Below are 57,437 nucleotides of genomic sequence, written 5' to 3' on the forward strand. Positions count from 1 at the left end.
CAACAGACTTTGCCCTCTTTTACTCGACTTTTCTTTATCTTTCTTATGTTTTATACGGGACATTTTGCAATTACTTCCCCGTTCGTAAAGAGCCCGATGCTATCATCGTCCTCGGCTCCGGTCTAATTGGGGATAAAGTACCACCACTTTTGGCCCAGCGTCTAACTAAAGCAAAGACTATCTATGAGCAGTTTAAGGGACGACCAAAACTGATTGTTTCTGGTGGTCAAGGTGCTGATGAGTTAACCTCAGAGGCGGAAGCTATGGCAAACTACCTGATGGAACAGGGTGTACCACAGGAAGACATTTTGATTGAGAATCGTTCTCGAACGACTTTTGAGAATTTGACATTTAGTAAGGCTATTCTTGAAGATCAGGGACTAGGAAAGAGTGTCCTTGTGGTGACCAATTCCTTTCACGCTCTTCGGGCTGGTGTCTTTATGAGACGATTAAAAATCCCTGGACGCAGTGTCGGTTCAAAAACAGCTTTTTATTATCTCCCATCGGCTTGGATCCGAGAAACGGTTGGGCTAGTTTCTCTCTATTGGAAATGGCATGTTGCTTTCTTAGCTTTTCTGTTTCTGCCTTGGTTCTTTTCACAAATCATGAGTATCGTGAACTATTTCTTTAATTAGTAACCAAAAAGTTCTCTGCAAATTAGCTGAGAACTTTTTTTATATCATGTCTAATGATCACTAAAGCGTCTGTATTCAATACGGAAATCAAAGTAATTCTCTGCTTGCAGTTTATGGAAGATGTCCCGATAAGCCTCCTCATCAAATTGATCGCCTCGATAAAGAATCTCAAAACTCAGATCATCGTATTCTAAAAAAGCATTAGCAGTTTTAAATCCATTTCGCTTATAGAAATCCATCCGAGACTGACGCTGCTCTATATTGTCGCATTCTTCATCTAAACGTTCCACTTCAAGAATCATGGTCCTTTGGTAAAATTCCACCAATTTTTCAATGATTTCTTGACCATATCCGTGGCTTCTTAAATGTGGCATAATGGCAAAGAAACTGACATAAAAAGCTTTCTGATTATAGATTGAAAAAGCAAATCCGACAAATTCTTCCTCGTTATAAAAAGCAAAGAAATTGGCATCGTCATTGTCCGTATAGCGTAAAAATTCTGACAAAGGAACACGCTCTTCTTCTGGAAATGCTTCGATATTCAGCCTTTCGACTTTATCCAGATCTGGGAACGTTTCAGTGATTAATTGGCTCGTTAAGCTCATATGGCCTCCTTTTCTGACACGATTATATCAAAAAATGTAAGGGGATTCAACTACTGATGCTTGTCGCTAGTTACTGAAGTTGGTATAATGGCACTATGAAAAGAATTCAACGTGTGGACCTCATAGATGGTCCTATTTTACCTACTCTTTTAAGTTTTGCCTTTCCTATTCTTTTATCCAATATCTTCCAACAACTCTACAATACCTCGGATGTCATGATTGTAGGACGATTTTTAGGTCAAAAATCATTGGCCGCCGTTGGGGCGACCTCTGCTATTTTTGATTTGATTGTTGGATTTGCCGTCGGTGTTGGAAATGGGATGGGCATCATTATCGCGAGAAATTATGGAGCTAAAAACGATGACCAATTACGAAAATCTGTCGCGGCAACTGCTGTTATTGGCGGCATCCTCAGTCTCTTCGTGATATCTATTGGTGTTGTGGGTCTTTATCCCCTTCTCCAGTTTTTAGGGACCCCACCAGCTATTATAGCTCAGTCCTATCTCTATATCTCCACTATTGTCAATGGTGTAGCTGTGACCTTTGCCTATAATCTTTGTGCCGGACTTCTTCGAGCGGTTGGCGATAGCTTAGCGGCACTCTACTTCTTGATTATCGCTGCCGTTCTCAATATTCTTCTTGATCTTTATTTTATTACCCAACTCCATCTCGGAGTCCAATCCGCTGGGATTGCGACTATTATTGCGCAAAGTTTTTCTGCACTTCTTTGTTTCTTTTATATTCGCAAAAAAGTGCCTTTCCTCCTGCCAAATCGCAACGATTTTGTTTGGGATCAAAGGCTCTATCAAGACTTAATCAGTCAGGGATTGACCATGGGGCTCATGTCTTCTATTGTCTCTATCGGAACAGTTATCTTACAATCAGCTATCAATAAGCTTGGAATGACCATCATAAGTGCTCAAATCTCAGCTCGTCGGATCATGTCCTTTGCCCTCCTGCCAATGGCTGCTATTTCCACTAGTATGACGACCTTTACCTCGCAAAACTTTGGTGCTAAACGCTTTCGACGGATTCAAAAAGGGGTCAAACAAGCTTGTCTTCTCTCCTTCGTTTGGTCGATCATTGTTGCCATCCTCCTCTTCTTTACAAGCCCGTTCTTAACAAACCTCATATCTGGATCTAGCGATCCTAACTTGATCGCAAATGCCAGTCTCTATCTGCAAATCAGCTCCTGCTTCTATCCGGTCTTAGGATGCCTCTTGATTTTAGGGAATTCCCTCCAAGGTATTGGTAGAAAATTGACCCCTTTGATTTCTAGCTTTATCGAGTTAACAGGAAAAATTCTCTTTGTACTTTTCATTATCCCTCATACAGGCTATATAGGAGTCATTCTTTGCGAGCCTCTCATTTGGGTCCCAATGACCCTCCAACTTTGGTTTACCTACCACAAAGCCAGTCATCAGCTTCTTGCACCATAGCATTCGACGAGTACATAATAAAACAACTTCTGCTCATTTGAACAGAAGTTGTTTTTTGTCATCAGACGTCTATTAGAACAAGCCAATAGCTGTTCCATCAGCAGCCACATCCATATTTAAAGCAGCTGGACGTTTTGGTAGACCAGGCATGGTCATGACATCCCCAGTCAAAGCGACAATAAAGCCTGCTCCCAATTTTGGAACCACTTCACGAATAGTAATTTCAAAGTTTTCCGGAGCTCCCAAGGCATTTGGATTATCGGAGAAGCTATATTGTGTTTTGGCCATACAGATTGGCAACTTATCCCAACCATTTTTCACGATTTGGGCAATTTGTGTCTTGGCTTTCTTCTCAAAATTCACCTTCGTACCGCGATAAATTTCTGTAACAATCTTTTCAATTTTTTCTTCAACAGAAAGGTTATTATCATACAAGCGTGTGTAGTTAGCTGGACTTGTTTCGATGGTTTTAACCAAGGTTTCAGCAAGTTCAACTCCACCGTCAGCACCATTCGCCCATACACTCGCAAGCTCAACTGGCACCTCAATTTCAGCACACAATTCTTTCAAAGTAGCAATTTCCGCTGCTGTATCGGTGATAAATTCATTGATAGCAACCACTGCAGGAATGCCAAACTTACGGATATTTTCAACGTGGCGTTTCAAGTTGGCAAAACCAGCACGAACAGCCTCTACATTTTCTTCAGTCAAAGCATCCTTAGTCACTCCACCGTTCATCTTAAGAGCACGGAGAGTCGCTACAATCACAACTGCATCTGGTGATGTAGGCAAGTTTGGAGTTTTAATATCAAGGAATTTTTCAGCGCCAAGGTCAGCCCCAAAACCTGCTTCTGTAATCGTATAATCAGCTAAATGCAGAGCTGTCGTCGTTGCTAATACAGAGTTACATCCATGGGCAATATTGGCAAATGGACCACCGTGAACAAAGGCAGGCGTTCCATAGATGGTTTGAACCAGGTTTGGCTTAATCGCATCTTTGAGGATCAAGGCAAGAGCCCCTTCCACTTCCAAATCACGGACATAAACTGGACTACGATCATAACGGTAACCAATTACAATGTTGGCCAAACGACGTTTCAAATCTTCAATATCTGTCGCCAAGCAAAGGATGGCCATGATCTCAGAAGCAACGGTAATATCAAAACCGTCTTCACGCGGAATCCCATTTAAAGGACCGCCAAGACCGACAGAGACATGACGAAGAGCACGGTCATTCAAGTCCACTACCCGTTTCCAGATAATCCGACGTTGGTCAATACCTAGCTCATTTCCTTGATGCAAATGATTATCAATCAATGCTGAGAGAGCGTTATTAGCCGTTGTGATCGCATGCATATCCCCTGTGAAATGAAGGTTGATGTCTTCCATCGGTAGAACTTGGGCATAGCCACCACCAGCAGCACCACCTTTAATCCCCATAACTGGACCTAAAGAAGGTTCGCGAATGGCAATCATGGTTTTTTTACCGATTTTATTCAAAGCATCTGCTAGACCAATGGTAATGGTTGATTTCCCTTCTCCAGCTGGAGTTGGGTTGATCGCAGTGACTAAGATAAGTTTTCCTACTGGATTTTTCTCAACTTCACGAATCTTATCAAAGCTCAATTTCGCCTTGTATTTTCCATACAATTCAAGATCATCGTCTACCAAACCGATCTTCTTAACAACGTCCACAATCGGTTGGAGTTCAATGCTTTGAGCAATTTCGATATCTGTTTTCATAAGGGACTCCTTTATATTTGATAGGTCTATTATACCTAAAATTCGCGAAAATGACATGGTTTTTCCACCTTTTGAATCGAACGTTCGTTTTTTATGTAAATTTTATGGCTACACATAGCTAATCCTAATAGCTTCAGAACTTTACTTATGTATCTTTTTTGTGTAAAATAAGCATATGCATATTTTAATTACATCAGGCGGGACGAGCGAAGCCATTGATAGTGTTCGTTCGATCACCAATCATTCCACCGGGAGCCTAGGGAAAATCCTTGCAGAAATGGCTCTTACAAAGGGACATCAGGTGACCTTGATCACAACGCCTACTGCGCTTAAACCCGATCCTCATCCACAGCTTCGACTTCTATTGATGCAGAATGTCGAAGAACTTCTCACACAAATGAAAACGGAAGTCGCTCATCATCAGTTTTTGATTCACGCTATGGCTGTTTCAGATTACACACCTGTTTACATGACAGGCCTTGAGGAAGTTGAGAAAGCTCAAGATCTTCATTCCTTTATCCATCGTGAAAATCAGGAACCGAAAATTTCTTCCAAAGAAGAATACCAAGTACTCTTTCTAAAGAAAAATCCGAAGATTATCTCGCTCGTCAAAGAATGGAACCCTGCCATTCAACTGATCGGCTTTAAGCTATTAGTCGACGTTTCTTCTGCAGAGTTGATCCAAGTAGCGCGTGAAAGCCTCGTTAAAAATCATGCCAGCATGATCGTTGCCAACGATCTGACCAAGATTCAGAACGGTCAGCATCAAGCCTATCTAGTGACAGATGATCAGGTCCTAGAAGCTTCTACGAAAGCAGAAATCGCAGAGGCTATCCTACGTTATATCAAATAAAAAGAAACTTATGACACACATTACTTTAGCGGTTACCGGTAGTATTTCCGCCTATAAAGCGGCTGATATTACCAGCCAACTAACCAAATTGGGCTTTGAAGTGAAAGTCCTCATGACTCCTTCAGCCCAAAAATTTATCACCCCTTTAACCTTGCAAGTTCTTTCAAAAAATCAAGTGGGGCTAGATGTTATGATGGAAGACGATCCACAGCGGATCGAGCACATCGACCTTGGGAAAGAAACTGACCTCTTTCTTGTAGCGCCAGCCAGTGCCAATACCATTGCTAAATTGGCTATTGGACTGGCAGATAATATGGTCACAAGCACAGCTCTAGCCTTGCCTCAAAGGACTAAAAAATTACTGGCCCCTGCTATGAATACAAAAATGTTAGAACATCCCGCTACCCAACGAAATCTAAAACTCTTACAAGACTATGGTTACCAGATGATCCAACCTCGTGATGCTATTCTTGCTTGCGGGGACAAAGGTGCTGGAGCTCTAGCGACTGTAGAATCTATTGTTGAAGCTGTTAAGGAGAATTGTTTATGAGAAAGTCATCTTCTATTTCACGAATTGCCATCTTTTTTGCAGTGATGATTACCATTCACTTTGTGACATCTTTCATTCTGCAATTTGTTCCATCAGGAATTCAACCAACCTTGGTTCATATTCCTGTCGTGATCGCCTCTATCATATACGGTCCACGGATTGGAGCTATCTTAGGACTCCTCATGGGACTCTTTAGCCTCACCATGAATACCCTGATTATAACACCAGCCAGCTATCTCTTTAGTCCCTTTGTTCCTCACGGGAATCTCTACTCCCTTATCATTGCCATAGTCCCTCGGATTCTCATCGGGGTAACCCCTTACTTCGTCTATCGTTGGATTCGCAATCGTACAGGACTTGTGATCGCTGGAATTGTCGGCTCTATGACCAATACTATTTTCGTTCTAAGTGGGATTTATTTCTTCTTTGGAAATAGCTTCGGTGGTGGGATTCAACATTTCCTAGCCTTGATTGTATCTACCAACTCTCTCATCGAAGTCATTGCGACAGTACTCATTACCAGTGCAGTCGTTCCATCTCTTGAAAAATTAAAATAACCTTTCAAGCCAAGACCAATTTATCTTGGCTTTTTTTGATGGTGAATTAGCTCTATTTTTTTGAAAAGATTTACAATTATCGCTAGAGTTTTCTGAAAAAATTTGCTATAATGTAAGCGATTAAATTATAAGCAAAAAGGAGACGCTTGCATGACCTATCAAGAAAACTACCAAAAATGGCTCGACTTTGCTGAATTACCAGCTTACCTTCGTGATGAGTTGGTCGCAATGGATGAAAAAACAAAAGAAGATGCCTTCTATACCAACCTTGAATTCGGTACAGCTGGTATGCGTGGATTGATTGGTGCTGGTACCAACCGCATTAACATTTACGTTGTTCGCCAAGCAACTGAAGGGTTGGCCCAATTGATCGACTCAAAAGGTGAGGAAGCGAAGAAACGCGGTGTTGCGATCGCTTACGATAGCCGTCACTTCTCTCCTGAGTTTGCTTTTGAATCTGCTCAAGTTTTAGCTGCACACGGAATCAAATCTTATGTATTTGAAAGCCTACGTCCAACACCGGAATTGTCATTTGCTGTTCGTCATCTTCACACATTTGCTGGGATCATGGTAACCGCTAGCCACAACCCTGCTCCATTTAACGGATATAAGGTATACGGTGAAGACGGTGGACAAATGCCTCCAGCAGATGCTGATGCATTGACAGATTACATCCGTGCTATCGAAAATCCTTTCACTGTACAATTAGCTGACCTTGAGGAAAGCAAGGCTAGCGGTCTCATCGAAGTTATCGGTGAAAATGTCGACGCTGAATACTTGAAAGAAGTGAAAGGCGTAAACATCAACCAAGACTTGATTAATGAATACGGACGCGACATGAAGATTGTCTACACTCCACTTCATGGTACTGGTGAAATGTTGGCTCGTCGTGCTCTTGCCCAAGCTGGATTTGAAGCTGTTCAAGTTGTTGAAGCTCAAGCTGTTCCAGATGCTGACTTCTCAACTGTTAAATCTCCAAACCCTGAAAACCAAGCTGCCTTTGCTCTTGCTGAAGAACTTGGCCGCAAAGTAGACGCTGATGTATTGGTTGCAACTGACCCAGATGCTGACCGCCTTGGTGTTGAAATCCGCCAACCAGATGGTTCTTACCTCAACCTTTCTGGTAACCAAATCGGAGCGATCATTGCTAAATACATTCTTGAAGCTCACAAAACAGCTGGTACACTTCCTGCCAATGCTGCGCTCTGTAAATCCATCGTATCAACTGAGTTGGTAACTAAGATTGCAGAAAGCTACGGCGCAACAATGTTTAACGTCTTGACTGGTTTCAAATTTATCGGTGAAAAGATTCATGAATTTGAAACACAACACAACCACACTTACATGCTTGGTTTCGAAGAAAGCTTCGGTTACCTCATCAAACCATTCGTACGTGACAAAGACGCTATCCAAGCTGTTCTTATCGTTGCTGAAATCGCAGCTTACTACCGCTCACGTGGTATGACTTTGGCAGATGGTATCGAAGAAATCTACAAACAATACGGTTACTTCGCAGAAAAAACCATCTCTGTTACCCTTTCAGGTGTTGACGGAGCTGCTGAAATCAAGAAAATCATGGATAAATTCCGTGGCAATGCTCCTAAACAATTCAACAACACAGACATTGCTAAGACAGAAGACTTCTTGGAACAAACAGCTACTACTGCTGACGGCGTTGAAAAATTGACAACCCCTCCAAGTAACGTTCTTAAATACATCTTGGCTGATGATTCATGGTTTGCCGTTCGTCCTTCAGGTACAGAACCAAAAATCAAATTCTACATCGCTACAGTTGGTGAATCTGAAGCAGATGCTAAAGAAAAAATTGCGAACATCGAAGCAGAAATCAATGCTTTTGTAGGCTAAAACACGAGGCTGGGACAAAAGTCCTAGCCTCTCAATTATTTTTGGATTGTCGAGCAAGACGCAGTGGTTGAGTGGACTCTACTACGCTGATTTCATCAGCTTTTACAGCCCTACTCAACTGTGCGGAGGTGTGACGAAATCGAATTCTAACAAATAACCGATTTCTGTCCCAATCTCTCTTTCTTTCGTAGCAAATACCAGCGATTTTATAGAAAATATGGCATACTAGACATAGAAGAAAGCGAGGTAATCTCATGGAACAATTTTTAGAAGATATTAAAGATCTTGAAGTCACAACTGTCGCGCGTGCGCAAGAAGCGATCGATCAAAAAGAAACATCGACCTTCTTTATCGGACGCAAGACTTGTCCTTACTGCCGGAAGTTTGCTGCTAAGTTAGCAACTGTCGTAGCTGAAACAAAAGCTCATATCTATTTTATCAATAGCGAAGAACCAAGTCAGCTAGATGCGTTACAAGCCTTCCGCTCAACCTACGGTATCCCAACTGTCCCAGGATTTTTACATGTCGAATCCGGTGAAGTCACTGTTCGTTGCGACTCATCCATGTCCGAAGAAGAAATCAAAGCATTCGCTCATTTATAAAAAAATAGCTAGAGATCAGTCTCTAGCTATTTTTCATTTTCCGAAAAAGTCGTCCAAATCTTCTGCTGAGCTTTAGCAAAAGGATAATTGGAAAATTCTTCTGGTGTTATCCAAACCGTCGATTCACTTGCTGGCTGCTCTCCTTCTTTTACTAGGCCGTATCGAATCTGAACCTGCCACTTGCGATGCGAAAAGATATGCTGAACGATAGGATACGATCTGTCTTGCCAATCAATGGCCAAGTCATAGTCCTGTTCAAAAGAAATAATTTCTGGGTTACTCTCTGCTTCCCCCTTCCCATCCAATAGAGATAATTGACCTAGGTTCTCAGATAGGCCATCCACTTCGATCAAGGGGAAATGCCAGAAACCTGATAAAAGCCCATCTCGCTCATTTTTCTCCAGCAAGTAGCGTCCTTGACTATCCTTGATAATAAAGGCTGTTAGATAGACAGGTACCGGTTTCTTTTTAGGAGCCTTAATGGGATAACGATCCATGGTCCCATGTTGGTAGGCCGCGCTAAATTCCTTAACAGGACTCTCTTCCGGACGTGGATTGACTGGGGACTCAATATCGGAGCCCAAATCCATCAAGGCCTGATTGAAATCACCCGGCCGGGCCGGATCGATCAAGATTTCCATCATGGCTTGAAAAATCTTGCGATTGGTTGGAACTCCGATATCGTAGTCCACCTCAAACAAGCGAGCTAGAACACGCATGACATTGCCATCCACTGCTGGCTCTGGTAATCCAAAGGCAATACTAGCAATGGCACCAGCTGTATAAGGCCCAATTCCCTTGAGTTTAGATATTTCCTCATAACTTGATGGAAACACTCCTCCGTGATTTTCCATTATCTGCTGGGCAGCTTTCTGCATATTGCGGACACGTGAGTAATACCCCAAGCCTTCCCAAGCTTTTAAGAGTTTTTCTTCAGGGGCTTGAGCCAAATCAGCGACCGTCGGAAACCAGTCTAAAAAACGTTCATAATAAGGAATCACCGTATCGACACGTGTCTGCTGGAGCATAATTTCTGAGATCCAAATTTTATAAGGATCCTGGGTCCTTCTCCAGGGAAGATCCCGTTTATGGGCATCATACCAGGCTAATAACTTTTCTCGGAAGGAAGCAATTTTTTCCTCCTCCCACATGGTAATCCCGTAATCTTTTACATCTAACATATTCCTAGTATACCACAGAATGAGTTAGAGTATAGAAATTCTGATTTTATAAAGAAAAAGAGGCTGGGACAAAAGTCCTAGCCTCTCAATTATTTTTGGATTGTCGAGCAAGACGCAGTGGCTGAGTGGGTTCTACTACGCTGATTTCATCAGCTTTTACAGCCCTACTCAACTGTGCGGAGGTGGGACGACGAAATCGAATTCTAACGAATTACCAATTTCTGTCCCACGCTCTAAATTTATTTCTTATTGCTCCACAGCTTGAGCAGCCGTAATCAAGGTTAATTTATAGACGTCATCTGCATTACATCCACGAGAGAGGTCATTGACTGGTTTGTTCAACCCTTGCAATACTGGACCTACCGCTGCAAAGCCACCAAGACGTTCTGCCATCTTGTATCCAATGTTACCTGCTTCAATACCAGGGAAGATAAAGACATTGGCTTGACCTGCTACCTTGCTTCCTGGAGCCTTCAAGGCTGCAGTCGCAGGGACAAAGGCTGCGTCAAATTGCAATTCCCCGTCAATTTCAAGGTCTGGACGAAGTTCATGAGCAAGCTTAGTCGCTTCGACAACCTTATCAACACTTTCACCGAAACCAGATCCTTTTGTTGAATAGCTCAACATAGCAATTTTTGGATCAATGCCAAACATCTTGGCGGTAATAGCTGAGTTGATGGCAATTTCGGCTAATCCTTCAGCATCTGGATTGATATTGATGGCACAGTCCCCAAACAAGTAGCGTTCAGATCCACGAACCATAAGGAAAGCCCCTGAAGTCCGTTTTACATTTGGACGAGTTTTGATAATTTGAAGAGCCGGACGAACAGTTGCGGCTGTTGAGTGAATCGCACCAGATACCATCCCATCAACAATTCCCATGTGCACCAACATGACACCAAAATAGTTAACGTCGTCTTTCAAAACTTGACGCGCTTCTTCTTCTGTCATTTTGCCCTTACGACGTTCTACTAAGGAAGCTACCATTTCTTCAAAACCTGGATAAGAATGAGGATCGATGACTTCATATCCATCCAAAACCCCTTCGATTTCAAGATAAATCCGAATTTTATCTGGATTACCAAGCAAGACAGGGGTTACTTCTGTCTCGTTCACAATGCGTTTTGTCGCTTGGAGGATACGAGGTTCTTCACCTTCTGGTAATACAATACGTGCATTCTTACCAACGAGGTTGGCTTTGAGATTTTCGAAAACTTCCATGAGTTTTACTCCTTTTAATAATTAATAACTAGTTTGAAGCTGTGTTAATACAGCTTGGAAATCTGGAGACAGTGGACTTTCTATGACCAATTCTTCCTCTAGAAATGGATGATAATAGGATAGACGATGACAATGAAGGGCTTGGCGCTCAATGCCGTCTTCTAAACTTCCGCCATAGAGATCATCTCCCAAGAGCGGAAAACCAATATGGGAAAAATGAACGCGGATCTGGTGGGTTCGACCTGTGTGTAACTGAATATCCACTAGGTGAATATCACCAAAAGATTGAACAACCTGGTAGCTTGTATGAGCATACTTGCCACCTTTAGCTACTTTGCGGGTTATGATCGACTCTTCATCACGCGCAATCGGAGCAATAATCTCTCCGACAGGATCAAGCTTCCCAGATCCCTTGACCAAGGCATAATAGCGTTTCTGAATCGTTTTAGACTGCAATTGCTTATCCAAGCGGGCATGGGCATAGCCATGTTTGGCAAAAAGCATGACGCCACTAGTATCCTTGTCCAGGCGAGTGACAATGTGAACCTGCTGGTTCTCGTAGCCCTGTTTCACATAATAGCCTTTTACAAAATTGGCTAAGGTATTAGAATGAATCGCACTTGGAATAGAAGCAATCCCAAAGGGTTTGTTTAAGACCAAAAAATGATCATCTTCAAACAAAATATCCAAAGGCCGATCCATGGGTTTTAGGGTTTCGAACCCTTCTTCTGCTGGAATATCAATGACCAAGCGATCCCCAATATCCAACAAATAAATCGCATTCTCCGGACGTCCATTGACAAGGATCTGGCCACCACGAAACTTAATCTTTGCTAAGAGACCCTTAGAAACCTCGTGCTTTTTCAGGAAGGTCTTGATCTTGACATGCTCATCGACAATGAATTCAAATCTCATTCTCTATCATCTCCGATAAAGGCATCCTTGACCCGATTCCAGAAGCTGGTGTGACTGGAACTTGCCACAAAATTAATCTTATGGTTGTCAATCTGATATTCTACCTTTGCAATATTACGGTAAGAATAGGTTGAATTGTCGACAGAGATAATGTGGAAGCCAGGTCTTGTCGGTGTAATCTCGATCTTATCCTTTTTAGGGACAATGACAGAAGAACCCAAGGTACGATAGACACGATTGTTTAGACTGGCGATCTCAGCAATCTGCAGCGCCTCAATAGTTGGGTGAAGGACTGCTCCTCCCAAGGATTTGTTGTAAGCCGTACTTCCTGTAGGAGTCGAAACGGTAATCCCGTCTCCTCTGAAGCGCTCAAAATCCACTCCATTAATCGTGAGATCAGCAACCATGGTCCGGTCGCTTCTCTTAATCGTTGCTTCGTTCAACGCTCTCATGGTACGGGTTTCCCCATTTTCGAAAGTAATCTTGACATTCAAAATAGGGTAGGAAACCTTAGCGCCTGTATCATATTTTAAGTTCTCAACCAGCTTATCGATTTCACTGTCTAAGTAATCCGTATAGAATCCTAAGTGTCCGGTATGGACGCCAACAAATCGCACCCGATCCAACTGGTGTTCATACTTGTGAAAGGCTGATAGCAACATCCCATCGCCACCAATTGAAATCACAATATCCGGGTGCTTCTCCGTCAAAATAAAATTATTTTTCCGAAGCTTGTAGCGCAACTGCTGAAAAACCTCTTCACTTTGACGCTTGCGATTGCGAATAATGGATACTTTTTTACCTGTAGTCTTCATCTGTGTCATCACTATTTCCAACGCCATCATTTAACTTACGATGAAGTGGATCAAACAGGGCTTGAGCCTCCTGAATCGCATCCCGAATTGCCCCCATCTCTTCATCCAAGAGATAGGCCAGGTTTGCTGTCGTCTCTAAGCGTTTTTTGATCTCGTCTGGAAAGTCTCCTTTATATTTATAATTGAGCGAGTGTTCAATGGTTGCCCAAAAATTCATGGACAAGGTCCGAATTTGAATCTCTGCTAAGATCGTTTCATTTCCATCAATAGTATCGACCGGATACTCGACCACGACGTGGTAACTCCGGTAGCCACTTGATTTCTTGTGGCGGATGTAGTCTCGCTCTTGGACCACGCGCATATCCTGCCGTTGTCTCAGAACCTCTAGGATTTCTTCGACGTCATCTACGAACTGGACCATGATACGAAGACCAGCAATATCTTGCATATCCTGAGCCAAATTTTCTTCAGAAATATTTCTTCGGATCATCTTTTCGCGGATACTCTCAATCGGCTTAACACGACCTGTGACAAACTCGATTGGAGAATGCTTTTGTTGCTTACGATATTGCTTACGAATCCCACGCAGTTTGATTTTTAATTCCCCAACTGCTTGGATATACGGATCTAAGAAGTTTTCCCAATCAATTGCCATCCTACCACCTTGTAATCTGAACCATTTTTGTATACAATAAACACATCTCTTATTATATCATGAATCGCTTTCGAAAAAAAGCAAAGGACTACAAAATGAACCATTTAGAAATTGAATACAAAACCTTGCTAGACAAGGAGGAATACCAATCCCTCCTTCCACTTTTTGATGATACAGAATTGGTTGTCCAAACCAATCACTATATCGATACCCCCGACCAGCTCATCCGTAAGGAAAAAATGGCCTTGCGGGTGCGTACTTTCACAGATCAAGCTGAGTTGACTCTCAAAGTCCCTGAGGCAGTTGGCCATTTCGAGTACAATCAAAACCTCAGCCCAGAAGAAACCGAGGCGATCCTTCAACACCAACAGTTTCCTGACGGAGAAATCAAAAACCTCTTAATCTCTAAAGAAATCTCTGTTGAGCAACTCGCTGTCTGGGGAAGCCTTACAACAGAACGATTCGAAAAAGAAACAGCTGCAGGATTGGTGGCACTAGACCACAGTCTCTATCTAGACACTGAAGATTATGAATTAGAAATCGAGGTCGAAACCGCTGAGCAGGAAGAAAATTTCCATCAGTTCATCAAAGAGCATGGAATCGTCTACAAAGCTGCAAAAAATAAAATCGCAAGATTGGCGGAAAGATTGTAAAATAGCTGAAATTATCGCAAATTTTTGCTAAAATAGTGCTAAGATCAAAAATCTAAATGAGGTTGGAATCACATGTCAGATAAAAAAAATATGAAGCTCTTCTCTCTCAATTCAAATCCAGAGATTGCGCAAAAAATCGCGGATCATGCTGGGGTTCCACTTGGGAAAATTTCATCCCGTCAATTCTCAGATGGTGAAATCCAAGTCAATATTGAGGAAAGTGTTCGTGGATATGATATTTATATCATTCAATCAACCAGTTTCCCTGTCAACAATCACTTGATGGAACTGTTAATTATGGTAGATGCTTGCCAACGGGCCAGCGCAAATACTGTCAATGTGGTCATGCCTTACTTCGGTTATGCTCGCCAAGACCGGACTGCTGCTCCTCGTGAACCAATCACTGCTAAACTCGTCGCAAACATGTTGGTCAAAGCTGGGGTGGATCGTGTCGTCACACTGGATCTCCATGCAGTGCAGGTTCAAGGTTTCTTCGATATTGCCGTGGATAACCTCTTTACCATTCCACTTTTTGCAGAGCACTACATCAACAAAGGTCTAACTGGTCCTGATGTCGTCGTCGTCAGTCCTAAAAATTCAGGTGTCAAACGGGCTCGTAGTTTAGCGGAATATCTTGATGCACCGATTGCGATCATTGATTACGAGCAAGATGATGCAAACCGTGATTATGGCTATATTATCGGGGATGTCAAAGATAAGAAAGCGATCTTGATTGACGATATCCTCAATACTGGTAAGACATTCTCAGAAGCTGCGAAAATCGTCGAACGCGAAGGTGCTACTGAAATTTATGCTGTATCAAGCCATGGTTTATTTGTAAAAGGAGCTGTTGAATTATTAGACCAAGCTCCGATCAAAGAAATCTTAGTAACCGATTCTGTTGCTCCAAATGGACCAACACCAAAAAATATTAACTATCTGACAGCTAGCGAACTGATCGCTGAAGCTATTGTTCGCATTCAAGAAAGAAAACCTGTTAGTCCTCTATTTGCCTACCATAAGAAATAAGGTCTTAATGTGATATATTTTGATAATGCCGCAACAACTCCCCTTCTACCTGAAGTCATTGATAAAATGTCTGAAACTATGAAGACCACTTTTGGAAATCCATCGAGCCTTCATGCTCATGGACGGATGGCTAGTAAACTTCTCCGAGAATCTCGCGAGCAAATTGCTCAGTCTCTCCATACTCTTCCAAATCGTATTTTCTTCACTTCAGGTGGATCAGAAAGTAATAATACCGTTATAAAAGGCTACTGCTTGAAACACCAAGCAGATGGCAAACACATCATTACGACCGCTTTGGAACACCATGCGGTTCTTGAACCCATCGAATATCTTGTAGAACGTTTCGGATTTGAAGTTACGATCGTCCAACCAAGAGATGGACGCATTAAGGCTAGTGATATCAAGGCGGCTCTTAGACCGGATACCATTCTTGTCTCTACCATGTTTGCCAATAACGAGACAGGCGATCTTCTTCCGATTAAAGAAATCGGAGAACTCTTAAAAGATCATCCAGCTGCCTTTCACGTTGATGCTGTCCAAGCAATCGGAAAGGTCCCTGTCTATCCTGAAGAGTTGGGAATTGATTTTCTCAGTGCTTCTGCCCACAAATTCCATGGACCAAAGGGCGTCGGTTTCCTTTATGCAACCTCCCCAGATTTTGATAATCTTTTACATGGTGGGGATCAGGAAAGTAAGATGAGAGCCAGTACGGAAAATCTCATTTCTATTGTCGGGATGGCAACCGCGCTTCAGCAAGCTACACTTCATCAAGAAGAAAATTTCAACCAGGTTCAAAAACTTGGCCAAGAACTAGTTAATGGTTTAACAGACTACGACTACTACGTAAATGCGAATGACGATCATCTTCCATTTGTTTGGAACCTTGGCTTTCCGGGTGTCCAAAATGATGTATTATTGATGCGACTCGATCTTGCTGGAATTTCTGTCTCTACAGGTTCTGCTTGTACCGCCGGTACAGTTCAACCCAGCCATGTCCTTGAGGCACTCTATGGAAAAGATAGCTCACGCCTAAAAGAATCCCTTCGAATTAGTTTTTCAGAACTCAATACCGTAGAGGAGGTTCAAGACTTCCTCTCAAAACTTAAAGAAATTTTATCATAGGAGAACAATATGGCTTTTGAAACAAGTGTTTCATTGAAAGACTGCAAATATACCTATAGTCTACACCCAAATGTTAAAAAATATACCTTACGTGACAATACATTCGCTGTTACAAAAGTTGGAAATTACGAGTTAAATCGTTTGCTCGAAGTCGTTCCAAATAGCGGCGAAGGCTTCCTACTTAAAATCATTTTCAATAAAGATTTGACAGGTTTTAAGATCAATATTACTGACAAGTCTGGACTTCGCCTGGTTAATATCTTTAAAAATCCAGAGAATGATATCATCCAACAAAAATTCTATTTCCTAATGGATAGTCTTGTCGAAAGAGAAATTTTCAACAAAACAGAGGTCTAATATGGTAACCTTAACTTATATCGATGCTTACCAAGTAGAACGAACGACTACTTATCCTGACCTTGCAGCCTGTATCCTAGCTTTTTCAGGCTGTGTAACCCTGCCTGACTCTTACTCAATCGTATCCATTGAATACAAGGGGGAAAAGCTCCCCTATACAGGACGGGTCGATGGGCTCTATGCTTATCTGAAAAAGGTAGAACAAGCTGAAAACTAAGCTGATGCTGATGGAACTCTCCCATCGCCATCAGCTTTTTCTTTAGACGAAAATATTTTTGAAAAACGATTCTAGATAGTTGATTTTTTCACAATCTTCCTATACAATAAGAGGGAAAGGTTGTGATATTGTGAAACATGATAAAAATACTCCAATTCCACGCGCAACAGCAAAACGCTTATCGCTCTACTACCGCATTTTTAAACGCTTTAACTCTGAAAAAATAGAGCGCGCCAATTCAAAGCAAATTGCTGATGCAATTGGGATTGACTCTGCTACCGTTCGCCGAGATTTTTCTTATTTTGGTGAATTAGGAAGACGGGGATTTGGTTATGACGTAAAAAAACTGATGAACTTCTTTGCCGATCTCTTAAATGATAATGCCATTACCAATGTCGCTATTGTGGGGATCGGAAATATGGGAAGTGCGCTTCTCAACTATCGCTTCCATGAACGCAATAAGATGAAAATTGTCATGGCATTTGATCTAGATGATCATGAACTGATTAATACCAAAAGTAAGGATGGGATCCCCATTTATGGGATTTCTACGATCAAAGAGAATCTCAAAAAAGAAGGCATTCAAACAGCAATTTTAACTGTCCCAAGTATTAAAGCGCAGGAAGTGGCTAGTCTTTTAGTAGATGCCGGTGTCAAAGGAATTCTAAGCTTTTCTCCGGTCCATCTGACAGTTCCTAAAGACGTCGTCGTCCAATATGTCGATCTCACCAGTGAATTGCAAACACTCCTTTATTTCATGCGAAAAAACGAAGAATAAAGATTTATACATTAACAAGAAAAGAGGCTGGGACAAAAGTCCTAGCCTCTCAATTATTTTTGGATTGTCGAGCAAGACGCAGTGGTTGAGTGGGCTCTACTACGCTGATTTCATCAGCTTTTACAGTCCTACTCAACTGTGCGGAGGTGGGACGACGAAATCGAATTCTAACGAATTACTGATTTCTGTCCCACTCTCTTTTTTATACCAAATAATCTGTCTCTTCACGGTAACTATAATAGTTTTCTTCAGATACAATCAAGTGATCTAATAGGGTTAAACCCATCACTTCACAGGCCTCTAAGACTCGATGTGTTACTTCATCATCATTTTTACTTGGAAATACGGCACCAGATGGATGATTGTGAGCCAAGATGATAGAGGTTGCCATGTGCTTCAGTGCATAATGCAGGATTTCACGTGGCTCCGCAATACTTCGATTCACGGTTCCAATAAAAATGGTCTGCTGATGAATAATTTCATTCTGCGTATTTAAATAGAGGGCAACCAGGTGCTCCTGTTTCTTATGGCCGATTTCCTGTTGAATTTTATGGGCCAATTTCTGGCTGCTCATGATTTGTTCAGAACTCATCAATTCGTCTTTATGAATCCTTCGTCCAAACTCAATCACAGCCTGAAGTTCGATGGCCTTCACCCGGCCAATCCCAGAGATTTCCTGCAGCTCCTCTAGGGTTAATTGACTTAACTCCTTTAAACTATTAACCGAACTCAAAAGACCTTGTGCAATCTCATAAACGCTTTTTTTCTTATTACCTGTCCGTAAGAGAATGGATAGCAATTCTTGATGACTCAGCTTATCTACCCCTTCAGAAACCAAACGTTCTCTAGGAAGCAAAGATGGTTCAATAAATGATATGTCGTACATAATTTCCTCCTCACTTATTAATTCGTAATAAATAGAGAAAACGACGACCTTGCATTATTTACAGGCGATTTCTTCCTTCAAATCATCTAACACTAAGACTTCATCTTTATTAAAGCGGATCTGGTAACCTGTTTGAACTTGTTCAAGCTCTTTTAAAAACTGTTGAATTTCACAGCGAATCAAGTACTCCTGGCTCTGAGGAATGGCCTCTAAAGCTTGGTAGACCTGCTCTACTTCATAGATTCCTTTCGTAATTAAACCATTTCGTGGAAAATCGTTTACTAAGAGATTATAGAAATGATGCAAGAGATGATAAATTCGCTCTTTTGTCACTATTCTACCTCCTTATCATACTCTTTCCCCTTTATTATATACTGATTTTCCCTTAATATTATGACAAGTTCCTTACATTATATTACCAATCTCTTACAATTTTACAAGAATTTCTCCTAGCTTCCTACATAGAAAAAGCCCAGACATTTCTGTCTCGGGCTTTATTTTCTTAAAGTTGCATTTGATTATAAGACTTGCTGAATGAATCCAGGATGTCTTTTGGAGCCTTGTCATAGTCAACAGAGGTTTCCAAATTTCCTTTTACAATCGTACGGTAAGTCGCTGCAGCATCCTCACAGGTCACCAAGGTGATCTCATTAACGCCTTCACGATCTTGAATAACATCTACACGGTCTGGAGTCACTGTCTCAACAGACGAGATGACATAAGTATAGATTTTTTCTTTATCCGTGATGTAGATCTTCATACCCGCCTTGGCTTTCTCTAATGGTGAGAATAACATGGCATTTGCTCCAGTTAGGCCAAATACGTGGTGACTAGCAAGAGAATAATTGCCTTGTCCCATGACTTGGTTTTCCTTCATGGTCCCTGCTCCGTAGTAGAGGGCTACATTTTCAAGCCCCTTAAAGATCGGAAGGTTCATGTTTAATTCAGGAATCGAAATTCCCCCAATTACTGGTAGTTTTTGAGCTTGCCATTGGGCATTGATGACAGCTTCCGTCGAAAGTGACTGGACATGTTGGAAATCAAAGCTCGTCTTCACTTCTTTATTCTTATCAATGGTTTTTTTATCGACCTTGCTAACCTGATATTGGTTGGTATGCCAAACCATAATCATGTTTCGGATCGGAGCATTGAAAATCAAGAGAAGCGAGAGAATAATCAAAAGTGTTGCAACGATGTTGATAAGAGTATTGCGTAAACTCTTTTTCTTTTTTCTTTTGCGTGACATGCTGTCCCCTTATCTATTCGTTTTCTTCCACTACTTCTTCATCTTTTTCATCAGGCTGGACAGTTGTAAAGGTCACAATTTTCGCATCCTGATCCAGTCTCATGACTTTCACACCCTGAGTCGAACGACCCGTTTGAGAAATGTCAGCCACACCTGTCCGGATCATAACTCCGGTATCGGTAATGATCATCAGATCTTCATCCCCTTTAACGGTTAAAAGACCAGCTAACGGACCATTTTTCTCTGTAATATTGGCTGTTTTGATTCCTTTACCACCACGGCCCTTGGTTGGGTATTCGCCAGCTATCGTCCGCTTACCATACCCTTTTTCAGTAATGACCAATACTTCGTCCTGGTCGGTAATAACACTTGCCCCAACAACCTTGTCTCCATCACGGAGATTCACACCACGTACACCTGTAGCAGAACGTCCCATATTCCGAACTACTGCCTCATTAAAGCGGACTGAATATCCATATTTGGTACCGATAATGACGTCAGTATTGCCATCTGTAAGGAAGACATTGATCAATTCATCCTCGTCCCGTAGGTTCAGAGCTTTCAGACCGTTCTGACGGATATTTGAAAATTCTGCTACGTTAGTGCGCTTGACTACACCTTGTCGCGTCGTAAAGAAGAGATAAGACTCATCACTGCGATCTTGCTCCACATTGATAATGGTTTGAATCGATTCACCTTCGTCCAATTTTAAGAGGTTGACGATTGGTAATCCTTTAGCTGTCCGGCCATATTCTGGAATCTCATAACCTTTCAGACGATAGACACGCCCCTTATTGGTAAAGAAGAGCAAATGATCATGGGTGCTCGTAGAAACCAATTCACGAACAAAGTCATCGTCCTTCACACCGGTTCCTTGGACCCCACGTCCACCACGTTTTTGTGCAGTAAATTCAGCTTGGTCCAAACGTTTGATGTATCCTTTATTAGAAAGGGTAATTAAGACATCTGTTTCTTCAATCAAGTCCTCATCTTCAAGAGAAAGAACTTCCCCTACCATCAACTCAGTTCGACGAGCATCGCCAAACTTGCGTTTGACTTCTTCTAATTCTTCCTTGATGATAGTCGCCACACGCTCTGGTTTAGCCAAAATATCAGCCAAATCAGCAATCAGGGCAACCAAGTCGTCATATTCACTCTGGATCTTGTCTCGTTCCAAACCGGTCAAACGACGAAGACGCATGTCCAAAATGGCTTGACTTTGACGTTCAGAAAGCTTGAATTTAGACATCAATTCAGCTTGTGCTTCAGCGTCTGTCTGGCTATTGCGGATAATCCGGATCACTTCATCGATGTGATCCAAGGCGATGAGCAAACCTTCTAAGATATGGGCACGTGCTTCCGCTTTTTCTTTATCAAAGATGGTCCGTCGAGTCACCACTTCTTTCTGGTGCTCAATATAAGCACCTAAAATTTGGCGAAGAGAAAGAACCTTTGGAACTCCATTTTGGATCGCCAACATATTGAATCCAAAATTGGTTTGCATTTGTGTCATCTTAAAGAGGTTGTTCAAAATAACGTTAGCCGAAGCATCTCGGCGGACCTCAATCACAAAACGAACCCCTTCACGGTTTGATTCATCACGTACAGCTGTAATCCCTTCGATCCGTTTTTCTTGCACCAAGCGAACGATGTGCTCGTGCACCTTGGTTTTATTGACCATATAAGGGAACTCAGTAACAACAATCCGTTCACGGCCACTCTTGGTCACTTCAATCTCTGTACGAGAACGAAGAACGATTGATCCTTTTCCTGTTTCATAGGCTTTGTGGATACCTGATTTCCCCATGACCAAAGCACCTGTCGGAAAATCTGGACCAGGAAGAACTTCCATAAGTTCACGGGTCGTTACCTCCGGATTATCCATCATCAGCTTCACTGCATCAATGGTTTCTCCCAAATTGTGAGGAGGAATATTGGTTGCCATCCCAACGGCAATACCAGTAGCACCATTGACGAGAAGGTTAGGGAAACGTGCAGGTAAGACCAAAGGTTCGCGCTCGCTAGCATCATAGTTATCAGCGAAATCAACTGTATTTTTATTGATATCCCGCAACATTTCAAGAGCAATCTTACTCATACGGGCTTCTGTATACCGTTGAGCAGCGGCGCCATCACCGTCCATAGAACCAAAGTTTCCATGACCGTCCACTAACATGTAGCGATAACTCCACCATTGCGCCATCCGAACCATGGCTTCATAAATAGAGGAATCCCCGTGTGGGTGGTATTTACCCATAACATCCCCTGTGATACGGGCTGACTTCTTATGTGGTTTATCTGGCGTAACACCCAATTCATTCATACCATACAAAATACGACGGTGAACGGGTTTTAAACCATCCCGAACATCAGGTAGGGCACGAGCTACGATAACACTCATCGCATAATCGATAAAACTCGTCTTCATTTCTGATGTTAAATTCACATCAATTAGATTATTATCCTGCATTCAAAAAATGCCTCTCTTTACTTAATTCACCATACTATTATAACACATTTTAGCCTATTTTTCTTCTTAGGAACACAAACGTAAAAACGTTTACATCAAGGATTCATACTGTTTCAGATGACAAAGACTTTCAAAAGTGGTAGAATGAAGTCGTATGAGAATCTATCTCAAAAAAAAATGAAGGAGACGTTTAGACTCATGGATTTGACTAAACAACACAAAAAAGTTATCCTTGTCGGTGACGGTGCCGTAGGTTCATCTTATGCATTTGCACTTGTCAACCAAGGAATTGCACAAGAGCTTGGAATTATCGAAATTCCTCAATTGCACGAAAAAGCTGTCGGAGATGCGCTTGACCTTAGCCACGCCCTTGCCTTCACTTCACCTAAGAAGATCTATGCGGCTGAGTACGCTGACTGTGCGGATGCTGACCTTGTTGTAATTACTGCAGGTGCTCCTCAAAAACCAGGTGAAACTCGCCTTGATCTTGTTGGTAAAAACCTTGCCATTAACAAATCAATCGTAACACAAGTTATTGAATCAGGATTTAACGGTATCTTCCTTGTAGCTGCTAACCCAGTTGACGTTTTGACATACTCTACATGGAAATTCTCAGGATTCCCTAAAGAACGCGTTATCGGTTCTGGTACTTCTCTTGACTCAGCTCGTTTCCGTCAAGCACTTGCTGAAAAATTGGACGTTGATGCTCGTTCAGTGCACGCCTACATCATGGGTGAACATGGAGACTCAGAATTCGCTGTATGGTCACACGCTAACATCGCTGGTGTAAACCTTGAAGAATTCCTTAAAGACACTCAAAACGTTCAAGAAACTGAATTGATCGAATTGTTCGAAGGTGTTCGTGATGCTGCTTACACCATCATCAACAAAAAAGGTGCTACATACTACGGTATCGCTGTTGCCCTTGCTCGTATCACTAAAGCAATCCTTGATGATGAAAATGCAGTACTTCCACTTTCTGTATTCCAAGAAGGTCAATATGGTGTTAGCAACGTCTTTATCGGTCAACCTGCCATCGTAGGTGCACACGGTATTGTACGTCCAGTGAACATCCCATTGAACGATGCAGAACAACAAAAAATGAAAGCTTCTGCTGATGAATTGCAAGCAATCATTGATGAAGCATGGAAAAACCCTGAATTCCAAGAAGCTTCTAAAAACTAAGAAAAAAACATCTCCTTATTAAAAGGGGATGTTTTTTAGCTGCTTTATTTGGATTTGTCAGCAAGGATTTCAAGCAAATAAGGCACAACGAGATTGCTCTCTATGTCTTTCAAAGAAGAAATCCATTTAAAGTCTGTATGCTCTTCTGGATCTAATATAAAATCACGCTCTTCCAAAATCTCGCCAGCATAAACTAGGCGTGTAAAGACAGTATCTTTGCTGGCATCAAATTGACTATCTTCGTGGATAATCTTATTAATCCGAAGCTTTTGATTAACCTCCTCAATAGCCTCACGTAGAGCAGCCTCTCTGGGCAATTCATTCTCTTCTACACTTCCACCTGGAATATCCCAATAAGATGGATAGACATTAGGGAGACCTCGCTTTATTTTCGAGCGTTTGATAAGCAGATACTTCCGGTCTTTCTCAATCAAGGTATGGGCGATTAATTTTACTGTCATTGCATGTTCCTCCAAGAAAGAGCAAAAAAGACTCCGAGGAGCCTCGTTATGAATCATCCACCCTGAGGGAATCGAACCCCCATCTCAAGAACCGGAATCTTACGTGATATCCATTACACTAAGGGTGGCAACTGTTATAGTATATCAAATTCTCGAGAATTTTACAAGTAAAAAAAGCTTACCGAGAGGTAAGCTTTTTGAATATTACAATTCGATATCGCCAAACAAGTCAGCCATTGAGAATCCAGTTTGAGTTTCTGGAAGATCAAAGTCGCGTTTTTCTTGTTTTGGACGACGTGGGCGAGATTGACGTTTTTCTTGTTTTTCGCCTTCTTCTTGAGCTGGACGTTCTTCAAGAGCTTTGATAGAAAGTGATACACGTTCATCTGCAGCATTTACTTCAAGAACTTTAACAGTTACTTCTTGTCCAACTTTAAGAACATCTTTTGGATTTTCAACACGTTTGTGTGAAATTTGTGAGATGTGTACAAGTCCGTCGATACCTGGCAATACTTCAACGAATGCACCGAAGTCAGTCAAACGTTTAACAGTTCCTTCGATAACATCACCAGCAGCCAATTTTTGTTCAACGCCATCCCAAGGTCCAGGTGTTGTAGCTTTCAATGAAAGTGATACACGACCTTCTTCTTCGTTCAAGTCAAGAACTTTCACTTGGATTTCTTCACCAACAGTTACAACTGATTTAGGTGATACGTTGCGTTCGTGTGACAATTCTGTCAAGTGAACCAATCCATCAACACCACCAAGGTCGATGAAAGCACCGAAGCTTGTGATACGTGCAACTTTACCAGTTACGACATCACCAACGTTCAATTTACCAAATACTTCTGCGCGTGCTGCAGCTGATTCAGCTTCAACAACTTCACGACGTGAAAGGATAAAGCGGTTTTCTTTTGGATCTACTTCTTTGATTTTAGCATCAAATTCTTGACCTACGAAACGTTCAGTGTTACGTACAAAACGAGTATCAAGCATTGAAGCTGGAATAAATCCACGAAGTCCTTCAAATTCTACTGAAAGTCCGCCTTTAACAGCGCGAGTTCCTTTAACAGTAACAACTTCTTCTTCACGTCCAACCAATTTGTCCCATGCTTTGCGAGCTTCCAAACGTTTTTTAGATACAAGGTAAGTTACTGTATCAGTATCTTTACCAACTACTTGACGAAGAACAAGCAATTCAAGTGTTTCACCTGGTTTTACCAAGTCGTTGATGTCAGCATCACGATCGTTTGTCAATTCGCGAAGAGTCAAGACACCTTCGACACCAGTTCCAGAGATTGCAACGTTAGCTTGGTTCGCGTCAACTGTCAATACTTCAGCAGTAACAACGTCACCTGGTTCAACTTGGCTAACACTGTTTAGCAAATCTTCAAATTCATTCATCTAAAAAATCCTCCAACAATCAAGTTTTCTAAAACTTGACATACTTATAATTATTTTTCCTAAGCAAGCACTCGCAATGAGATCAACTACAATCTTTAACGACTCATCCTATAAAGAAATAAAATACCTGGATAGATATTTTATCACTCATCTGATATTACCTAAGAACTGGGGTAGCTGGATTCGAACCAACGCATGAGGGAGTCAAAGTCCCTTGCCTTACCGCTTGGCTATACCCCAAAAAGAGCGCTGACATTAGTCACTTTATCATCGTCACAATGAACGCTAATGGAGAGAGAGGGATTCGAACCCCCGAACCCGAAGGAGCGGATTTACAGTCCGCCGCGTTTAGCCTCTTCGCTATCTCTCCATATAAATCAACAGGATCTATTATACCATTGATTTATTATGATTGCAAGCCCTTATTTATTCAAATTATAATTTTCTATCAAAATTTCAACGGCTTTTTCAAGTTTTTTGTAAAGAGAATCCACATTTCCATTTTTGATAATGGCATATTGACCAGCCATATCTGCAATTTCACCAATCGTTTTCTTTCCAATGGACAAAGTGAAACCATCAAAAGTGTCTTTTCCGACGGTTACTTTACTATCAACGATTTGAATCTCAATTTTCTTATCTTTTTTACTCATTTCAACCCTCTTTTCACTTTTTCTATTTTACAAAAATTCTCTTGATGACGCAAGAGAAAAGGGAGTGGGGCAGAAAGAATTTAGTTAGTAATTCCTTCTTTATCCCACCCCCGCAAGAGTCATTCGGCACTCTTCTATTCCTAAAAGCGAATGAAGAGAAACATTAGTTACTGCGTTCTTTCGTTAAGACTCGTTCTCATTGAAGCCTAGACACTTTGTTTCAGACTCTTTCGGTTTAATCGACTTTGAAAATCCATCCTTCTGGCGCTTCGACATCACCAAATTGAATACCAGTCAACTCGTCATAGAGTTTCCGTGTGACAGGACCTACCTCTGTTTCAGAATAGAAGACATGGAAGTCATCTCCGTGTTGAACGCCTCCGATCGGAGAGATGACAGCTGCGGTACCACAAGCTCCTGCTTCTACAAAGCGATCCAGCTCATTAATAAAGACATCCCCTTCAATTGGTGTCATACCAAGACGGTGTTCTGCCAAGTAAAGCAAAGAGTACTTGGTGATCGATGGCAAAATAGACGGACTCAATGGCGTCACAAATTCGTTATTAGCAGTGATACCAAAGAAGTTTGCAGAACCAACTTCTTCAATCTTGGTGTGAGTCGCTGGATCGAGGTAAATCACGTCAGAGAAGTTACGATCATGCGCAATCTTACCTGGCAACATACTAGCTGCGTAGTTCCCACCAACTTTTGCAGCCCCTGTACCATGTGGTGCAGCACGGTCATACTCATCTTGAATCAAGAAGTTCGTTGGGACCAAACCACCTTTAAAATAGTTACCGACAGGCATGGCAAAGATGGTAAAGATATACTCATCTGCTGGATGCACACCAATAATATCACCAACCCCAATCAAAAGTGGACGAAGGTAAAGGGTAGCTCCTGTACCATATGGTGGAACATACTCTTCATTGGCTTTTACCACTGCCTTACAAGCATCTACAAACATGTCAACAGGTACTTGAGGCATCAGCAACCGATCTGCTGTGCGTTGCAAACGTTTAGCGTTTTGATCTGGACGGAACAATTGGACGCTTCCATCTTTTGTACGGTAGGCTTTCAACCCTTCAAAGGCTTGCTGACCGTAATGCAAACTTGGAGAAGATTCGGACAAATGCAAAGTCGCATCTTCTGTCAATTCCCCTTTTTCCCAAGCTCCATTGCGATAATATGCCAAATAGCGATAAGGTAATTTCATATATGAAAAGCCAAGGTTTTCCCAATCAAGTGATACTGTCATGATAGTGCTCCTTTTAATTCTTTCTATTCCTAGTCGATCTGATGTAGGTCGATTCAGTTTCTCAATCTATGTACACTATTGTACACCATTTCATGAGAATTTCAAGCGAAATTTTCAATTTTCAGAAAATTTATTTTTAAAGAAAGTCAGTCCTAGAATGGACCGACGATTTCTTTTATTTGATAGTAGCTGAAAAAACTTCTTGATCTGAAATGGTATCGTTGACAAAGGTTCCATTGCTTGTTCTTTCAGAAATGCTTAATTGTGTCAAATCAACTTCTGTTACCTGACCTGTTGTGGAAGTGATTTGAAGGATTTGATCTTGCTCTGCCACTTCTTCTTGGCTCGTAAAGAGATCAAAATCTCCCTGGTCAGTGAAGACTGGACCTGCCTTAAAGACACGGTGTGGTTTATTTTTCAACTCACGCAAGACCTGTAGTCCCCGTTTGGCCCGACTGGTCACAGGAATATCGTCTTGTAACATCCGTTTGAGACTGCCTCGTTGAGTCAGAATGTACATGCTTGGAGTTGTCGACTTAAAGGCGGCAGCAACTTGATCTCCGTCTTTGAGGTTAATGGCTTTGACCCCTGCTGCTTTGGCTCCTACGACAGGGACCTCCTCAATATTGAAGCGCAACCCATACCCATTTTTAGTAATGATCATGATATCTTCAAGAACAACTGGAGCAACTGCTACGATACGGTCGTCTTGATCTTTTAGCTTAGCATACTTAGTCGATTTAGAACGATAAGTCCGCCATGGGCTCAATTCCTTGCGTTCAAAGCGCTTGATTTGACCTTGTTGGGTTGCTGCAAAGTAGGTAACTCCCTCAAACTGATCCACAATCTCCGCAAAGAGAATTTCTTCCTCTTGCTCGAAATTGGTCAAGGTTTGACTGAGGTGCTCTCCGATATCCTTCCACTTGGTATCTGTCAATTCGTGAATTGGTCGATAAATGGCATTCCCCAAGTTGGTAAAGAGTAAGAGATGCTGAGTGGTCTTAGCAGGCTCTACGAAAATCAACTCGTCATCGTCTCGCTTACCGACTTCTTCCAGTGTTGATGCATTGAAAGAACGAGGCGAGGTCCGTTTGATATATCCAGCACGGGTTACGCTGACGAAGGTTTCCTCTTCGACAATGAGACTGGCTGTATCAATCTCAATCGTTTTAGCCGTGTCTTGCAATTCACTGCGACGCGGATTACCAAAGAGCTTCTTGACTTCACGCAACTCCTTCTTCATGAGGTTGAACATGGTCCGTTCATAACCAATGATGGCTGCCAAGGTCGCGATTTGCTCCTTGAGACTGGCATGCTCTTCTTCCAAGGTGACGATATCCGTATTGGTCAAGCGGTACAATTGCAAGGTAACAATAGCTTCTGCTTGTTCTTCCGTGAAATCGTAGCTGACCTTGAGGTTTTCCTTAGCATCTGCCTTATTATCAGAAGCTCGGATCAAGGCAATGACCTCATCGAGAATGGAAATGACGCGGATCAAGCCCTCTACGATGTGGAGACGCCGTTCGGCCTTTTCCTTATCAAAGCGCGAGCGAGCGACAATGATATCCCGACGGTGAGCAATGTAGCTAGAGAGAATCGGTACGATCCCCACTTGACGAGGAGTATAGTTGTCAATTGCCACCATATTGAAGTTGTAGTTGACCTGCAAGTCTGTATACTTGAACAAGTAGTTCAAGATCAAGTCTGCATTGGCATCTTTTTTGAGCTCAATGGCAATACGAAGACCATCTCGGTCAGACTCATCCCGAACCTCAGCGATACCTGCAACCTTGTTGTTAACACGAACATCGTCGATCTTCTTGACCAAAACAGCCTTGTTGATCTCATAAGGGATCTCGGTAACAACAATTTGCTGCTTGCCTCCTTTGAGCTGCTCAATCTCGGTTTTAGAGCGGACAACTACCCGTCCCTTACCTGTTTCATAAGCTTTCTTGATCTCATCACGCCCTTGGATAATGGCACCCGTTGGGAAATCAGGTCCAGGTAGAAACTCCATGAGTTTCTCTACCTTGGCAGATGGATGATCAATCATGTAGACTACGGCATCGATGACTTCAGCAAGATTATGTGGCGGAATATCTGTCGCGTAACCAGCTGAAATCCCTGTAGCTCCATTGACCAATAGGTTTGGAAAGGCTGCCGGCAAAACAGTTGGCTCTTTTTCTGTATCGTCAAAGTTCCAGGCAAATGGTACTGTGTTCTTTTCGATATCTTGCAAAAGATAACCCGCAATTTCAGACAAACGTGCTTCGGTATAACGCATGGCTGCTGGTGGATCACCGTCCATAGAACCATTGTTTCCGTGCATTTCCACAAGGATCTCGCGGTTCTTCCAGTCTTGAGACATGCGGACCATGGCATCATAAATGGAACTGTCCCCGTGAGGGTGGAAATTCCCCATGATATTACCGACAGACTTGGCAGACTTGCGGTAGCCCTTGTCATGGGTATTCCCGTCTTTATTCATTGAATAAAGAATCCGCCGTTGAACTGGTTTCAAGCCATCCCGAATATCAGGAAGAGCCCGTTCTTGAATAATGTATTTGGAGTAGCGACCAAAGCGCTCCCCCATGATGTCCTCTAGGGACATATTTTGAATATTAGACATAAGATACAAAGCCCGTAAAATACAAAGTGAAAATAAGAAATTTATCTTTTTCACACAGCACTCAGGGCGTGTTCAACTCCTTTCAAAGAATGTTGAGTAGTCTTTTGTAGAAAAAGGAATTCAGTCACACCAAGTAACCAAACGTTCCTTTCTGATGTTTAAAATAGATTCATTAATGATTAGAAAGTTTCTCTTTAGCATAAGAAGTCATTTTCTCTGCAACTTCCATATCGTAAGTAAACCCCATCTTTTGGGCCAGAATTTGAGCTTCTCGATCGAATCCCTTCATGGTGGAAAATAAAGACTGAGTGATTTTATCGAAACTAGATAGATCAAGCAAAGCCGAGAACTCCTTCTCTTGCTCAGCTGGTAGATACTGGAAGAGGTACTTGTAATTCTTTCCGATATCAACCGCTCCCCTATCACTTGTCACCTGCCAAGCCAAGACCTTGAGGAGTTCTTGCTGGCAAATGCCATAGAGGTGGTCGGTCGCATAGATGAGCTGATTTCTTCGAATGGCCTTTACGACATAAGCCGATACCCACCAAAATTCATTGCAGGATCCAGCAAATTCCTCTTCAGTAGGCGGAGCGGTCCAATAGCGCTTCGGACTAGGAATGTAAGAGTCAAACAAGCCTTTGTCGTCTTTTATAACTTCAAAATTTGCTTCGCTATCCACCCACTCTTGGATATACTCCTTGGGGCAGAGGGTCAAATCAATGCGATTTCCATCTTCAAAGAGCATGAGATACAGACGACGGTGTCCAAGGACATTGTGCTGTTCGATGAGTCGATTTCCGTACTGATCCAACCAGGATAAATCTGAAATCAGGTATTCCAGATCATCAACTATATAGACCACATCATAATCTTGAAACTCGTCTTTGGGTGCCCAAGGATTGGCTCGCGAACCGGATAAGGCCACTGCTTCCACTTGCAAGGACTCAGCTATCTGCAAAATCAGATTCATCATTTCTGTATCAGTTCTCATGTCGATTCCTTACCATTTCTACATCCCAGCTTATTTAATTTATAAGTAGAAAGTGATTAAAAAACTGTATTTTCTTCTAAGGTAAACTTAACGTTATCTTCAATCCATTGACGACGTGGTGCAGCCTTATCTCCCATAAGGACAGAGACACGGCGTTCTGCACGCGCTAGATCATCAATGGTGACACGGATCAAGGTACGAGTTTCTGGATTCATGGTCGTTTCCCAAAGCTGATCCGCATTCATTTCCCCCAACCCTTTGTAGCGTTGGAGGGTTGCTCCACGGCCAAAGGTCCGACGCAACTCTTCTAATTCGCTATCTGTCCAAGCATAGGCTACTTCTTCTTTCTTGCCTTTGCCTTTCGACATCTTATAAAGAGGAGGAAGTGCAATGTAGACATGCCCTGCTTCTACCAAAGGGCGCATATAGCGATAGAAGAAAGTTAGGAGTAGGGTCTGAATGTGGGCCCCATCCGTATCCGCATCGGTCATAATGATGATCTTGTCGTAGTTAGCATCCTCCACTGAGAAATCTGCCCCAACTCCAGCACCGATGGTGTAGATCATGGTGTTGATTTCCTCGTTCTTGAGGATATCACTCATATTGGCCTTCTCAGTATTAAGAACTTTCCCACGAAGTGGAAGAATCGCTTGGAACTTCCGGTCCCTTCCTTGTTTGGCAGAACCGCCGGCTGAGTCTCCTTCGACTAGATAGAGTTCATTCTTCTTAGGATTTTTAGACTGGGCTGGTGTCAATTTACCAGACAAAAGTCCCTTGTCCTTTTTGCTCTTCTTGCCATTTCGACTCTCATCCCGCGCCTTCCGAGCGGCTTCACGCGCATCCCGGGCTTTTATAGCCTTACGAATGAGATTGGAAGCCAACTCCCCATTTTCCATGAGGAAGAAGGTCAATTTATCAGAAACAATGCTATCGACGACTGGACGAGCCAAGGGACTTCCTAATTTGTCTTTGGTTTGCCCTTCAAACTGCAAATGAGCTTCTGGAACTAAGATCGAAAGAACAGCAGACAAACCTTCGCGGTAGTCTGATCCTTCCAGATTCTTGTCTTTTTCTTTGAGGAGTCCTGTCTTTCTTGCATAGTCGTTCATAGCCTTGGTAATGGCTGTCTTCAGACCCGTCTCATGGGTTCCCCCATCTTTAGTGCGGACATTATTAACGAAGGACAAGATATTATCTGAGTAGCCATCATTGTATTGCATGGCCACTTCTACCTGAAAACCATCTGATTCGCCACTAAAGTAGAGAACAGGTGTCAAAGTTTCCTTGTCTTCGTTCAAGTACTCTACGAAATCTTGGACACCATTTTCATAGTGAAAGGCCACATGGTTGTCTTCTTCCTTACGGAGATCGGTCAGCGTCAGCGTCACGTCCTTCAGCAAGAAGGCTGATTCTTTGATTCGCTCAGCAATGGTATTAAATTTGAAATCCGTCGTTGAAAAGATGGTTGGATCTGGCATGAAGGTGACCTTGGTCCCTGTCTTAGACTTGGGAGCAGAGCCGATCTTTTCAAGAGTCGTAACTGGTTTTCCCCCATCTTCAAAACGTTGCTTGTAGACAGCTCCATCACGCGTAATTTCTACCTCTAGCCAGCTAGAAAGGGCATTAACGACAGAAGATCCCACTCCGTGAAGACCTCCAGATGTCTTATAGCCTCCTTGACCAAACTTTCCTCCGGCGTGGAGGACCGTAAAGATCACCTCAACGGTTGGTTTACCCATAGCATGCATCCCGGTCGGCATTCCACGTCCCTGGTCTTCTACCGATAGCGAACCATCTTTATTAATCGTTACATCGATTTGTGATCCAAAGCCAGACAAGGCTTCATCGACCGCATTATCCACGATCTCCCAGACCATGTGATGCAAGCCATTTCCATCGGTCGATCCGATATACATCCCTGGACGTTTACGGACTGCATCCAACCCTTCTAGTACCTGAATGGCATCGTCATTATAATTATTAATATTGATTTCCTTTTTTGCCACAAGGAACCTCCTGTTTGTTCATCTTTTCTATATTACAGTTTTTTAGGAAATTTTGCAAAATTTTTTCTCTTTATATGGAGATTTCCATATCCTAGTAAAAAATGTTAGCTGGGCACTTTCTTCAGATGTCACACTTGAACTCCAAAAATTGCTTTTTCTATTGATGCCTTTTTGATATAATGAAAGTATGATAAAAGAAATAAGTGTTTTAATTTTAGCCTATCTGTTAGGCTCCATTCCTTCGGGATTATGGATTGGGAAAATCTTTTTCCATATTAATTTACGGGAACATGGCTCGGGCAATACTGGAACGACCAATACCTTTCGGATTCTAGGGAAGAAAGCTGGAATCATTGTCTTTGCGATTGATTTCTTGAAAGGAACTTTGGCCGTTCTCCTTCCGACTTTCTTTGGAATTCAGGGGATCTCGCCGATGGTCTTTGGTCTCTTAGCCGTTTTGGGGCACACTTTCCCAATTTTTGCTGGATTTAAGGGTGGAAAGGCAGTGGCGACGAGTGCTGGTGTCTTACTTGGTTTCTCGCCTATCCTGCTACTCATTTTAGCTGTTTATTTTGTAGCCAGCCTGTATTTAACCAGTATGATTTCGTTTTCGAGTGTTACCGTTGCGCTACTCGCCATTCTTTCGGTCCTCCTTCTTCCTTTGACTGGATGGATCTTGCACAGCTATGATCCGCTTTTTACAATCATTGTCTTGGCACTAGCGACCTTGATCATTCTTCGTCACAAGGAGAATATCCAACGGATCAAAGAGAAAAAAGAAAATCTCATCCCTTGGGGAAAGAATATCACCCATCAACAACCAAAAAACTAGAGCAAGCGCTCTAGTTTTTTATGTTCATTAAATAGAAGATCTCTGGAAGAAAGCAAATAGGAGTCTCTCCCTCCTCTTTCTTCTATAACTTCACTTTCAGGAGTCTCTCAATTTCTTGATAAAGAATCTTTGTTGGCTGGTAGGCTTTGCTTTTCTGAGCCAGAGCCTTTAGGTGCGACCAATCTTCCCGAGAAACCAATTCATTAAATAAGCACAAAACTTCGGAATCTGTCTTTTTACGAGATACCAATCCTACTTGGAATAACTCAGCCCGAACCGCATTGTCAAACTGGTCATAGTCCTGGGGCAAAATCAGACTAGGAATCCCCTCTTCGATACACCCCATCAAAATCCCAGCACCTGCATGATGAATAGAAAAGTCCATTTGATCCAGAACATCTGAATAAGGGAGGTAATCAAAAATCAGAAGATTATCTGACAACATCCTTGGTGGATGATCCAAACCACTAGGGTCGCCTAGGGTTACGTAAAAGACATAGTCAGGATGTTCTTGGCTCAAAAGCTTTGCCAACTCCACCATCCGCTCTTTTTCCCATTTTAAATGAGTGCCGCAAGTGACCAGGACCCGCTTTTTAGAACTCATAAAATACTGTTTCTGTTCTTGAGGAAGGTGGTCAAAAGAGAGACAGCGATAACCAATCCATTTGAGTTGGGATGGAAAATCATCTCGAAACTCCAACTCTTTCATGCCTAGAGCCAAGATTGAGTACGGAGAATAGATGGCTTCTGTCCCATCTTCACGGTAGAGTTTAAAATCCTGTAGGGTATCGAGATTCTTCTTAACCAGCGCTAATCCAACCTTCTTTGCTAGACGGATGACTTGCCTACCCAGAGCATCTCTCCACTTGTAGAAGGTCCCCTGGTGCGGTTTCCATCCTCCTAGATATGCAGGGGTAGTCGTGCGACTTTCGATCGCTACTGGACTTGGAATGGTCGTAATCCAGGGAATGCCCAAACGATCTGCTAAAACTCCAGCAGGAGCGGCTACAAAATCTGCAATAATCAAGTCTGGTTGTCCTTCAGAGTCCCAAATTCGATTTATCTCGTTGAAAACTTCAGGAATCAGTTTGCTATTAGCACCTAATTGTTGGTACATGATAAAGAGATTTGCTTGCTTGGCTGTATTGGCTATATCTTCCATGACTGTCGGACGGTCAGGAAACAAGGCAAGGCATTCGAAACCAATCTGCTCGACCAATTCCTTTTTTTGAAAACCTGTGATGACTCGAACCTGAAAACGAGGATCCTCCAGCAAGGGCTTGACCAAAGTCAAAGTCGGAAATAAATGACCACTAAAGGGGACGCTAATCACATCGATTTTTATCACTTTGTCTAATCCAGTCATAAATGATTCCTTTCACATCTTCTCTGTATTCATAGCTATAATGATTCGTATCCACTTGGATATCCGCTGAATGGCGGTCCAAAATTCGTGAATAAGGATCTTTTTTGCCTTTGATAACCAATACCTCTACCTCCTTTTGACGTAAAAGAAGCTGGGAAACAGGGCCAAGCGCTATCACGCGCAACCTTGGTAAGGATACCTCCTTCCCTACGCTTCTTAGCCACTGCGTCAGCATATTAACCCCTGAACTCTTACAAATAAGAACCACCTCCTGCGCTTCCAATAAGGGAGACAAGTGTTGTTGTAAGAGCTTTTGAAAGCGAGAGTTCAAAATGGTATGCCAATAATAGATGATATTGGATGCAGAAGCCGACAGTAGGGATACTTGAGGAAACTTTATATGTTCAAAATCTTGATTGAAGGGAAAATTGCTGGCTACTACTGAATAGCCTGATGGACAAATCGCATGAAGGAGGTCTAGCTGCCCAGCTGTCAGCCCGGCACAAGTGACATCACTGCTCCCACTGAGAAAGAGAACCAAGCGATTAGAGTCTAGCATGGTCTGATCAAGAGATAAGTCAGACAAACGGTCTAGATAGGACTTCATCTTACTCATAACGAATCTTTCCGTCCGTCACACGAATCTTCCGTCCCCGCCAGTTTATCACAGGAGGAGTCAATAGAACATAGACAAACAACCAAGGAAGCAGGAGATCATTCAGCACTTCATAGATGACTTCATCCAAGTGTAGGCGATTGGATAGAATGCTTTGCCGATAGAGGAGCATCCATACTGCCTTGAATACCAGTAAGCTTAAGGCTAGAAGAAGATAAGGCCATCCTAAAATGAGACTTAGGATCAAACCTGGAAGAGGTAGAAAACTCGGTAAACCTATGAGACTAAACAGCTTCCAATCCAGGTGTTCTTTGAGGTAGATAGAGCTAAAGAGAAGCCAACGCTTCATCTGGAGCAAATATTGCTTGGCATCCTTGATAGTCGTTCGAACATTACAGGTGACCCTTGTTTGGATAATGGATACTCCTTTACTCCTTAAAAAATCGGCCACGGCTAAATCATCACATAGAAAATCCTTAATCGCTGTGAAGAGCCCCTGGTCTTTTGCAAGTTCTACCGGTAGGATATAGAACATCCCGTTGATGGAGTGATTCGCCTCAACTTCTGCCATGGTAAAATAGGTAATAAAAGAATTGCCATTTACAAATGCTGCGACCAGCTTGGACCAGAAATTGCTTCTCTCCTGGTTATAAGGAATACCTGTCAGAATGACCTCTTGACCCAAATAGGCGGTCAGCTCACCCATTTTAGAAAAATCAATCACACTATCATCGTCCAAAACAATCAGATAAGGCCGGGTCAGCTCCTCTACAACCTGCTCAATCTTGTAACTCTTGGGATTAATCCCCTGAGGGACGTCCTCAATGAGAAAAATTCGAATGCGGTGGGCAAAGGATGCGTCTTGACAAATCCGATCTGCTACTCGCTGGGCTTCTATATCAGACTGATCAATCAACCAGTAGAATTCTACTGCTTCAGTTTGCTGGAGATTGGCCCGCAAATCACTTTCTAAACGAGGATCCCCTGAGAGGATGGGTTGAACCACTGTAAAAAGCTCTTCTGGAAAGTCCGCAATATGAGCCTGACCTCTTTTATAATAAGTAAAGGACAGCAACCAACGGATGAGAAATAAGAAAAGATAAGCAACGGCTAAAAATATAAATACAAATTTCATCTATTCAGTCCCTTTTTTAAATATATAGCAAGGAGACGGATGATCCACCTTTGGGGAAGTAGTCGACCTAGCCAAACTAGCAAGCGATAGCGAAGGCCGATAACAGCATAGGAAGTATCCCCTTCTATGAATCGGATCAACTGCTGAGCGACTTTCTCAGGCTTCATCTGCAAGCGACTACCTCCCAATGCTTCTACTAGTTTAGTTGGAAAAATAGCTGTTTGGACTGGTCCAAGAATATAGAGACCTAGCTGGACCTGGGAATCTGATTGCCTCAGTTCCTCCTGGAGAGCAAGAGTGTAGGTCTGCAAGGCAGCCTTGCTAGCACTGTAGGCTGCTAGATAGGGATGAGGAAAAAGAGCTGCCAACGAAGACAGCTGGACCAGCTGGATCTTCTGATTCTTTTGCACCACCTGCTTGATTAGCTGGACTGGTCTATGGTAGTTGACTTGCCAGAGGTCTTGCTCACTAGCTGAATCAAGGTCACATCCTAGGGAAAAATAGGCTAGTCCCGCACAATTGACGAGAAGATCAGCTTCTAGACTCTCTACAAAAGCTTCTAGAGCCACTTGATCTAGCATATCTAATGTTAGGATTGAAAGCTGCGCCTTACTCCCAGTTAGTTCTTTTTGGACTTGGGAGAGTTTGTCAGCATCGCGACCCACTAAAATCAGATGCTCCAAACGTTGTGCCAATTCTTTCGCTAATTGCCGGCCAATCCCTCCTGTAGCGCCTAAAATGATTGCTTTTTTTATAGTATCTTCTATCTTCATAGCTCTAGTGTACCAAATTTCAAGCAGTTAGAAAACTCTTACTACCATTCTCCAGCTTTACAGTTCAACCCCTACTTGTCAAAAAGGTCTCTAACGTAAAAATAGAGTCCTTTTTGTCTTTTGTCTATTTCCCAACCGTACTTCAATAACTACTAGCTATTAGGCGATCAAATAGGAAAGGTCGGTTTAATAAAACTACTGGAGCTGTGATGATTACAAATAGTAGCAACATAAAAAAGTAAGAGTAAACAATCAGAGGAACAAGAGTCTACCTGTAGCTTTATTAAACTCACTCATTATAGTCACTAGGCCCAATGGAATCAAGAAGAAATAGGTATCTCATAAGATTTCTCTTAGATCAGTATCCACTATAAAGCATCGACTAGGTCCATCAGTATTTCCATAGGTGTTTTTTTCCTACGACCATTAACAGTTTCGATAAGATGATAAACTTTTAAACGATTGTCATTGCTAAAGACAAACTCAAAGCGGAACTCCCGTCTGTTGGGTGCCTCTGTATCAAATTTCGTTTTATATTTATCATGAACGGGGCTAACTGGAAACTTATTGAAGAGCAAGCGTCGTTTCTCCCCTGCTTCTTTCAAACAGTTTTCTAGCTCCTGACAATAGTTATAAAACAGCTGATAGAGGTCCTCTTCTGAAATTCTTCTTCTCCGAACTAATGATGTAAAATCCGAAAAACTTCTGCGAGGAATTTCAATGCTAAATGAGAAGCCCTCCTGATTGATTCTTTCTAAAAATGCATCTCTTGAAATCATAGAACCACTCTTTCTTTTGTCAATCTGTAGTGAACCCTTATTGTTTCTATACATCGTCAATCCATAATGTAATCAAGCAGGTCCATCAGGGTTAGTTTCTTGCGACCATTGACTGTCTCAAAGAGATTATAAACTCTTAGTTCTTGATTCTTTTTGAAAGCAAACTCAAAGCGGAACTCGCGGCCATTGCATGCAGCTACATAAAATCCGGTCTGATACTTCCTCTTATTCACTACAGCTTGCATTTGCCGGTCTTCTACCTCTCTACAAAGTAAAAGAAAGATCTGATAGAGTTGCTCCTCAGAGAGCCTTTTTCTTCGAACCAATGACTTGAAGTTATTGTACGTCCACCATGGGATTTGGATGTTGAAGGAAAAACCTTCCTGATTGGCTTTATCGATAAATGCTTTTCTGGAGACCATACTAACTCCTCTTCTATTGGAACATCGTTTGACTTTATTATACCATCTTTTATCCTTTCACAAAAAAAGCATCCCAAATGGAATGCTTTTTTCTGTTTCTTAATAGTATTCCCCTTGGCGGTAGTTCCAAGAGTTGAAATGATCAGATAAGTGCATCATGATCTTATCAATATCCAATCCTTTACGGATGACGACTGGACAAGTATTGACAGAACGGCTACCTGCTCCTTGTTCTGGGATGAGTTTTCCTTCCGCATCAACCATAGAGACCATCACACCTTGTTCATAGCGAGTTTCAATGGTCTTGTCTGGTTGGATAGAAGCTACATAATCATCGGCTTCGATGACCAAGTCCACAGCACCTTCGATACGCTCACCGATTCCTTCAACCTTCCCGCGGTTTCCTTTACCGGAAGGGTTGGCTGAAGAAGCGTAAACCATCTTGCCTTCTTTTTCCCACATTTCTTTGGCGATTTGCTCACCAGCTTTACCAAATTTGATGACAAAGCATGAAGTTCCACGAGCATCTGTCATGAGTTCTTCACGTCCATCTCCGAAAGCTTGCAATTTTGCATAGGCATCTTCACGCCAAGGAAGGATACAACCAAGCAAGATATCTTCATCCCAATGTTTTTGGTAGAAGGCTTCAATTTCAGGATTCAATTGCGCAAGGGCACGAAGCTCATCCATGCTTCCGCAGAGAACCACACCTGGTTTGTTGCGGTTGCGTTCTTTGGCTTCGAATTTCCGTTCCAAGCCAGCCTTGTCACTGGTCATGATGATGTAGCCAACTTTGGTAGGGCAGACGATACAGCCACCCTCTCCTTTCAAAATATCAAATCCTTCTTGTGAAAGTTGTCCGTCCCATTGAATGTGTTTTGTCATAAGTCTCTTTCCTTTTCTATTCTTTTTAGTATTGTATCAAAAACTAGTCTCAATTTCAATGTATTTTCAGAAAATTCGTAATTAAGTATACAATTTTATGATTGCCAGTAAGCTGGTCGATTCTTCTCATATGCTGCGATCAAGTCTTCGTACTGAAGCGTAATTCCGATATCATCCAGCCCATTGAGCAATTTATGCTTCCAATCTTGATCGATCTCAAAGCAAAACTCTCCAACAGGTGAGATGATCTTCTGCTCTTCCAAATCCACCGTCACTGGATCTGTCGGCTTCAAACTTGCCAATTTTTGACGAACCTCTAGTGGTTGGACAATCGGCAACATGCCATTATTGAGCTCATTATTGTAATGGATATCTCCGAAGGATCCGGCGATAACGACTTTAAAGCCATAATCAGCTAAAGCCCAGGCTGCGTGTTCCCGAGAGGAACCAGCCCCAAAATTGTCACCAGTGATCAAAATGGTCGCCTTGCGGTATTCCGGCTTGTTAAAGATAAAATCTGGATCCTCAGTATATTGGTCATCCAAATAGCGCCAAGCATACATGAGGTATTTCCCAAAACCCTTTTTATCAATCAACTTTAAGAATTGCTTGGGGAGGATTTGGTCGGTATCAATATTATCGTTCATCAAAGGAACCGTAGTTCCTGTATAAATGGTAAATTTCTCCATGCTTCCTCCTTTTACTCGACTTCTGGCATTTGTCGCACGTCGACAAAGCGACCAGCGATTGCTGCTGCTGCAGCCATTGCTGGGCTACAGAGATGGGTCTTAGCCCCAAATCCTTGACGATCTTCAAAGTTCCGGTTGCTAGTAGAAGCACAGTGGACGCCATCTGGAACCTTGTCTGGGTTCATTCCTAGACACATGGAGCATCCTGGATCACGCCATTCAAAGCCCGCATCCATGAAGATCTTGTCTAAGCCTAATTTTTCAGCGGCTTGCTTAACTGGACGAGAGCCAGGTACCACAATAGCAGTTAAGTTTGGCGCAATTTTTTTGCCTTTCACAAACTTGGCTGCCAACTCCAAATCGCTGAGACGCGCATTGGTACAAGAACCGATAAAGATATAGCCTAATTCAATGTCTGCTGGTTTTTGGCCAGGTTCAAGATCCATATAATGATAAGCTCGTTCATCATTCATGTCTCGAATCTCTGGAAAAGGAGTCTCAAAGTCCACTCCCATAGAAGGGTTGGTTCCCCAAGTCACCATCGGAGCAAGATCAGATACATCCATACGGATGACCTTATCATAAACGGCGTCGTCATCACTAACCAGAGTCTTCCAATCAGCTACTGCGGCCTCAAAATCATCTGGCACACATTCGCGTCCTCGGAGGTAGTCAAAGGTCGTCTCATCTGGATTCATGATCCCCATTTTGGACCCGAACTCGATCGACATGTTACAGATGGTCATGCGTTCTTCCATGGTCAAGCGATCAATTGCTTCTCCCCGATATTCTACGACATAGCCAACTCCACAAGCAACCCCGTAGCGCGCTATCAAAGCTAGGATGTAATCCTTTGAATAGATCCCTTTTTGTGGGGTTCCAGTGAATTCAACCAACATTTTCTTTGGTTTGACTTGCCAGATGGTTTGGGTAGCAAAGACATGCTCCACTTCACTGGTTCCAATTCCAAAGGCAATGGCACCAAAGGCTCCGTGGGTTGCGGTATGGCTGTCTCCACAGACAATAAATTTCCCAGGCTGGGTCCGACCGGTTTCAGGGCCCACCATATGAACGATTCCTTGCTTAGCAGAACCATGGGCAGCATGATCAATACCAAAGTCCACTACATTCTCAGCTAATTTATCAATCTGGGCTTTTGAAATCACATCTCGAATATCAAAAATATTGACCGTTGGAACATTGTGATCAAAGGTTCCAAAGGTTAAATCGGGTCGTCGAACCTTGCGTCCTGCATCCCGTAATCCTTGAAAGGCTTGCGGACTCGTCACTTCGTGGATATAGTGTTGGTCCACATACATGAGTTGGGGTTGTCCTTCCACTCCTGTAATCACGTGGCGGTCCCAAAGTTTATCAAAGATAGATTTTCCACTCATTGTCTTTCTCCATTTATCTTGTTATTAGGAAATCCATTGAAGGATTAGAAAGAGGACACCTGCTAAAAGAAGGCTACTGCCCCACCAGGTGGCTTGAAAATACCATTTCCGCACCTTGTGGTGAAAGAGATATCCACCTAGTAGAGCTCCGAATCCACCAAGCAGCCAGCTCTCAAGTAACAGGACCTTTTCAGGAATCCGCCACCTCTTTTGGATAGCTTTTCGTTTATCTAAACCATAGGTCAGAAATACGATACTATTCCAAATAGCAATAACAACTAAACAGCGATCTCTCCATGTCATCTTAGAGATTCCCAATAATGGCTGCAGTCATCTCTGCAGTAGAAGCCTGACCACCTAGATCCCGTGTCAAGATTCCTTGATTCAAGGTTTGATTGACAGCTTCTTCGATCATTTCTGCACCTGCTGTTTCTCCAAAACTGTCTCGGAGCATCATAGCAACGGACAGGATCATGGAAATCGGATTGGCAATGCCTTGACCAGCAATATCAGGTGCTGAACCATGAATCGGTTCGTACATACTTGGTCCTTGGTCAGAATGACTAGCAGATGGCATCACGCCTAGTGTTCCTGGAAGGACGCTCGATTCATCAGATAAGATATCTCCGAATAGATTCTCTGTCACTACAACATCAAAGCGGGCTGGATTGGTAATCATGATCATGGCCGCACTATCGACAAGCTGGTGCTCTAAGGTCACATCTGGAAATTCTTTAGCCACTTCTTCTGCCACTTGGCGCCACAATTTAGAAGTTGCAAGGACATTTTGCTTATCGATACTGGTCACTTTCTTACCACGTCCTTGCGCGATCTTGAAGGCTTGGCGCATAATCCGACGGATTTCTTCTGCACTGTAATCATTGATATCACGCGCTGTATCTTCTTTCAAGATATGCTCTCCAAAGTAAATCCCACCTGTCAATTCACGCACGACCACAAAGTCAACACCCTCGATACGCTCTGGCTTCAAAGGAGACAAGTGTTTCAAGGCGTCAAAAATCCGTACAGGACGAATATTGGCAAAGAGATTTAATTCCTTACGAATAGCAAGCAAGCCTTGTTCTGGACGAACAGGAGCATTGTCATACTCAGGACTCCCGATGGCTGCGAGAAGAATAGCATCCGCTCCTTTAGCTGCTTTTAGAGTATCTTGGGGAAGTGGGTGGCCAGCAGCATCAATCCCAGCACCCCCAAAAGGTTTGTCTTCTAGACTATAATCAAAGCCGATTTTGGGAGCGACGGCTGCGAGGACCTCTAGTCCAGCTGCCATGATCTCAGGGCCAATCCCATCTCCTGCAAGTGTTACAATTTTCTTTGTCATGTTTATTTCCTCTTAGGCTTGTGGAAGATCACGGTAGGAGACAGCTCGTCCCATCTCACCCGCATTCTCTTTTTGAACCAGCGTGTTAGCATTGATATAAGCGATGGCAGAGGCTTTCAATACGTCGAAGTCCAAACCAGAGGCATTGAAAATCGTATCTGTATCGACATTTTCCACGGATACCAAGACACGGGCTTGGGCATCGATCCCATCTGTAACTGCATCGATATTATACGATGTCAAGCGAACGGTTTGGTTGAAGAATTTATCAATCGCATTAAAGATGGCTTCAACCGATCCTTGACCATTGGCAAGGAATTCAAGTACTTCCCCTTCTTCATTGCGGAGGCTAACCGCTGCTGTAATCGTTTCGTCTGCATTGGTGGTTAAGCGGAGATCATTAAATTGGAATCCTTCTGGATTTTCCACTGCTGTACCGGCAACAAGGGCGCGGATATCGGCATCTGTGATCTCGTGTTTCTTGTCTGCCAGAGATTTGAACTTAGCAAACAATGGCTTGATGTCCTCTTCTGTAAATTCCAGTCCCAACTCATGCAGTTTTTCGACAAAGGCATGGCGACCAGACAATTTTCCAAGAGGGAGGCTATTGCTCTTGACACCCACCAGCTCAGGGGTGATGATTTCATAAGTAAGAGGATTTTTAAGAACCCCGTCTTGGTGAATCCCAGACTCGTGTGAGAAGGCATTGCCACCAACAACCGCCTTGTTTTTAGGAATTGGAATACCAGAGTAACGAGAGACCAACTCAGAAGTGTTGATGGTTTCATTAAGGACAATCGGACTTTCAACTTGGAAATAGTCTTCACGGATATTGAGAGCAACCGCTACTTCTTCAAGTGCCGCATTGCCGGCCCGCTCCCCGATTCCATTAATGGTTCCTTCGACACGACGGGCACCATTTTTAACAGCAGCGAGGCTATTGGCCACGGCCATACCTAGGTCATCATGGCAATGAGGTGAATAGATAATCTCGCGATCTGTCTTGACATGGTCAATCAAGTATTTGAAAATGGCACCGTACTCCGCTGGTGTCGTGAAACCGACTGTATCAGGAATGTTGATATAGCTAGCACCAGCATCGACTGCAGTCTGTACGACTTGCAAGAGGAAATCCAATTCTGTCCGGGTCGCATCTTCTGGCGAGAATTCCACAATCTCAAATTTTGAGCGAGCGTAAGAAACGTGCTCTTTGATCGTTTCAAGGATTTCTTCCTTTGTCTTGTTGAGTTTAAACTCCCGGTGAATCGGACTGGTTGCGATAAAGACGTGAATTTGTGGATACTTAGCATCCTTCAAGGCTTCATAACAAGCATCAATATCTGATTTGACAGAACGGGCCAAACCTGTCACGGCTGTCTTGGTCAAGACCTTGGCAATCTCTTGAACAGCTGTGAAGGAGTCAGGACTAGCTGCAGGAAAACCTGCTTCAATAGCAGAAATGCCCCACTTTTCCAATTGTTTAGCAATGGCAATCTTTTCTTTGATAGAAAAATTAACTCCTGGAGTCTGTTCGCCATCCCGAAGGCTGGTATCTAAAAATTCAACTTTACGCATAGGGTCTCCTCATTTCTATGTAGTGGATATAAAGAAAAACATCTCACTCGGTTAACCAAGCGAGATGTTTTTGCCCGCTTGGTAAGCCAAACAGGACTAATGCTTCTGCACTAGCCCTTATACCTCAACAACAAAGCAAATTGAATAAACTTAGCTGTTTTCATGTTTGACTTTCTCCTTTGTTCAATGTCTTGTTTAGTATTTTAGCATAGGGAAAAAGCAATGTCAAGAATTTTCTACAATATTCTGAATTTTTTGAATAGAACAAAATAAAGCTTTTGATTCTACTTAGTCTATAGACATCCTGTTTTTACATAAGAAAACCGAGATGCTCTTAAAAAAATTATAATGATATAAACAATTAGGATCATTTAAACACATCATATAATGAAACTTTTTGTCATGAGAAAAGTGCTAGAAACACGGTTGTTTCTAGCACTCAGAATTATTGAGCCTAAGGAAAGTTTTTAAGATGACTTTGAATTCAATTTGAATAGCCTCTTCCACCCTACTTCTTCTGATACAAATCAAAAACGATCTTATCGTTATAGAGGTCAATGGTATTGGCCTTGACATAGATTCCAAAGTCATTGTCAATTTCTGGTAATACAATGGTGATGGTAGACTGCTTTGGTGAAATTTGGATAAATTCTGGAATAGTTTTATTCTTGCTCAAGAGCTGCAAAACCATCCTTTGTGGAATTTGAAAGGTTCCGACTGAAAAATCCTTCACCGTCAAGAGAATGTTCCCATTTTCCAATTTGGATGGTTGAAAGTAAATATATAAGGGATAATCCTTCCCTAAGAAACTTAACTGCCCTTCTAATAGGATTTGCTGATTGTCCGCATAGACCTTGTAGTCGGACAGCTTATATTTTTTCAGTAGCGATTTGATAGTATCATTGAGTTGATCCCGAGTCGTTGTCATGGTTCCAACTTTGACATCTTTGGTGCCAACTGCTTGATGAAGCTGACTAACATCTTCTCTTGGCGTCGCTAAGCGTCCTTGCACGACTATAGCAAAGGCTAAGAGAAGGCTCACCAATCCTAAAAACAACCATTTCCAAATATTAATTTTTTGAAGGAAGGGGACCTTCTCGTTGATGGGATTATTTTTGACTCCAAGTTTTCTTCGTGGCATTGATTTTCTCCAATATTGCTTGTTTCATCTTTTCATAGCCCGTATTGTTAGGGTGAAAGCTATCCTCTTCATACAGGGCATCATTGATAACGGTAGTCTTCCCGTCACTGACTTCTGATACGCCCATTTTGCCATCAATTCCTTTATAAAGCAGATCATTGATCGGAACGAAATAGACCTGATCAAATTGCGCGATGGTTTCTTCCGTCGTCTCATTCCAACGATCTACAGCCGTCTGGATACTAGTTAATTCAGGAAAATTCAGGTAAAGAGGATTGTAGATCCCCACTACATAAATGGGAAGATGGGGATTGTCCTTTCTGGCCTTTGTAATAATTTCTTTGAGGTTCGCTGTATAATTCTTGAGCGGTTTTTGGATATCTGATAGAGAAAAATCACTCAGATGATCGACAACAACTTTGCGCAGATCATTTCCCCCAACCGTTAAGGTCATGACACGCGCCTTTTTGAGATCCTTCTGAAGATCTGTTTGCTTCTTGAGTCGATCTAAGATCTGAGCACTTGTATTCCCAGCTACTCCATAGTTGACAGGTTGGTACTGGCCGTCATTTTCATTGGACAGGCTTTGGGCAAGGATGGGCACAAAGCCCCCTTGCTTGGTGCTATCTCCTACTCCTTCGGTTAGTGAATCTCCTAGAGCTACATAAGTATAGGTGATTTCTTTCGCAGCTGTTTTGGGCTTGGTCATGCGAGGAGATGCAGTTGGTAGCAAAGCACGAAATAGAAAGACAAAGACAAGAAGGCTGGTTAAAAAGAAAACCAAGCCTTGCATCATTTTTTTAAGATTCATATGAATACGATCGCTTATCCTTGAAAAATCACTTGTCCATCACAGATTGTATAAGCAACTTTCCCTTTTAATGTTTCACCCACAAATGGTGAATTGCCAGCTTTTGAAGCGAAATGATCCGATACCAGACGATCTGCTTCTGGATCAAAGATGGTTAAATCAGCCGGTCCATCCACTGCAATATAGCCAGCATCAAAATCATAGAGACGTGCTGGATTATAGGACATCTTTTCAAGCAATTGCATCAGACTTAAATGGCCAGCATGCACCAAGTAGGTCAAACCAAGAGAAAGCGAAGTTTCAAGCCCAGTCATTCCAGATGGTGCTTTGGTAATATCAGGAACATTCTTCTCATCCGCATGGTGAGGCGCGTGGTCCGTCGCAATCACGGAGATAACGCCTGACTTCAAGCCTTCAATCACTGCTAGACGGTCAGATTCCAAGCGAAGAGGTGGATTCATCTTAGCATTGCTTCCTTTAGTCAAGAGCAGACTTTCTGTTTTCGAAAAGTGTTGAGGTGCCACTTCTGCCGTCACATGAGCTCCTAATCCTTGGGCAAATTCCACCACCTTGACACTTTCTTCCTTGGAAAGGTGTTGGATATGGAGGTGAGCACCTGTCGCATGGGCAATCATGGCATCACGCGCAGCCATTGAATATTCAGCTACACCCGTCGCACCACAGACATGGAAGTGTTCCTTGGCAATGTTCTCATTCAAACCAAGAATGCCATTCAACTCAGGGTCTTCTTCATGCAGACTAATAAAGGTCCCTAGACGCTTAGCTTCTTCCAAGGCTTGGCGGACAACCTTAGTGCTTTGAAGGGGAATCCCATCATCTGAAAATCCCACTGCACCAGCCTTAAGCAGGCCTTCAAAATCTGTCAGGTGTTGCCCGTCAAAGTTCTTGGTCACTGTCGCAACCGTATGAATGTGAAGATTTTCCTTGGCTGCAGAAGCTAAGACTTCCTCTAAGGTTGTAATATCTGAAATGGTCGGATTGGTATTGGCCATCATGACCACTCGAGTAAAACCACCAGCAGCTGCGGCTAAGGCACCCGTATGGATGTCTTCTTTATGAGTTTGACCGGGTTCGCGGAAATGCACGTGTACATCGATCAATCCAGGAGCTACAACCAGACCAGTAGCATCAAGGACTTCTTGTCCATCTGTTGGGAGGTTTTCAGCGATCTCTACAATTTTCTTTCCTTCAATGCGAAGATCACAGACTTGATCCAAGCCAGTTTTGGGATCCATTACGCGACCATTTTTAATGACAACCATTGCATTCTCCTTTATTCATAAAAATCAACATGCGACTCTAACAAGCGGTCGCCGTCATAGCGAAACATTGCTGAAAAGAAGGGTTTATCCTCCAACAACCACTCGACAAAGGTGTGGTCCCCTTCCCAAGTTGGTTTTGAGAGGACTTGATCATAAGGTACCCACTCCAAGGTCCCTTCGTTACACTCGATCAGTTCTCCCTCAAAATCTGTTACCTTGAAGACATAGGTGTACCAGTCCAAATCTGGAGTAAACTCCGGAAAGGTAATAATCCCTTTCAAAACTGGCTTGGCTCTTAGGCCCGTCTCCTCAAAAATCTCACGCGCAGCACACTCCTGAGGGGTTTCCCCGCGTTCTAATTTTCCACCAACTCCGATCCATTTACCTTCATGAACATCATTGGGCTTTTTATTGCGATGCAGCATGAGAAATTCTTTCCCATTGTCAATGTAACAAATCGTTGCTAATTGTGGCATTTCTTTCTCCTATCTTAACCAATCAATCGGCTCGCGTCCCGCCTCTTTCAAAAATTGATTGGTTTTTGAAAAGGGTTGGGAACCAAAGAATCCTCGGTAGGCCGATAAAGGACTTGGGTGAGCTGATTCAAGGACCAAATGTCGATCGTGGGTAATCAGAGGCCTTTTCTTACGGGCATAAGATCCCCAGAGGATAAAGACAACAGGCTCCTCCAACTCATTGACCACCTTGATCACAGCATCTGTGAAAGGCTCCCAAATTTGTCCTGCATGACCATTAGCCTGACCAGCTGGCACTGTCAAACAGGAATTGAGCAAGAGCACTCCTTGCTCTGCCCAAGAGGTCAGATCATGGGACCGCTTCTCTCCGATATCTGAGCGCAATTCTTTGAGAATATTTTGCAAAGAAGGCGGCGCTGGTACATGATCCGGAACAGAAAAACTTAAGCCCTGCGCTTGATCCGGTCCATGGTAGGGATCTTGGCCTAAGATCAAGACCTTGACCTGATCCATCCCTGTCGTCTGCAAGGCCTTAAAGACCTTGTCACGCGGTGGATAAACCACTCCTTTGTTGTAGACTTCATTCATAAAGTCATTGATCTGGTGAAAATACCCTTCTGGAAGATGGGACTTGATGGCTTCATGCCAGGGTGAATGCTGCATGGAAACTCTCCGCTATCCAATAAATTCTTACCTTCCATTATACCACATTTGGTGCAGATCTACTGGATAAAAAAGAGGCTGGGACAAAAGTCCTAGCCTCTCAATTATTTTTGGATTGTCGAGCAAGACGCAGTGGTTGAGTGGGCTCTACTACGCTGATTTCATCAGCTTTTACAGCCCTACTCAACTGTGCGGAGGTGGGACTACGAAATCGAATTCTAACGAATTACCGATTTCTGTCCCATTCTCTGTTTCTGCCTGTCAAACAAGCGAGAGCTTTTATGTATTTTCTTTCTTGGTAAATCCTGCTAGACCGATCGAAGCGACTAGTAAAATTTGCGGTAAGAATTGGATGAGGTAGCGGGTCTTCCCACCTTCAAAGATGGTTAAGAAAAGCAAACCACCAAAGACCGCTAAGGAAAGGAAGTTAAAATCATCTGTATCTCGACGTTTGAGATAAGCTCCAACCAAACCAGCCGATAGGACGATCCAGATCAGCTGCTTGACAAATTCATAATACTTGTACTGCGGGCGATCAATGCTAAGGAAATAGGTCCGCACCCATTTTGCCAAACCATTATTTTTAGTCAGGGGTTCATAGAGAGGATTGATAAAAGGCGTCTTCTCATACTCTACATCTCGGTAGAGCCAGCCCAGGGTTCCTTCTGCTACCGTCAAGGATTGCTTGTAGTAGATATGCCCGATCAAACCGAACGGTCCGTACTCCTTGAGACGGCGCTTGATTTCTTTGATCACATTTTCTTTTTTAAAGAGGCCATTGTTGTAATCCGATCGCTTATCCTCATCGATATAGGCCAGCAAGCCTTCTTTCATATCTTCTTGGTTGTGCCCCATATCTGTCAAGCCCAGATTGATAAACAAGAGTGGTCCTTTAGCCAGCCCTTCTTGTTTCAAGATCGGTACAACTCTTTGATGATTGACCGCTGTATTCAATCCTGCAAAGACAAAGCCCGTCGTCAAGACCGTCACCGTAGCAATCTTGCCAAAGGCCTTCCAATTTCCTCTGAAGAAGAGCACAGTCCAAAAGGCAATCATGACAATAATCGTCGTTGGACGGATCAACATGGTCACGCCAGATAAGATTCCCAAACCAACAATCTTCTTCCAGGAGACTGCTTGATCTTCCTTTAAGAGATCCAAGGCCCACCATAATTGAAGGGCAATCAATGGAAGCGGCGGAATGTCCGTGTACATGGAGTAGAAATAAGGCGAGTAACAGATCAAGCTCACATAGAAGAGATAGACCAGATCAGCCGTTTTTTGATTGAAATGCTTCTGGGACAGCTTGTACAAGAGGACTGCACCCAGATTGACATAGAGGATATTGAGAGCCTGCATGACCCACAGACCGCTAGAGCCAAATAAGACATAGAAAAACTTCTCGTAAAGAAAGAGCGGAATGTTATTGGGATTGCGACTGAGGTAGTTGGTGATGGAAGATTGCTTAAGAAGATCAAAAGCCCCTTTGAAAACAACCGCAGCATCCCGACGGATAAAGAGCTCCGCACAGACCATGACAATCACCTGAAAGACAAGGGCACCAAGCAAGAAGCCTTTTTTGTGCCGAGTCAACCAAGCAAAGGCACTCTTTAGCCCATCGCGTTTCAGCCAGGCTAGCAGAAATAGCAATCCAGCACCTAAAATGGCTAGCCATGAAATCTCTCTCAGATAGATCACACTGATCAAGAACCAGTGGACCATCACTAGCAACATGACAACATGAAGCATCCCAAATAGAATACGTTTACTTTTCGATAACATAGGTCCATTATATCAAAAAAACAGCATTTCTGCTGTTATGGGGTGGTAGGAAATCATTAAGGTTGGGGAATAATCTTTAATCTTTAGGATCTTCCTTAAAATCAAACTCAATTTCCCGAGGCTCTGTGAATTCAAGGCCTCTATAAAAGAGAACGACCAACAAATATAAAATCAATCCCAAAAACAAGCGCATTTGAACAAAATATGCTAAAAACAGGACTATCATGCTTAAACAAACCAGGGCAAACAATTGACGTTTTCTTATTTTTCGCATTCACCACACCTCGATTCCATTTGCTGTTTTTTGAAGATACTCTACTGGTTTTATCTGACCAACAAATACTAGTTCTGCTTCATTTTTCTTAACAAACCGTTTCAACTGCACATATCTAGCAATAGCGACCAGCCATAAAGTGATCATAACTGCAAATAGAAACAAAAAGACATTTATCGCCCCTTCTCTAACATTCAAATCAAGATTTGCTTTCCCAAAGAAAAGGTCCATGGGAAGGATCTTTATAAATGTCCTTGCTAATAATAGGCCTAGTGGAACACCAATCAAAGAATAAATATTTGCTGGTGCTTTCTTTGAAAAAATTTGATCTTTAAACGAATGGTTGGTCTGGTACACTTTTCGGTACTTGTCGAAAGGGATTTTACTATTGCGTTTGACGATGAATTCTTCCCCTTGATCTGTCACCAACAAAAAGTACCCCCAGAGTGGCCTTTTCCCATTCAAACTGATATTAAAACATTGACCTCTTTTGATCATTGAAAATCCTCTCATTCAACCAAACATATATGAATGTGCTTTTTATTTCAGATAGGTCGGAACAATTCAACCTAACAAAGCTAGAATACATACTAACCCAAGATAAATTCCAACCGTTAGAATCATTCCGATTTTATAGAAACCGACTAAGCCGGCATATCGTTCGACAAAACCAAGCTGTGGATCGACTGGATTATAAAAAACTGTCATAGGAGACCCAATTGGGAATATCATCCGCAAATCCAGATTTTTGCCGGCTCCAAGAACATAGGTTCTATCGAAAACATTGGTTTGTCTTGACTTAGAAGAAGTCTCTCTAAAATAAGCGTAGGTAAAGTTCTTCTGGTATCTTTCACCCTCGACTTGATACTCCACCACAGGCAGAGAAATAAGCAGTTGATTTTGGGAATCAAAAGCAACTACTTCTCCCATAACTTTTGCGGTAGATTCTGTTTTCACTTTTATTTCACGGCGATACAAGGTGTAAAAGATAAGCAGCATGATCAGGAAAATAAGTGTCAGAATGCCCAAACTAAGCCAGAATATTGTTACTGTCATTAATTTTTTACCTTTTCACATAAACTAGTTGGTTTCAAATCCCTTGAAAAAATTTTTATTCTCCCCTTTTCAACCAATTCTGTTGCTGCGCTTTTTCTGCAAGATCTTTTGCTTTGTTTATATCTAGTGAGTTTGAATCTGATGGGGCATTGGATTCGATTTCTTCTTTCAATTCTTGTAAGGTTTGAACATCTTTCGGAGTCAAATTGGAGATCGAGTTAGATTCTTTTTCTGTCGAACTTTCTGGAACAGACTGAATCTCTCGATAGGTTTTGATCACTTCAGTTCCTGCGTCTGTTGTCGGAAGAGGACGATAGAACATGAAGAAACCAATAATGACAATCAGAAGAGCCGCAGCTGATACCAAAACCCCTTTCTGCAGATTCTCCACAGGAAGTTTAGTATCTTTAGTAGACAAGCTCTTCCATTCTGGATGTTCTTCCTCAGCTTCTTTTTTGGCGTTGAAAGCGGGGGTAACCAAGACTTGGTTCATCAAAGTCAGTGCCCCCAAGGCCATCAATAAAAATGGGATATGACGTGATTTACTAATGACCACTAAAATTCCTCCTGCAATAGCAATCAAACTGATGATGATATTGACGGTAAACCAGACCCGAGCCTGCTTCTTCACTTGCAAATAATGTTCTTTTGTCATCTTATTCTCCCTTAAAAATAGTTTTTCCTTCATCCATAAAAACAATTACTACTATCATACCGGATTTTACTTTGAGATTCAAGTTAACCACCAACTAGTGAAAATAGTATAAAAAAGAAGCGTTAGAAACGCTTCCGTCCTATTATTTATTTTGCCAAGTTTCTTGGTTTTCCTTGAAACGGTGCAACAACTCTAAACCTTCAGAAGTGATATAACCTTGTTCTTCTGCCAAATGAATCAATTCTGTATAGTTAGACAAGGTTTCAAGTTGAACGCCAGCTTCCGCAAATTTCTTATCGGCTTTCTCCAATTGGTAGGTGAAGATGGCAACCACACCAAGAACGTCCGCCCCTTCACGCTTGGCAGCTGCGACAGCATCCAAGACAGATCCACCAGTAGAAATCAAATCTTCCACTACGACCATCTTTTGACCTTGTGGTACACGGCCTTCAATTTGGTTTCCAGCACCATGGTCTTTTGGTTTGCTACGGATGTAGGCAAATGGCAAATTCATCTTGTCCGCAATAATGGCTCCGTGAGGAATTCCTGCAGTTGCTGTACCTGCAATCACTTCTACTTCAGGGAAAGCTTCCTTGATTTTATCTACAAATCCATTTTCGATCAAGGTACGAGTTTCAGGATAAGCGAGGGTTACACGGTTATCGGTATAAATTGGGGACTTGATCCCAGATGCCCAAGTAAAAGGTTCTTCTGGTTTCAAATAAACCGCTTCGATTTTCAAAAGATGGCTAGCAATATCTTTAGCTAATGACATGACGACTCCTTTTTTACGATTTTAATCATATACGAATTAAATCATTTTTAGATTTAAACAACAACATTACAGGTTAGTGAACGCGTTAGGGAAGATCCCATGGACTTTTTAAGTTCCGACACTTAGTTGAAAGAAACGATAATTTTCTTTCAACTAAGTTAGTGAATAGTTTAGAGAAGGCCCTATCGGGCTTCGATTATTCCGACGATCACAGAAGAGAAACGATCATTTTCTCTTCTGTGATCTAGTGAATGCGTTAGGGAAGGTCCCGTAGGACTTCCCGTAGAGCTACAAAAGTTTCACTTTTAGTAGCAATTAGTGTTCCGACGATTTAGAGGATAAAACGATTATTTTTATCCTCTAAATCTAGTGAATAGTTTAGGAAAGATCCCATCGGACTTTCCTTAGAACGTCTTGAAGCACAGCTTCTTAGACGTTCTTAACTATTCCACTGTCTCTTAATTTCATGGTAAGCGTCCCATGGGTTTTCTGCTTGGATGATTGGGCGTCCAACGACAATATAGTCAGATCCAATTTTATGAGCTTCTTGTGGGGTCATAACCCGTTTTTGGTCACCGATTTCAGCTCCAGCAGGACGAATCCCTGGTGTGACACAGACAAAGTCTGATGAAGTGGCATCTTTGATCAAGGCTACTTCATGAGCTGAGCAGACAACGCCATCCAAGCCAGCTTCTTGGGCCTTGCGAGCATAATTGACTACAGATTCTTGGACCGTTGTTTGGATGTTTTGGCAATCACGCATGTCTTCTTCACTGGTAGAAGTCAACTGGGTCACGGCTACCAATTTAGCTCCTTCACCAAGAGCTGCCTTGGCTTCGCGCATCATCTCTACACCACCGGCTGCGTGGACCGTCACCATATCTACTCCGAAGGTCCCCAGTACGGACATGGCTGATTTGACTGTATTTGGGATATCATGCAATTTCAAATCAAGGAAAATACTGTGTCCAAGCCCTTTGAGGTAATGTACAATTTCAGGACCAACTGCATAGAAAAATTCCATTCCGATTTTTACAAATAATTTTTCGTCTTCTGGAAAATGCTCTAAAAAGTGTTTGACATCCTCGAAAGCTGGGAAGTCAAGGGCGATAATAGGACGTTCTTCACGCATGGATTACTCCTTTTTTGATTGATCATTTTGTCTACAAAAAAACCTTGCCCGAGGCAAGGTTACACGAAAATTAGGCAGGAACAACTACCATGATTCACCGTCTAGACCTTAGGAGCCTCTCTGGACTGCTTTAAAGGTTTTTATTTATTGTAGTACGATATTTGGGAAAAGTCAAGGATTTACAGTAGATTTTCCCGTACATGTTTTCGGAAGTTCTCAAGGGTGTCAATACCATAGCGATCCATGACCTGTGGCAGATCTTCTATGATGGATGGACATGCATAAGGATCAGTGAAATTAGCGGTTCCAACTCCAATCGCAGAAGCCCCTGCAATCATCATTTCAATGGCTGCTTCGGCTGAATCGACACCTCCCATTCCGATAATCGGAAGTTTAGTGGATTGAGCAACCTGGCGGATGAGTTTCAAAGCAACTGGGAAAACAGCTGGACCCGACATGCCTCCGGTTCCATTGGCAATGATGGGCTTACCAGTCTTGAGGTCAAAGCGCATGCCCACCAAGGTATTGATCATGGTTAAGCCAGTCGCCCCTGCATCCTCTGCTGCTTTTGCGACCTGCGTGATGTCTGCTACACTAGGCGTTAACTTGACATAGACAGGGACTGAGGACGCATCTACCGCTGCTTTCACTGCCGCATAGGCCAACTCAGGGACCTGCCCAATCAAGAGGCCATTGTTGCCATGGTCTACGTTTGGACAAGAGATATTGAGCTCGATGGCCTTGACATTTGGCGCTTGCGAGATCTTCCGCGATACCGTTGCATACTCTTCATTAGAGAAGCCAGCTACATTGGCGATAATCGGTAGATCTGGATAATGCTGGGCCAACCAAGGGAGTTTCTCTGCTAGGACCACGTCTACCCCTGGATTTTGGAGACCAATGGCATTGAGCATGCCTGCAGGCGTCTCAGCAACACGGGGCGTTGGATTACCAAAACGAGCCTCAGCGGTTGTCGCCTTGATCATGATGGATCCAAGCAGGTCTAAATCATAGTATTTGGCATATTCCTGACCAAAGCCAAAGCAGCCGGAAGCCGGAATAATGGGATTTTTCAAGTCTAATCCTGGTAAGGATACAGCTAATCGATTACTTGTCATACTTTCCTCCCTACATCACAATCGTACCGGTTTCAAAGACTGGACCGTCTTCACACACGCGCTTATTGGCTGCTTGGCTTTCATTTTCCAGATGCACTACACAGGCATAGCAAGCACCCATCCCACAAGCCATACGCGATTCCATGGAAATATAGGCGCGAGGATGGTCATGAAATTTGGTATTGACATATTTGAGCATACCAGGGGCTCCACAAGAATAGATAGCATCAAACTCCTGGTCCATCTGATCAACGATGGTTGAAACATAGCCCTTGGTTCCATAAGAACCATCGTCAGTTGTAATAGTGACTTGCCCATACTGCTTCAATTCTCCCTCAAGGATAACTGCTTCTTTAGTAGCAAATCCCAGGACAGAATGGACTTCTACTCCTTGCTCATGTAGTTGTTTAGCCACTTGGACCAAGGGAGGCACTCCAATCCCGCCACCGATAATCAAAGCACGCGCCCCTTGACCAAGATCTTTTAAGTCAAAGCCATTTCCTTGAGGGCCCATGACACTGAGGAAGCTACCGACAGGCAAGTGAGAAAAGAGGGCCGTTCCGCCTCCTTCTACCCGATAGATGAGGCGACAGGTCTGGCTGTCTAGATCAATCTCCGAGATAGAAATGGGACGGCGAAGGAGCTTGGCTCCATCCGGTACGCGGATATGAAGGAATTGACCTGGAAGCATCTGTTCCACCATTTCCCCCTTCAAGAGCATTGAAAAAATCCGTGGCGCAATCTCTTCTTGAGCGATTAACTCCATGTCTTCCATCATGATTTTTCCAAACCGTTTCTTACAGCTGTCACTGACCATTGGTTTCCTCTTCTTTCTTTCAGCAAAAAAGACCTCGCAAAAGCAAGGTCCTACAAATGATCAGCTAGACGTCGTCCGCTGATCTTTTTTCTGTCTTTCCTTGCAGGCCTCTCTGGACCCCTTAAAGGTTAAATTTTTCTCATTATATCGCGCTACTGGTCGCTTGTCAAGTAGAAATCGGTGACTTAAGAAGCTTTCTTGGGATCAAAATCTTCTGGGATCGGTTTGATGTATTGCATGGCGATTCGGTTCTCAGGCTTGCGATCGACTAGATAAAGAACCAATAAGAAGTCCCATTCTAAGGGTTTCATTAGGTAGTAAATCAGGTCCATAGCCCATTTTTTCTTGATATGTTTAGCAAAGGGATAGCCATAGCGGTCATAATTGCGACGTAAGAAGCGATGGAAACGTGGCGTCTTTTCTTCTAATACTTGCTCAAAAGCATTGGCGATACAGAGCTGGCGATTGACAACGACTGGATGACCATGACGGACCCCCATCCGCTGGGGCTTGACCACCTTTTCATGACCACCAGCCGCAACCGTACAGAGATAGTGCTCATCAATGATGAGATTCTGAGGAGGGATCTTCTGTGAGAAGGCCCAGTCTGCTGTATTGGTCCAGGCCTTGATCATGGAATCTGGTTGTTGCCCAAAGAGCATGA

59 protein-coding genes and 3 tRNA genes (2 of these 62 cut by a window edge) are annotated in these 57,437 nt (G+C 42.7%); 15 read left to right on the forward strand and 47 right to left on the reverse strand.

Annotated features, from left to right (window positions below):
- Positions 1-635: the 3' portion of a YdcF family protein gene (locus QM870_RS06480; RefSeq protein ID WP_414369108.1), read on the forward strand. The gene continues 385 nt to the left of window position 1, outside the view; only the last 635 of its 1,020 coding nucleotides appear in the window; the start codon falls outside the window, past its left edge; the stop codon is at positions 633-635.
- A gap of 50 nt (positions 636-685) precedes the next feature.
- Here QM870_RS06480 and QM870_RS06485 read toward each other — a convergent pair whose 3' ends face one another.
- On the reverse strand, positions 686-1,240 hold the full coding sequence (locus tag QM870_RS06485; protein ID WP_061455550.1) for a GNAT family N-acetyltransferase: 555 nt from the start codon (positions 1,238-1,240) through the stop codon (positions 686-688).
- Between the two features lie 95 nt (positions 1,241-1,335).
- Here QM870_RS06485 and QM870_RS06490 point away from each other — a divergent pair, with 95 nt between their 5' ends.
- The gene (locus QM870_RS06490; RefSeq protein ID WP_061455549.1) at positions 1,336-2,679 is read left to right on the forward strand and encodes an MATE family efflux transporter; all 1,344 of its coding nucleotides are present in this window, start codon (positions 1,336-1,338) and stop codon (positions 2,677-2,679) included.
- Positions 2,680-2,751: 72 nt separating this feature from the next.
- On the opposite strand, the gene QM870_RS06495 is transcribed toward QM870_RS06490, so the two are convergent.
- Positions 2,752-4,422, reverse strand: coding sequence for a formate--tetrahydrofolate ligase (locus tag QM870_RS06495; RefSeq protein ID WP_227197355.1), 1,671 nt, complete (start codon positions 4,420-4,422; stop codon positions 2,752-2,754).
- A gap of 175 nt (positions 4,423-4,597) precedes the next feature.
- Between QM870_RS06495 and QM870_RS06500 the strand changes: the two genes are divergently transcribed.
- From QM870_RS06500 to QM870_RS06520, 5 genes are all read left to right on the forward strand, one after another.
- Positions 4,598-5,275 (forward strand): phosphopantothenate--cysteine ligase, encoded by a 678-nt coding sequence (locus QM870_RS06500; RefSeq protein ID WP_414369110.1) that lies wholly within the window; start codon positions 4,598-4,600, stop codon positions 5,273-5,275.
- A 10-nt stretch (positions 5,276-5,285) separates the two neighbouring features.
- Positions 5,286-5,825, forward strand: a complete 540-nt coding sequence (gene coaC, locus QM870_RS06505; protein WP_414369112.1) for a phosphopantothenoylcysteine decarboxylase — start codon at positions 5,286-5,288, stop codon at positions 5,823-5,825.
- The gene (locus tag QM870_RS06510) at positions 5,822-6,382 is read left to right on the forward strand and encodes an ECF transporter S component (RefSeq protein WP_150906024.1); all 561 of its coding nucleotides are present in this window, start codon (positions 5,822-5,824) and stop codon (positions 6,380-6,382) included. Before coaC ends, QM870_RS06510 begins: the two co-directional genes overlap by 4 nt.
- A 150-nt stretch (positions 6,383-6,532) precedes the next feature.
- Positions 6,533-8,248: a phospho-sugar mutase gene (locus QM870_RS06515; protein ID WP_049499034.1), complete on the forward strand. Its 1,716-nt coding sequence runs from the start codon at positions 6,533-6,535 to the stop codon at positions 8,246-8,248.
- Positions 8,249-8,502: 254 nt separating this feature from the next.
- A complete protein-coding gene (locus QM870_RS06520) occupies positions 8,503-8,850 on the forward strand; it encodes a thioredoxin domain-containing protein (RefSeq protein ID WP_070594558.1) in 348 nt (115 codons plus the stop codon).
- A 26-nt stretch (positions 8,851-8,876) separates the two neighbouring features.
- On the opposite strand, the gene mutY is transcribed toward QM870_RS06520, so the two are convergent.
- The 5 genes from mutY to QM870_RS06545 all read right to left on the reverse strand — a co-directional run bounded on the left by mutY (position 8,877) and on the right by QM870_RS06545 (position 13,637).
- Positions 8,877-10,031 (reverse strand): A/G-specific adenine glycosylase, encoded by a 1,155-nt coding sequence (mutY, locus tag QM870_RS06525; protein WP_070594557.1) that lies wholly within the window; start codon positions 10,029-10,031, stop codon positions 8,877-8,879.
- Positions 10,032-10,277: 246 nt separating this feature from the next.
- Positions 10,278-11,252 (reverse strand): phosphate acetyltransferase, encoded by a 975-nt coding sequence (pta, locus tag QM870_RS06530; RefSeq protein ID WP_021153149.1) that lies wholly within the window; start codon positions 11,250-11,252, stop codon positions 10,278-10,280.
- A gap of 21 nt (positions 11,253-11,273) precedes the next feature.
- Positions 11,274-12,167, reverse strand: a complete 894-nt coding sequence (locus QM870_RS06535) for an RluA family pseudouridine synthase (protein ID WP_414369115.1) — start codon at positions 12,165-12,167, stop codon at positions 11,274-11,276.
- Positions 12,164-12,982 carry an NAD kinase gene (locus tag QM870_RS06540; RefSeq protein WP_282188909.1) on the reverse strand — a complete coding sequence of 273 codons (819 nt, stop codon included), beginning with the start codon at positions 12,980-12,982 and terminating at the stop codon, positions 12,164-12,166. Before QM870_RS06540 ends, QM870_RS06535 begins: the two co-directional genes overlap by 4 nt.
- Entirely contained in the window at positions 12,966-13,637 is a 672-nt protein-coding gene (locus tag QM870_RS06545) for a GTP pyrophosphokinase (protein ID WP_023918039.1), read from the reverse strand. The genes QM870_RS06540 and QM870_RS06545 overlap by 17 nt, the downstream gene beginning before the upstream one ends.
- 95 nt (positions 13,638-13,732) lie before the next feature.
- On the opposite strand from QM870_RS06545, the gene QM870_RS06550 reads away from it, so the two are divergent.
- The 6 genes from QM870_RS06550 (at position 13,733) to QM870_RS06575 (ending at position 17,793) form a co-directional block, all read left to right on the forward strand.
- Positions 13,733-14,290 (forward strand): CYTH domain-containing protein, encoded by a 558-nt coding sequence (locus tag QM870_RS06550; protein WP_070505600.1) that lies wholly within the window; start codon positions 13,733-13,735, stop codon positions 14,288-14,290.
- 72 nt (positions 14,291-14,362) lie between these two features.
- Complete coding sequence (locus QM870_RS06555; RefSeq protein WP_003007186.1) at positions 14,363-15,319, forward strand: ribose-phosphate diphosphokinase; 957 nt, start codon at positions 14,363-14,365, stop codon at positions 15,317-15,319.
- A 9-nt stretch (positions 15,320-15,328) separates the two neighbouring features.
- Positions 15,329-16,441, forward strand: coding sequence for a cysteine desulfurase family protein (locus QM870_RS06560; RefSeq protein ID WP_070594555.1), 1,113 nt, complete (start codon positions 15,329-15,331; stop codon positions 16,439-16,441).
- Positions 16,442-16,450: 9 nt separating this feature from the next.
- Complete coding sequence (locus QM870_RS06565; RefSeq protein WP_070594554.1) at positions 16,451-16,798, forward strand: DUF1831 domain-containing protein; 348 nt, start codon at positions 16,451-16,453, stop codon at positions 16,796-16,798.
- A 1-nt stretch (position 16,799) separates the two neighbouring features.
- Positions 16,800-17,015 (forward strand): DUF4649 family protein, encoded by a 216-nt coding sequence (locus tag QM870_RS06570; protein ID WP_049472497.1) that lies wholly within the window; start codon positions 16,800-16,802, stop codon positions 17,013-17,015.
- Between the two features lie 130 nt (positions 17,016-17,145).
- Entirely contained in the window at positions 17,146-17,793 is a 648-nt protein-coding gene (locus QM870_RS06575) for a redox-sensing transcriptional repressor Rex (protein WP_070594553.1), read from the forward strand.
- Positions 17,794-17,995: 202 nt separating this feature from the next.
- Here QM870_RS06575 and radC read toward each other — a convergent pair whose 3' ends face one another.
- From radC to gyrA, 4 genes are all read right to left on the reverse strand, one after another.
- Entirely contained in the window at positions 17,996-18,679 is a 684-nt protein-coding gene (gene radC / locus QM870_RS06580) for a RadC family protein (RefSeq protein ID WP_024056079.1), read from the reverse strand.
- 54 nt (positions 18,680-18,733) lie between these two features.
- A complete protein-coding gene (locus QM870_RS06585; protein ID WP_049474901.1) occupies positions 18,734-19,012 on the reverse strand; it encodes a hypothetical protein in 279 nt (92 codons plus the stop codon).
- A gap of 169 nt (positions 19,013-19,181) precedes the next feature.
- Complete coding sequence (locus QM870_RS06590) at positions 19,182-19,925, reverse strand: class A sortase (protein WP_014713268.1); 744 nt, start codon at positions 19,923-19,925, stop codon at positions 19,182-19,184.
- Positions 19,926-19,938: 13 nt separating this feature from the next.
- A complete protein-coding gene (gyrA, locus tag QM870_RS06595) occupies positions 19,939-22,395 on the reverse strand; it encodes a DNA gyrase subunit A (protein WP_061591391.1) in 2,457 nt (818 codons plus the stop codon).
- Between the two features lie 198 nt (positions 22,396-22,593).
- On the opposite strand from gyrA, the gene QM870_RS06600 reads away from it, so the two are divergent.
- Positions 22,594-23,580, forward strand: a complete 987-nt coding sequence (locus tag QM870_RS06600; RefSeq protein ID WP_021153137.1) for an L-lactate dehydrogenase — start codon at positions 22,594-22,596, stop codon at positions 23,578-23,580.
- Positions 23,581-23,624: 44 nt separating this feature from the next.
- Here the strand turns inward: QM870_RS06600 and QM870_RS06605 are convergent, their stop codons facing one another.
- The 10 genes from QM870_RS06605 to parE all read right to left on the reverse strand — a co-directional run bounded on the left by QM870_RS06605 (position 23,625) and on the right by parE (position 32,982).
- Positions 23,625-24,041: an NUDIX hydrolase gene (locus tag QM870_RS06605; RefSeq protein ID WP_414369120.1), complete on the reverse strand. Its 417-nt coding sequence runs from the start codon at positions 24,039-24,041 to the stop codon at positions 23,625-23,627.
- 56 nt (positions 24,042-24,097) lie between these two features.
- A tRNA-Arg gene (locus tag QM870_RS06610) sits at positions 24,098-24,169 on the reverse strand.
- Between the two features lie 76 nt (positions 24,170-24,245).
- On the reverse strand, positions 24,246-25,445 hold the full coding sequence (gene rpsA, locus QM870_RS06615) for a 30S ribosomal protein S1 (protein ID WP_003011990.1): 1,200 nt from the start codon (positions 25,443-25,445) through the stop codon (positions 24,246-24,248).
- A gap of 168 nt (positions 25,446-25,613) precedes the next feature.
- Positions 25,614-25,685: transfer RNA gene (locus tag QM870_RS06620), tRNA-Gln, on the reverse strand.
- Between the two features lie 49 nt (positions 25,686-25,734).
- A tRNA-Tyr gene (locus QM870_RS06625) sits at positions 25,735-25,815 on the reverse strand.
- Positions 25,816-25,867: 52 nt separating this feature from the next.
- Positions 25,868-26,098, reverse strand: coding sequence for a DUF2969 domain-containing protein (locus QM870_RS06630; protein ID WP_023918020.1), 231 nt, complete (start codon positions 26,096-26,098; stop codon positions 25,868-25,870).
- 235 nt (positions 26,099-26,333) lie between these two features.
- Positions 26,334-27,356, reverse strand: a complete 1,023-nt coding sequence (locus QM870_RS06635; protein WP_414369122.1) for a branched-chain amino acid aminotransferase — start codon at positions 27,354-27,356, stop codon at positions 26,334-26,336.
- Between the two features lie 175 nt (positions 27,357-27,531).
- Complete coding sequence (parC, locus tag QM870_RS06640; protein ID WP_414369124.1) at positions 27,532-29,985, reverse strand: DNA topoisomerase IV subunit A; 2,454 nt, start codon at positions 29,983-29,985, stop codon at positions 27,532-27,534.
- 172 nt (positions 29,986-30,157) lie between these two features.
- The gene (locus QM870_RS06645; protein ID WP_414369125.1) at positions 30,158-30,976 is read right to left on the reverse strand and encodes an aminoglycoside 6-adenylyltransferase; all 819 of its coding nucleotides are present in this window, start codon (positions 30,974-30,976) and stop codon (positions 30,158-30,160) included.
- 56 nt (positions 30,977-31,032) lie between these two features.
- Positions 31,033-32,982: a DNA topoisomerase IV subunit B gene (parE, locus tag QM870_RS06650; protein WP_003007156.1), complete on the reverse strand. Its 1,950-nt coding sequence runs from the start codon at positions 32,980-32,982 to the stop codon at positions 31,033-31,035.
- A gap of 187 nt (positions 32,983-33,169) precedes the next feature.
- Between parE and plsY the strand changes: the two genes are divergently transcribed.
- The gene (plsY, locus tag QM870_RS06655) at positions 33,170-33,814 is read left to right on the forward strand and encodes a glycerol-3-phosphate 1-O-acyltransferase PlsY (protein ID WP_414369127.1); all 645 of its coding nucleotides are present in this window, start codon (positions 33,170-33,172) and stop codon (positions 33,812-33,814) included.
- An 82-nt stretch (positions 33,815-33,896) separates the two neighbouring features.
- Here plsY and QM870_RS06660 read toward each other — a convergent pair whose 3' ends face one another.
- The 26 genes from QM870_RS06660 to QM870_RS06785 all read right to left on the reverse strand — a co-directional run.
- Entirely contained in the window at positions 33,897-35,180 is a 1,284-nt protein-coding gene (locus QM870_RS06660) for a glycosyltransferase (RefSeq protein ID WP_414369129.1), read from the reverse strand.
- On the reverse strand, positions 35,140-35,796 hold the full coding sequence (locus QM870_RS06665) for a hypothetical protein (protein ID WP_414369131.1): 657 nt from the start codon (positions 35,794-35,796) through the stop codon (positions 35,140-35,142). The genes QM870_RS06660 and QM870_RS06665 overlap by 41 nt, the downstream gene beginning before the upstream one ends.
- Positions 35,789-36,931, reverse strand: a complete 1,143-nt coding sequence (locus QM870_RS06670; protein WP_414369133.1) for a glycosyltransferase family 2 protein — start codon at positions 36,929-36,931, stop codon at positions 35,789-35,791. Before QM870_RS06670 ends, QM870_RS06665 begins: the two co-directional genes overlap by 8 nt.
- The gene (locus QM870_RS06675; RefSeq protein WP_414369135.1) at positions 36,928-37,704 is read right to left on the reverse strand and encodes an SDR family NAD(P)-dependent oxidoreductase; all 777 of its coding nucleotides are present in this window, start codon (positions 37,702-37,704) and stop codon (positions 36,928-36,930) included. Before QM870_RS06675 ends, QM870_RS06670 begins: the two co-directional genes overlap by 4 nt.
- 368 nt (positions 37,705-38,072) lie before the next feature.
- Positions 38,073-38,483: a hypothetical protein gene (locus tag QM870_RS06680; protein WP_414369137.1), complete on the reverse strand. Its 411-nt coding sequence runs from the start codon at positions 38,481-38,483 to the stop codon at positions 38,073-38,075.
- A gap of 56 nt (positions 38,484-38,539) precedes the next feature.
- Positions 38,540-38,905, reverse strand: a complete 366-nt coding sequence (locus QM870_RS06685) for a hypothetical protein (protein WP_414369139.1) — start codon at positions 38,903-38,905, stop codon at positions 38,540-38,542.
- A 99-nt stretch (positions 38,906-39,004) separates the two neighbouring features.
- A complete protein-coding gene (locus QM870_RS06690; RefSeq protein ID WP_201087863.1) occupies positions 39,005-39,790 on the reverse strand; it encodes an L-threonylcarbamoyladenylate synthase in 786 nt (261 codons plus the stop codon).
- A gap of 95 nt (positions 39,791-39,885) precedes the next feature.
- Positions 39,886-40,479: a 3-isopropylmalate dehydratase small subunit gene (leuD, locus tag QM870_RS06695; RefSeq protein ID WP_201087864.1), complete on the reverse strand. Its 594-nt coding sequence runs from the start codon at positions 40,477-40,479 to the stop codon at positions 39,886-39,888.
- Positions 40,480-40,490: 11 nt separating this feature from the next.
- Positions 40,491-41,873 (reverse strand): 3-isopropylmalate dehydratase large subunit, encoded by a 1,383-nt coding sequence (gene leuC, locus QM870_RS06700; RefSeq protein WP_023917999.1) that lies wholly within the window; start codon positions 41,871-41,873, stop codon positions 40,491-40,493.
- Positions 41,874-41,897: 24 nt separating this feature from the next.
- Complete coding sequence (locus QM870_RS06705) at positions 41,898-42,176, reverse strand: DUF1294 domain-containing protein (RefSeq protein ID WP_414369142.1); 279 nt, start codon at positions 42,174-42,176, stop codon at positions 41,898-41,900.
- 1 nt (position 42,177) lies between these two features.
- On the reverse strand, positions 42,178-43,215 hold the full coding sequence (gene leuB, locus QM870_RS06710) for a 3-isopropylmalate dehydrogenase (RefSeq protein ID WP_049473039.1): 1,038 nt from the start codon (positions 43,213-43,215) through the stop codon (positions 42,178-42,180).
- A gap of 12 nt (positions 43,216-43,227) precedes the next feature.
- Entirely contained in the window at positions 43,228-44,790 is a 1,563-nt protein-coding gene (locus QM870_RS06715; protein WP_049522559.1) for a 2-isopropylmalate synthase, read from the reverse strand.
- 508 nt (positions 44,791-45,298) lie between these two features.
- Positions 45,299-45,931, reverse strand: coding sequence for a YpmS family protein (locus tag QM870_RS06720; RefSeq protein ID WP_414369144.1), 633 nt, complete (start codon positions 45,929-45,931; stop codon positions 45,299-45,301).
- Positions 45,900-46,742, reverse strand: coding sequence for an SGNH/GDSL hydrolase family protein (locus QM870_RS06725; protein WP_024055931.1), 843 nt, complete (start codon positions 46,740-46,742; stop codon positions 45,900-45,902). The genes QM870_RS06720 and QM870_RS06725 overlap by 32 nt, the downstream gene beginning before the upstream one ends.
- A gap of 14 nt (positions 46,743-46,756) precedes the next feature.
- Entirely contained in the window at positions 46,757-48,025 is a 1,269-nt protein-coding gene (locus tag QM870_RS06730; RefSeq protein WP_155124942.1) for a dihydroorotase, read from the reverse strand.
- An 11-nt stretch (positions 48,026-48,036) separates the two neighbouring features.
- Positions 48,037-48,501 carry an NUDIX hydrolase gene (locus tag QM870_RS06735; protein WP_003003493.1) on the reverse strand — a complete coding sequence of 155 codons (465 nt, stop codon included), beginning with the start codon at positions 48,499-48,501 and terminating at the stop codon, positions 48,037-48,039.
- Between the two features lie 9 nt (positions 48,502-48,510).
- Positions 48,511-49,164 (reverse strand): uracil-DNA glycosylase, encoded by a 654-nt coding sequence (locus QM870_RS06740; protein ID WP_414369147.1) that lies wholly within the window; start codon positions 49,162-49,164, stop codon positions 48,511-48,513.
- A 279-nt stretch (positions 49,165-49,443) separates the two neighbouring features.
- Positions 49,444-50,946, reverse strand: coding sequence for a glycosyltransferase family 39 protein (locus QM870_RS06745; protein WP_414369149.1), 1,503 nt, complete (start codon positions 50,944-50,946; stop codon positions 49,444-49,446).
- A gap of 274 nt (positions 50,947-51,220) precedes the next feature.
- Complete coding sequence (locus QM870_RS06750; RefSeq protein WP_049506508.1) at positions 51,221-51,733, reverse strand: hypothetical protein; 513 nt, start codon at positions 51,731-51,733, stop codon at positions 51,221-51,223.
- A 51-nt stretch (positions 51,734-51,784) separates the two neighbouring features.
- A complete protein-coding gene (locus tag QM870_RS06755; RefSeq protein WP_070665888.1) occupies positions 51,785-52,276 on the reverse strand; it encodes a DUF3592 domain-containing protein in 492 nt (163 codons plus the stop codon).
- Positions 52,277-52,331: 55 nt separating this feature from the next.
- The gene (locus tag QM870_RS06760; protein WP_070665890.1) at positions 52,332-52,931 is read right to left on the reverse strand and encodes a hypothetical protein; all 600 of its coding nucleotides are present in this window, start codon (positions 52,929-52,931) and stop codon (positions 52,332-52,334) included.
- Positions 52,932-53,073: 142 nt separating this feature from the next.
- Complete coding sequence (gene pyrE / locus QM870_RS06765; RefSeq protein WP_003003338.1) at positions 53,074-53,706, reverse strand: orotate phosphoribosyltransferase; 633 nt, start codon at positions 53,704-53,706, stop codon at positions 53,074-53,076.
- A 439-nt stretch (positions 53,707-54,145) separates the two neighbouring features.
- Entirely contained in the window at positions 54,146-54,838 is a 693-nt protein-coding gene (pyrF, locus tag QM870_RS06770; RefSeq protein WP_003011715.1) for an orotidine-5'-phosphate decarboxylase, read from the reverse strand.
- Positions 54,839-55,017: 179 nt separating this feature from the next.
- Positions 55,018-55,956 carry a dihydroorotate dehydrogenase gene (locus QM870_RS06775; RefSeq protein WP_070665892.1) on the reverse strand — a complete coding sequence of 313 codons (939 nt, stop codon included), beginning with the start codon at positions 55,954-55,956 and terminating at the stop codon, positions 55,018-55,020.
- A gap of 10 nt (positions 55,957-55,966) precedes the next feature.
- Positions 55,967-56,773, reverse strand: coding sequence for a dihydroorotate dehydrogenase electron transfer subunit (locus QM870_RS06780; protein ID WP_414369153.1), 807 nt, complete (start codon positions 56,771-56,773; stop codon positions 55,967-55,969).
- 185 nt (positions 56,774-56,958) lie between these two features.
- On the reverse strand, positions 56,959-57,437 hold the 3' portion of the coding sequence (locus QM870_RS06785; protein WP_227038784.1) for a DUF6688 domain-containing protein. 958 nt of this gene lie beyond the right edge of the window; 479 of the gene's 1,437 nt are visible here — the last part of the coding sequence; its start codon lies off the right edge, out of view — the gene reads right to left on this strand; its stop codon occupies positions 56,959-56,961.

The sequence above is a fragment of the Streptococcus parasanguinis genome (genome assembly GCF_047463195.1).
Classification (GTDB): domain Bacteria; phylum Bacillota; class Bacilli; order Lactobacillales; family Streptococcaceae; genus Streptococcus; species Streptococcus parasanguinis_R.

What these genes read in the sequence shown, in the direction of transcription:
- QM870_RS06545 (WP_023918039.1), bottom strand. Translation starts at nt 13,637, where the DNA reads ATGGCAATTGATTGGGAAAACTTCTTAGATCCGTATATCCAAGCAGTT.
- coaC (WP_414369112.1), top strand. Translation starts at nt 5,286, where the DNA reads ATGACACACATTACTTTAGCGGTTACCGGTAGTATTTCCGCCTATAAA.
- QM870_RS06775 (WP_070665892.1), bottom strand. Translation starts at nt 55,956, where the DNA reads ATGACAAGTAATCGATTAGCTGTATCCTTACCAGGATTAGACTTGAAA.
- QM870_RS06755 (WP_070665888.1), bottom strand. Translation starts at nt 52,276, where the DNA reads ATGACAGTAACAATATTCTGGCTTAGTTTGGGCATTCTGACACTTATT.
- QM870_RS06550 (WP_070505600.1), top strand. Translation starts at nt 13,733, where the DNA reads ATGAACCATTTAGAAATTGAATACAAAACCTTGCTAGACAAGGAGGAA.
- QM870_RS06485 (WP_061455550.1), bottom strand. Translation starts at nt 1,240, where the DNA reads ATGAGCTTAACGAGCCAATTAATCACTGAAACGTTCCCAGATCTGGAT.
- QM870_RS06555 (WP_003007186.1), top strand. Translation starts at nt 14,363, where the DNA reads ATGTCAGATAAAAAAAATATGAAGCTCTTCTCTCTCAATTCAAATCCA.
- QM870_RS06740 (WP_414369147.1), bottom strand. Translation starts at nt 49,164, where the DNA reads ATGCAGCATTCACCCTGGCATGAAGCCATCAAGTCCCATCTTCCAGAA.
- QM870_RS06630 (WP_023918020.1), bottom strand. Translation starts at nt 26,098, where the DNA reads ATGAGTAAAAAAGATAAGAAAATTGAGATTCAAATCGTTGATAGTAAA.
- QM870_RS06690 (WP_201087863.1), bottom strand. Translation starts at nt 39,790, where the DNA reads ATGACAAAACACATTCAATGGGACGGACAACTTTCACAAGAAGGATTT.
- QM870_RS06670 (WP_414369133.1), bottom strand. Translation starts at nt 36,931, where the DNA reads ATGAAATTTGTATTTATATTTTTAGCCGTTGCTTATCTTTTCTTATTT.
- pyrE (WP_003003338.1), bottom strand. Translation starts at nt 53,706, where the DNA reads ATGTCATTAGCTAAAGATATTGCTAGCCATCTTTTGAAAATCGAAGCG.
- QM870_RS06705 (WP_414369142.1), bottom strand. Translation starts at nt 42,176, where the DNA reads ATGACATGGAGAGATCGCTGTTTAGTTGTTATTGCTATTTGGAATAGT.
- QM870_RS06730 (WP_155124942.1), bottom strand. Translation starts at nt 48,025, where the DNA reads ATGGTTGTCATTAAAAATGGTCGCGTAATGGATCCCAAAACTGGCTTG.
- plsY (WP_414369127.1), top strand. Translation starts at nt 33,170, where the DNA reads ATGATAAAAGAAATAAGTGTTTTAATTTTAGCCTATCTGTTAGGCTCC.
- QM870_RS06590 (WP_014713268.1), bottom strand. Translation starts at nt 19,925, where the DNA reads ATGTCACGCAAAAGAAAAAAGAAAAAGAGTTTACGCAATACTCTTATC.
- parC (WP_414369124.1), bottom strand. Translation starts at nt 29,985, where the DNA reads ATGTCTAATATTCAAAATATGTCCCTAGAGGACATCATGGGGGAGCGC.
- QM870_RS06535 (WP_414369115.1), bottom strand. Translation starts at nt 12,167, where the DNA reads ATGAGATTTGAATTCATTGTCGATGAGCATGTCAAGATCAAGACCTTC.
- QM870_RS06760 (WP_070665890.1), bottom strand. Translation starts at nt 52,931, where the DNA reads ATGACAAAAGAACATTATTTGCAAGTGAAGAAGCAGGCTCGGGTCTGG.
- QM870_RS06660 (WP_414369129.1), bottom strand. Translation starts at nt 35,180, where the DNA reads ATGACTGGATTAGACAAAGTGATAAAAATCGATGTGATTAGCGTCCCC.
- QM870_RS06520 (WP_070594558.1), top strand. Translation starts at nt 8,503, where the DNA reads ATGGAACAATTTTTAGAAGATATTAAAGATCTTGAAGTCACAACTGTC.
- leuC (WP_023917999.1), bottom strand. Translation starts at nt 41,873, where the DNA reads ATGAGTGGAAAATCTATCTTTGATAAACTTTGGGACCGCCACGTGATT.
- QM870_RS06565 (WP_070594554.1), top strand. Translation starts at nt 16,451, where the DNA reads ATGGCTTTTGAAACAAGTGTTTCATTGAAAGACTGCAAATATACCTAT.
- QM870_RS06540 (WP_282188909.1), bottom strand. Translation starts at nt 12,982, where the DNA reads ATGAAGACTACAGGTAAAAAAGTATCCATTATTCGCAATCGCAAGCGT.
- QM870_RS06515 (WP_049499034.1), top strand. Translation starts at nt 6,533, where the DNA reads ATGACCTATCAAGAAAACTACCAAAAATGGCTCGACTTTGCTGAATTA.
- QM870_RS06685 (WP_414369139.1), bottom strand. Translation starts at nt 38,905, where the DNA reads ATGGTCTCCAGAAAAGCATTTATCGATAAAGCCAATCAGGAAGGTTTT.
- QM870_RS06600 (WP_021153137.1), top strand. Translation starts at nt 22,594, where the DNA reads ATGGATTTGACTAAACAACACAAAAAAGTTATCCTTGTCGGTGACGGT.
- QM870_RS06645 (WP_414369125.1), bottom strand. Translation starts at nt 30,976, where the DNA reads ATGAGAACTGATACAGAAATGATGAATCTGATTTTGCAGATAGCTGAG.
- QM870_RS06570 (WP_049472497.1), top strand. Translation starts at nt 16,800, where the DNA reads ATGGTAACCTTAACTTATATCGATGCTTACCAAGTAGAACGAACGACT.
- QM870_RS06780 (WP_414369153.1), bottom strand. Translation starts at nt 56,773, where the DNA reads ATGGTCAGTGACAGCTGTAAGAAACGGTTTGGAAAAATCATGATGGAA.
- QM870_RS06635 (WP_414369122.1), bottom strand. Translation starts at nt 27,356, where the DNA reads ATGACAGTATCACTTGATTGGGAAAACCTTGGCTTTTCATATATGAAA.
- rpsA (WP_003011990.1), bottom strand. Translation starts at nt 25,445, where the DNA reads ATGAATGAATTTGAAGATTTGCTAAACAGTGTTAGCCAAGTTGAACCA.
- QM870_RS06490 (WP_061455549.1), top strand. Translation starts at nt 1,336, where the DNA reads ATGAAAAGAATTCAACGTGTGGACCTCATAGATGGTCCTATTTTACCT.
- QM870_RS06680 (WP_414369137.1), bottom strand. Translation starts at nt 38,483, where the DNA reads ATGATTTCAAGAGATGCATTTTTAGAAAGAATCAATCAGGAGGGCTTC.
- QM870_RS06675 (WP_414369135.1), bottom strand. Translation starts at nt 37,704, where the DNA reads ATGAAGATAGAAGATACTATAAAAAAAGCAATCATTTTAGGCGCTACA.
- QM870_RS06750 (WP_049506508.1), bottom strand. Translation starts at nt 51,733, where the DNA reads ATGAGAGGATTTTCAATGATCAAAAGAGGTCAATGTTTTAATATCAGT.
- QM870_RS06735 (WP_003003493.1), bottom strand. Translation starts at nt 48,501, where the DNA reads ATGCCACAATTAGCAACGATTTGTTACATTGACAATGGGAAAGAATTT.
- QM870_RS06495 (WP_227197355.1), bottom strand. Translation starts at nt 4,422, where the DNA reads ATGAAAACAGATATCGAAATTGCTCAAAGCATTGAACTCCAACCGATT.
- mutY (WP_070594557.1), bottom strand. Translation starts at nt 10,031, where the DNA reads ATGTTAGATGTAAAAGATTACGGGATTACCATGTGGGAGGAGGAAAAA.
- QM870_RS06500 (WP_414369110.1), top strand. Translation starts at nt 4,598, where the DNA reads ATGCATATTTTAATTACATCAGGCGGGACGAGCGAAGCCATTGATAGT.
- QM870_RS06665 (WP_414369131.1), bottom strand. Translation starts at nt 35,796, where the DNA reads ATGAGTAAGATGAAGTCCTATCTAGACCGTTTGTCTGACTTATCTCTT.
- QM870_RS06720 (WP_414369144.1), bottom strand. Translation starts at nt 45,931, where the DNA reads ATGCCACGAAGAAAACTTGGAGTCAAAAATAATCCCATCAACGAGAAG.
- QM870_RS06715 (WP_049522559.1), bottom strand. Translation starts at nt 44,790, where the DNA reads ATGCGTAAAGTTGAATTTTTAGATACCAGCCTTCGGGATGGCGAACAG.
- radC (WP_024056079.1), bottom strand. Translation starts at nt 18,679, where the DNA reads ATGTACGACATATCATTTATTGAACCATCTTTGCTTCCTAGAGAACGT.
- QM870_RS06725 (WP_024055931.1), bottom strand. Translation starts at nt 46,742, where the DNA reads ATGAATCTTAAAAAAATGATGCAAGGCTTGGTTTTCTTTTTAACCAGC.
- QM870_RS06745 (WP_414369149.1), bottom strand. Translation starts at nt 50,946, where the DNA reads ATGTTATCGAAAAGTAAACGTATTCTATTTGGGATGCTTCATGTTGTC.
- QM870_RS06605 (WP_414369120.1), bottom strand. Translation starts at nt 24,041, where the DNA reads ATGACAGTAAAATTAATCGCCCATACCTTGATTGAGAAAGACCGGAAG.
- QM870_RS06510 (WP_150906024.1), top strand. Translation starts at nt 5,822, where the DNA reads ATGAGAAAGTCATCTTCTATTTCACGAATTGCCATCTTTTTTGCAGTG.
- pyrF (WP_003011715.1), bottom strand. Translation starts at nt 54,838, where the DNA reads ATGCGTGAAGAACGTCCTATTATCGCCCTTGACTTCCCAGCTTTCGAG.
- gyrA (WP_061591391.1), bottom strand. Translation starts at nt 22,395, where the DNA reads ATGCAGGATAATAATCTAATTGATGTGAATTTAACATCAGAAATGAAG.
- leuB (WP_049473039.1), bottom strand. Translation starts at nt 43,215, where the DNA reads ATGACAAAGAAAATTGTAACACTTGCAGGAGATGGGATTGGCCCTGAG.
- leuD (WP_201087864.1), bottom strand. Translation starts at nt 40,479, where the DNA reads ATGGAGAAATTTACCATTTATACAGGAACTACGGTTCCTTTGATGAAC.
- pta (WP_021153149.1), bottom strand. Translation starts at nt 11,252, where the DNA reads ATGGAAGTTTTCGAAAATCTCAAAGCCAACCTCGTTGGTAAGAATGCA.